Origin of the sequence: Pseudomonas sp. B14(2017) (assembly GCF_002113255.1) — a bacterium.
In the GTDB taxonomy this organism is placed as follows: domain Bacteria; phylum Pseudomonadota; class Gammaproteobacteria; order Pseudomonadales; family Pseudomonadaceae; genus Aquipseudomonas; species Aquipseudomonas putida_Z.
This window is the reverse complement of sequence record NZ_NEJY01000005.1, coordinates 112828-169082: the sequence shown is the minus strand read 5'-3', so window position 1 is coordinate 169082 and position 56255 is coordinate 112828. Positions and strand designations below refer to the sequence as shown.

At 60.6% G+C, this 56255-nt stretch carries 54 protein-coding genes and 1 pseudogene (2 of these 55 only partly in view); 37 read left to right on the top strand and 18 right to left on the bottom strand.

The genetic code is table 11. From position 1 onward, the window contains the following. Window positions 1-341, top strand: the 3' portion of a protein-coding gene (locus CAG34_RS06710; RefSeq protein WP_085588877.1) for an RcnB family protein. 67 nt of this gene lie to the left of the window's left edge; only the last 341 of its 408 coding nucleotides appear in the window; its start codon lies off the left edge, out of view; it ends in the stop codon at window positions 339-341. A 63-nt stretch (window positions 342-404) separates the two neighbouring features. Here CAG34_RS06710 and gyrB read toward each other — a convergent pair whose 3' ends face one another. From gyrB to dnaA, 4 genes are read right to left on the bottom strand one after another with little or no spacing between them, the layout of a single operon-like run. Next, window positions 405-2825 (bottom strand): DNA topoisomerase (ATP-hydrolyzing) subunit B, encoded by a 2421-nt coding sequence (gyrB, locus tag CAG34_RS06705; RefSeq protein ID WP_013970249.1) that lies wholly within the window; start codon window positions 2823-2825, stop codon window positions 405-407. Between the two features lie 4 nt (window positions 2826-2829). Then, window positions 2830-3933: a DNA replication/repair protein RecF gene (gene recF, locus CAG34_RS06700; RefSeq protein WP_003260018.1), complete on the bottom strand. Its 1104-nt coding sequence runs from the start codon at window positions 3931-3933 to the stop codon at window positions 2830-2832. 15 nt (window positions 3934-3948) lie between these two features. Further along, a complete protein-coding gene (gene dnaN, locus CAG34_RS06695; protein ID WP_003260019.1) occupies window positions 3949-5052 on the bottom strand; it encodes a DNA polymerase III subunit beta in 1104 nt (367 codons plus the stop codon). A 40-nt stretch (window positions 5053-5092) separates the two neighbouring features. Then, entirely contained in the window at window positions 5093-6631 is a 1539-nt protein-coding gene (gene dnaA / locus CAG34_RS06690) for a chromosomal replication initiator protein DnaA (RefSeq protein ID WP_025337171.1), read from the bottom strand. A 168-nt stretch (window positions 6632-6799) separates the two neighbouring features. Here dnaA and CAG34_RS27695 point away from each other — a divergent pair, with 168 nt between their 5' ends. From CAG34_RS27695 to glmS, 22 genes are all read left to right on the top strand, one after another. Further along, window positions 6800-7141: a hypothetical protein gene (locus tag CAG34_RS27695; RefSeq protein ID WP_143516418.1), complete on the top strand. Its 342-nt coding sequence runs from the start codon at window positions 6800-6802 to the stop codon at window positions 7139-7141. Between the two features lie 85 nt (window positions 7142-7226). Further along, window positions 7227-7361, top strand: a complete 135-nt coding sequence (gene rpmH, locus CAG34_RS06685; protein WP_003253163.1) for a 50S ribosomal protein L34 — start codon at window positions 7227-7229, stop codon at window positions 7359-7361. A 13-nt stretch (window positions 7362-7374) separates the two neighbouring features. Further along, on the top strand, window positions 7375-7779 hold the full coding sequence (gene rnpA, locus CAG34_RS06680) for a ribonuclease P protein component (protein ID WP_003253166.1): 405 nt from the start codon (window positions 7375-7377) through the stop codon (window positions 7777-7779). Further along, a complete protein-coding gene (yidD, locus tag CAG34_RS06675) occupies window positions 7772-8017 on the top strand; it encodes a membrane protein insertion efficiency factor YidD (protein WP_015268406.1) in 246 nt (81 codons plus the stop codon). Before rnpA ends, yidD begins: the two co-directional genes overlap by 8 nt. Before the next feature lie 2 nt (window positions 8018-8019). After that, a complete protein-coding gene (gene yidC / locus CAG34_RS06670; protein ID WP_025341164.1) occupies window positions 8020-9702 on the top strand; it encodes a membrane protein insertase YidC in 1683 nt (560 codons plus the stop codon). 88 nt (window positions 9703-9790) lie between these two features. Further along, entirely contained in the window at window positions 9791-11161 is a 1371-nt protein-coding gene (gene mnmE, locus CAG34_RS06665; protein WP_085588876.1) for a tRNA uridine-5-carboxymethylaminomethyl(34) synthesis GTPase MnmE, read from the top strand. Between the two features lie 570 nt (window positions 11162-11731). After that, window positions 11732-13624, top strand: a complete 1893-nt coding sequence (mnmG, locus tag CAG34_RS06660; RefSeq protein ID WP_015268403.1) for a tRNA uridine-5-carboxymethylaminomethyl(34) synthesis enzyme MnmG — start codon at window positions 11732-11734, stop codon at window positions 13622-13624. Beyond that, on the top strand, window positions 13621-14271 hold the full coding sequence (gene rsmG / locus CAG34_RS06655) for a 16S rRNA (guanine(527)-N(7))-methyltransferase RsmG (RefSeq protein WP_085588875.1): 651 nt from the start codon (window positions 13621-13623) through the stop codon (window positions 14269-14271). The genes mnmG and rsmG overlap by 4 nt, the downstream gene beginning before the upstream one ends. Before the next feature lie 18 nt (window positions 14272-14289). Next, window positions 14290-15081 (top strand): ParA family protein, encoded by a 792-nt coding sequence (locus CAG34_RS06650; RefSeq protein ID WP_012274913.1) that lies wholly within the window; start codon window positions 14290-14292, stop codon window positions 15079-15081. A 9-nt stretch (window positions 15082-15090) separates the two neighbouring features. After that, window positions 15091-15963, top strand: coding sequence for a ParB/RepB/Spo0J family partition protein (locus tag CAG34_RS06645; protein WP_075046821.1), 873 nt, complete (start codon window positions 15091-15093; stop codon window positions 15961-15963). Window positions 15964-16112: 149 nt separating this feature from the next. After that, window positions 16113-16520 carry a F0F1 ATP synthase subunit I gene (locus CAG34_RS06640; RefSeq protein ID WP_008092225.1) on the top strand — a complete coding sequence of 136 codons (408 nt, stop codon included), beginning with the start codon at window positions 16113-16115 and terminating at the stop codon, window positions 16518-16520. Window positions 16521-16536: 16 nt separating this feature from the next. Next, on the top strand, window positions 16537-17406 hold the full coding sequence (atpB, locus tag CAG34_RS06635) for a F0F1 ATP synthase subunit A (protein ID WP_003260030.1): 870 nt from the start codon (window positions 16537-16539) through the stop codon (window positions 17404-17406). 144 nt (window positions 17407-17550) lie between these two features. Next, window positions 17551-17808: a F0F1 ATP synthase subunit C gene (atpE, locus tag CAG34_RS06630; protein ID WP_003097235.1), complete on the top strand. Its 258-nt coding sequence runs from the start codon at window positions 17551-17553 to the stop codon at window positions 17806-17808. Window positions 17809-17864: 56 nt separating this feature from the next. Beyond that, on the top strand, window positions 17865-18335 hold the full coding sequence (locus CAG34_RS06625; RefSeq protein WP_003260032.1) for a F0F1 ATP synthase subunit B: 471 nt from the start codon (window positions 17865-17867) through the stop codon (window positions 18333-18335). Between the two features lie 12 nt (window positions 18336-18347). Further along, on the top strand, window positions 18348-18884 hold the full coding sequence (locus tag CAG34_RS06620) for a F0F1 ATP synthase subunit delta (RefSeq protein ID WP_003253191.1): 537 nt from the start codon (window positions 18348-18350) through the stop codon (window positions 18882-18884). 21 nt (window positions 18885-18905) lie between these two features. After that, window positions 18906-20450: a F0F1 ATP synthase subunit alpha gene (gene atpA / locus CAG34_RS06615; protein ID WP_013974906.1), complete on the top strand. Its 1545-nt coding sequence runs from the start codon at window positions 18906-18908 to the stop codon at window positions 20448-20450. A gap of 48 nt (window positions 20451-20498) precedes the next feature. Next, complete coding sequence (gene atpG, locus CAG34_RS06610; RefSeq protein WP_013974905.1) at window positions 20499-21359, top strand: F0F1 ATP synthase subunit gamma; 861 nt, start codon at window positions 20499-20501, stop codon at window positions 21357-21359. A 27-nt stretch (window positions 21360-21386) separates the two neighbouring features. Then, complete coding sequence (gene atpD / locus CAG34_RS06605) at window positions 21387-22763, top strand: F0F1 ATP synthase subunit beta (protein WP_013974904.1); 1377 nt, start codon at window positions 21387-21389, stop codon at window positions 22761-22763. Between the two features lie 43 nt (window positions 22764-22806). Beyond that, entirely contained in the window at window positions 22807-23226 is a 420-nt protein-coding gene (locus CAG34_RS06600; protein WP_003260039.1) for a F0F1 ATP synthase subunit epsilon, read from the top strand. Between the two features lie 121 nt (window positions 23227-23347). Further along, window positions 23348-24715, top strand: a complete 1368-nt coding sequence (glmU, locus tag CAG34_RS06595; RefSeq protein ID WP_085588874.1) for a bifunctional UDP-N-acetylglucosamine diphosphorylase/glucosamine-1-phosphate N-acetyltransferase GlmU — start codon at window positions 23348-23350, stop codon at window positions 24713-24715. Window positions 24716-25021: 306 nt separating this feature from the next. Next, a complete protein-coding gene (locus tag CAG34_RS06590; RefSeq protein ID WP_015268400.1) occupies window positions 25022-25798 on the top strand; it encodes a DeoR/GlpR family DNA-binding transcription regulator in 777 nt (258 codons plus the stop codon). 3 nt (window positions 25799-25801) lie between these two features. Next, window positions 25802-27637: a glutamine--fructose-6-phosphate transaminase (isomerizing) gene (glmS, locus tag CAG34_RS06585; RefSeq protein WP_075046819.1), complete on the top strand. Its 1836-nt coding sequence runs from the start codon at window positions 25802-25804 to the stop codon at window positions 27635-27637. A 126-nt stretch (window positions 27638-27763) separates the two neighbouring features. Here glmS and lpdA read toward each other — a convergent pair whose 3' ends face one another. Continuing rightward, window positions 27764-29170: a dihydrolipoyl dehydrogenase gene (lpdA, locus tag CAG34_RS06580; protein ID WP_085588873.1), complete on the bottom strand. Its 1407-nt coding sequence runs from the start codon at window positions 29168-29170 to the stop codon at window positions 27764-27766. A gap of 207 nt (window positions 29171-29377) precedes the next feature. On the opposite strand from lpdA, the gene cfaB reads away from it, so the two are divergent. Then, window positions 29378-30562: a C17 cyclopropane fatty acid synthase CfaB gene (gene cfaB, locus CAG34_RS06575; RefSeq protein WP_085588872.1), complete on the top strand. Its 1185-nt coding sequence runs from the start codon at window positions 29378-29380 to the stop codon at window positions 30560-30562. 141 nt (window positions 30563-30703) lie between these two features. Here cfaB and cls read toward each other — a convergent pair whose 3' ends face one another. Beyond that, complete coding sequence (gene cls, locus CAG34_RS06570) at window positions 30704-32143, bottom strand: cardiolipin synthase (RefSeq protein ID WP_085588871.1); 1440 nt, start codon at window positions 32141-32143, stop codon at window positions 30704-30706. A gap of 131 nt (window positions 32144-32274) precedes the next feature. Between cls and CAG34_RS06565 the strand changes: the two genes are divergently transcribed. Further along, window positions 32275-32802, top strand: coding sequence for a DUF3617 domain-containing protein (locus CAG34_RS06565; RefSeq protein WP_015272374.1), 528 nt, complete (start codon window positions 32275-32277; stop codon window positions 32800-32802). Here the strand turns inward: CAG34_RS06565 and folE2 are convergent. Then, window positions 32786-33691, bottom strand: a complete 906-nt coding sequence (folE2, locus tag CAG34_RS06560; protein WP_039612366.1) for a GTP cyclohydrolase FolE2 — start codon at window positions 33689-33691, stop codon at window positions 32786-32788. The genes CAG34_RS06565 and folE2 overlap by 17 nt on opposite strands. A gap of 200 nt (window positions 33692-33891) precedes the next feature. On the opposite strand from folE2, the gene zigA reads away from it, so the two are divergent. From zigA to CAG34_RS06545, 3 genes are read left to right on the top strand one after another with little or no spacing between them, the layout of a single operon-like run. Next, on the top strand, window positions 33892-35100 hold the full coding sequence (gene zigA / locus CAG34_RS06555) for a zinc metallochaperone GTPase ZigA (protein WP_085588870.1): 1209 nt from the start codon (window positions 33892-33894) through the stop codon (window positions 35098-35100). Further along, window positions 35097-35723 carry a DUF1826 domain-containing protein gene (locus CAG34_RS06550; protein ID WP_085588869.1) on the top strand — a complete coding sequence of 209 codons (627 nt, stop codon included), beginning with the start codon at window positions 35097-35099 and terminating at the stop codon, window positions 35721-35723. The genes zigA and CAG34_RS06550 overlap by 4 nt, the downstream gene beginning before the upstream one ends. A gap of 40 nt (window positions 35724-35763) precedes the next feature. Continuing rightward, complete coding sequence (locus CAG34_RS06545) at window positions 35764-36735, top strand: GTP-binding protein (protein ID WP_085588868.1); 972 nt, start codon at window positions 35764-35766, stop codon at window positions 36733-36735. On the opposite strand, the gene CAG34_RS06540 is transcribed toward CAG34_RS06545, so the two are convergent. Then, the gene (locus CAG34_RS06540) at window positions 36736-37128 is read right to left on the bottom strand and encodes a DUF3301 domain-containing protein (protein ID WP_015272369.1); all 393 of its coding nucleotides are present in this window, start codon (window positions 37126-37128) and stop codon (window positions 36736-36738) included. Window positions 37129-37248: 120 nt separating this feature from the next. Between CAG34_RS06540 and pdxY the strand changes: the two genes are divergently transcribed. After that, window positions 37249-38121 (top strand): pyridoxal kinase PdxY, encoded by an 873-nt coding sequence (pdxY, locus tag CAG34_RS06535; protein ID WP_085588867.1) that lies wholly within the window; start codon window positions 37249-37251, stop codon window positions 38119-38121. Here pdxY and CAG34_RS06530 read toward each other — a convergent pair. Then, window positions 38118-38603: an acyl-CoA thioesterase gene (locus tag CAG34_RS06530; RefSeq protein ID WP_003260046.1), complete on the bottom strand. Its 486-nt coding sequence runs from the start codon at window positions 38601-38603 to the stop codon at window positions 38118-38120. The two genes, pdxY and CAG34_RS06530, sit on opposite strands and share 4 nt — an antisense overlap. Window positions 38604-38946: 343 nt before the next feature. Here CAG34_RS06530 and CAG34_RS06525 point away from each other — a divergent pair, with 343 nt between their 5' ends. Continuing rightward, window positions 38947-40707, top strand: coding sequence for a cation:proton antiporter (locus CAG34_RS06525; protein ID WP_085588866.1), 1761 nt, complete (start codon window positions 38947-38949; stop codon window positions 40705-40707). Between the two features lie 261 nt (window positions 40708-40968). Here CAG34_RS06525 and CAG34_RS06520 read toward each other — a convergent pair whose 3' ends face one another. The 5 genes from CAG34_RS06520 to zwf form a co-directional block, all read right to left on the bottom strand. Next, window positions 40969-41376: an SMI1/KNR4 family protein gene (locus CAG34_RS06520; RefSeq protein ID WP_025341149.1), complete on the bottom strand. Its 408-nt coding sequence runs from the start codon at window positions 41374-41376 to the stop codon at window positions 40969-40971. A gap of 114 nt (window positions 41377-41490) precedes the next feature. After that, the gene (locus CAG34_RS06515; RefSeq protein WP_013974842.1) at window positions 41491-42345 is read right to left on the bottom strand and encodes a Tim44 domain-containing protein; all 855 of its coding nucleotides are present in this window, start codon (window positions 42343-42345) and stop codon (window positions 41491-41493) included. Between the two features lie 287 nt (window positions 42346-42632). Continuing rightward, on the bottom strand, window positions 42633-44819 hold the full coding sequence (gene uvrD, locus CAG34_RS06505; protein ID WP_085588864.1) for a DNA helicase II: 2187 nt from the start codon (window positions 44817-44819) through the stop codon (window positions 42633-42635). Between the two features lie 130 nt (window positions 44820-44949). After that, complete coding sequence (locus CAG34_RS06500) at window positions 44950-45264, bottom strand: hypothetical protein (protein WP_085588863.1); 315 nt, start codon at window positions 45262-45264, stop codon at window positions 44950-44952. Window positions 45265-45352: 88 nt separating this feature from the next. Continuing rightward, window positions 45353-46795, bottom strand: a complete 1443-nt coding sequence (zwf, locus tag CAG34_RS06495) for a glucose-6-phosphate dehydrogenase (protein ID WP_085588862.1) — start codon at window positions 46793-46795, stop codon at window positions 45353-45355. 103 nt (window positions 46796-46898) lie between these two features. Here zwf and hexR point away from each other — a divergent pair, with 103 nt between their 5' ends. Further along, window positions 46899-47765, top strand: coding sequence for a transcriptional regulator HexR (hexR, locus tag CAG34_RS06490; protein WP_011536461.1), 867 nt, complete (start codon window positions 46899-46901; stop codon window positions 47763-47765). Window positions 47766-47914: 149 nt separating this feature from the next. Beyond that, window positions 47915-48133 carry a PA3496 family putative envelope integrity protein gene (locus CAG34_RS29145; RefSeq protein WP_080563834.1) on the top strand — a complete coding sequence of 73 codons (219 nt, stop codon included), beginning with the start codon at window positions 47915-47917 and terminating at the stop codon, window positions 48131-48133. On the opposite strand, the gene CAG34_RS06480 is transcribed toward CAG34_RS29145, so the two are convergent. Then, window positions 48075-49037, bottom strand: a complete 963-nt coding sequence (locus CAG34_RS06480) for a LysR family transcriptional regulator (RefSeq protein WP_046615347.1) — start codon at window positions 49035-49037, stop codon at window positions 48075-48077. The genes CAG34_RS29145 and CAG34_RS06480 overlap by 59 nt on opposite strands. 189 nt (window positions 49038-49226) lie before the next feature. Between CAG34_RS06480 and CAG34_RS06475 the strand changes: the two genes are divergently transcribed. From CAG34_RS06475 to CAG34_RS06460, 4 genes and pseudogenes are all read left to right on the top strand, one after another. Continuing rightward, window positions 49227-50642 carry an acetyl-CoA carboxylase biotin carboxylase subunit gene (locus CAG34_RS06475; protein WP_013974837.1) on the top strand — a complete coding sequence of 472 codons (1416 nt, stop codon included), beginning with the start codon at window positions 49227-49229 and terminating at the stop codon, window positions 50640-50642. A gap of 11 nt (window positions 50643-50653) precedes the next feature. Next, the gene (oadA, locus tag CAG34_RS06470; protein WP_085588860.1) at window positions 50654-52462 is read left to right on the top strand and encodes a sodium-extruding oxaloacetate decarboxylase subunit alpha; all 1809 of its coding nucleotides are present in this window, start codon (window positions 50654-50656) and stop codon (window positions 52460-52462) included. A gap of 217 nt (window positions 52463-52679) precedes the next feature. Further along, window positions 52680-54004, top strand: a pseudogene (locus CAG34_RS06465) (HipA domain-containing protein). Beyond that, window positions 54001-54279 carry a helix-turn-helix transcriptional regulator gene (locus CAG34_RS06460; RefSeq protein WP_085588857.1) on the top strand — a complete coding sequence of 93 codons (279 nt, stop codon included), beginning with the start codon at window positions 54001-54003 and terminating at the stop codon, window positions 54277-54279. Before CAG34_RS06465 ends, CAG34_RS06460 begins: the two are co-directional and overlap by 4 nt. A gap of 50 nt (window positions 54280-54329) precedes the next feature. On the opposite strand, the gene CAG34_RS06455 is transcribed toward CAG34_RS06460, so the two are convergent. From CAG34_RS06455 to CAG34_RS06445, 3 genes are read right to left on the bottom strand one after another with little or no spacing between them, the layout of a single operon-like run. Next, window positions 54330-55001: a GNAT family N-acetyltransferase gene (locus CAG34_RS06455; protein ID WP_085588854.1), complete on the bottom strand. Its 672-nt coding sequence runs from the start codon at window positions 54999-55001 to the stop codon at window positions 54330-54332. A gap of 7 nt (window positions 55002-55008) precedes the next feature. After that, on the bottom strand, window positions 55009-55455 hold the full coding sequence (locus CAG34_RS06450) for a GNAT family N-acetyltransferase (RefSeq protein ID WP_085588852.1): 447 nt from the start codon (window positions 55453-55455) through the stop codon (window positions 55009-55011). Window positions 55456-55466: 11 nt separating this feature from the next. Continuing rightward, window positions 55467-56096 carry an FMN-binding negative transcriptional regulator gene (locus tag CAG34_RS06445; protein ID WP_085588850.1) on the bottom strand — a complete coding sequence of 210 codons (630 nt, stop codon included), beginning with the start codon at window positions 56094-56096 and terminating at the stop codon, window positions 55467-55469. A 90-nt stretch (window positions 56097-56186) separates the two neighbouring features. On the opposite strand from CAG34_RS06445, the gene CAG34_RS06440 reads away from it, so the two are divergent. Then, on the top strand, window positions 56187-56255 hold the beginning of the coding sequence (locus tag CAG34_RS06440) for a PLP-dependent aminotransferase family protein (protein WP_085588848.1). Its footprint extends 1476 nt past the window's final position; the window shows 69 of its 1545 coding nt (coding positions 1-69); it begins with the start codon at window positions 56187-56189; the stop codon falls past the right edge of the window.

The following is a 56255-nucleotide window of genomic DNA, read 5'->3' as shown; positions in this document are numbered from 1 at the left end:
AGCCAGGCCCACCTGACCGGCATGATGGCGGCCCATCGCACCAGGGCAACCCACCGCATGGTCAGCCACAGTACCAAGGCCGACATGACAATGGCCACGGTCCCGCCTACCGCGACCCGAACTTCCGCCCACAACAGGGCATGCCGGTTCCGCATCAGCAGTGGCAGCGTGGCCATGTGGTTGACCCACATTACCGTGGCGACCGTTACTGGGTGACCGACTGGAAAGCACGCCACCTGTATGCGCCACCGCGTGATCACCGTTGGTTGTATGTGAACGGGGACTATGTGCTGGTGGCTATTGCCAGTGGTGTGATCGTCAACGTCCTCAGCGGTTACTGATTTCTACAGGCACTAAAAAGCCCGCTTCCGCGGGCTTTTTAGTGCCTGGCGATCTACACCGGATCAGAAGTCCAGGTTCGATACCGACAGCGCGTTGCTTTCGATGAAGTCACGACGCGGCTCGACCGCATCACCCATCAGGGTGTTGAAGATCTGGTCGGCAGCGATCGCATCCTCGATGGTGACCTTGAGCATACGGCGGACGGTCGGGTCCATGGTGGTTTCCCACAGCTGCTCAGGGTTCATCTCGCCCAGCCCTTTGTATCGCTGGATGGTGTGGCGCTTGGTGGTTTCGTTCATCAGCCAATCCAGGCCTTCCTTGAACTCGACAATTGCCTTGCGGCGCTCACCGCGCTGCACGTAAGCACCTTCGCCCAACAAGCTGGACAGCTTGGCACCAATGTTGACTACGGTACGGTAGTCATTACTGCCAAAGAAGTCACGGTTGAAGGTGACGTAGCTGGCCAGGCCGTGGGAGGTAACTTCCACTTCTGGCAACCATACGTTGCGCTCTTTGTCTTCGCGCAGGCTGGCTTTGTAAACCAGGCCGGACTTCTGGCTGTTGTTCAGACGTTCCTGGAACTGGGCCAGCCAGGCTTGCATCACAGCGTGGTCACCCAGCTGTTCCAGGCTGACCTCCGGCAGGTAGATGAAGTGCTCGGTCAGCTCTTCCGGGTACAAGCGAGACAGACGCTTGAGTGTCTTCATGACACTACGGAATTCATTCACCAATGCTTCCAGCTGTACACCGGAAACCGCTGGTGCCGACTCGTCCAGGTGCAGGCTGGCATCTTCCAAGGCCGACTGGGTCATGTACTCTTCCATGGCCTCGTCGTCCTTGATGTACTGCTCCTGCTTGCCTTTCTTCACCTTGTACAGCGGTGGCTGGGCAATGTAGATGTAGCCGCGCTCGACCAGCTCCGGCAGCTGACGGAAGAAGAAGGTCAGCAGCAGGGTACGGATGTGCGAACCGTCAACGTCAGCATCGGTCATGATGATGATGTTGTGATAACGCAGCTTGTCGATGTTGTACTCTTCGCGGCCGATACCGCAGCCCAATGCAGTGATCAGCGTGCCCACTTCCTGGGACGAGATCATCTTGTCGAAGCGCGCTTTCTCGACGTTGAGGATTTTACCCTTCAACGGCAGGATTGCCTGGGTACGACGGTTGCGGCCTTGCTTCGCCGAGCCACCCGCGGAGTCACCCTCCACCAGGTACAGTTCGGAAAGGGCAGGGTCCTTTTCCTGGCAGTCCGCCAGTTTGCCTGGCAGGCCGGCAATATCCAGCGCGCCTTTACGGCGAGTCATTTCACGGGCTTTACGTGCCGCTTCACGGGCACGGGCAGCATCGATCATCTTGCCAACGACGGCCTTGGCCTCGTTCGGGTTTTCCAACAGGAAGTCGGCGAAGTACTTGTTCATCTCCTGTTCCACGGCGGTTTTCACCTCCGAGGAGACCAGCTTGTCCTTGGTCTGCGAGCTGAACTTAGGGTCCGGCACCTTAACCGAGATGATCGCAGTCAGGCCTTCACGGGCGTCGTCGCCAGTGGTCGCCACCTTGTTCTTCTTGGCCAGGCCTTCCTGTTCGATGTAGCTGTTCAGGCTACGGGTCAGCGAGGAACGGAAGCCCACCAGGTGAGTACCGCCATCACGCTGCGGAATGTTGTTGGTAAAGCACAACAGGTTTTCGTTGAAGCTGTCGTTCCACTGCAGGGCGACTTCAACACCCACGCCATCGTCACGCTGGACGTTGAAGTGGAATACCTGGGAGTTGACCGGGGTCTTGTTGGTGTTCAGGTATTCAACGAACGCACGCAGGCCGCCTTCGTACTTGAAAAACTCTTCCTTACCGCTACGTTCATCCTTCAGCAGGATGCCAACGCCCGAGTTGAGGAACGACAGCTCGCGGATACGCTTGGCCAGGATGTCCCAGCTGAAGTGAATGTTCTTGAAGGTTTCAGCCGAAGGCTTGAAGTGGATGTGGGTACCGGTGGTTTCGCTGTCACCGACAACCGCCATCGGCGCCTGTGGAACACCGTGAACGTAGGTCTGTTCCCAGATTTTGCCGCTACGGCGAACGGTCAGTACCAGTTTCTCGGACAGGGCGTTCACTACAGAAACACCTACGCCGTGCAGACCGCCGGATACCTTGTAGGAGTTGTCGTCGAACTTACCGCCAGCGTGCAGCACGGTCATGATGACCTCAGCTGCGGAAACGCCTTCTTCTTTATGCACGTCGACCGGAATGCCGCGACCGTTGTCGCGCACACTGATGGATTCGTCCGGGTGGATGATGACGGTGATGTCATCGCAGTGACCGGCGAGGGCTTCGTCGATCGAGTTGTCGACCACCTCGAAGACCATGTGGTGCAGGCCGCTACCATCATCGGTGTCGCCAATGTACATGCCGGGGCGCTTGCGCACGGCATCCAAACCTTTCAGCACCTTGATGCTGGAGGAGTCGTACGTTTGATTTTCGCTCATGCATTCACTCCCGATGGTCGTGGGTCTGGGTGATACGGCCTTGTTCCACGTGGAACAAAGCAACTGGCGTTTCCGTCTGCCAGCCTTCCCTCAGTAATTCGTGATCTACACAGGTGATGAACACCTGGCAGCGTAATTCTTCAAGCAAGCGACACAGCGCGCGGCGATGCTGGTCGTCCAGTTCGGACGGCAAGTCATCCACGAGATAAATACAGTGACCGCGGCGAGCCTGACTAACGAGGTGGCCTTGGGCAATGCGCAATGCGCACACCACCAGCTTTTGCTGACCACGCGACAGGATGTCGGCTGCATTGTTGGCAGCCAGACGAAGACGCAGATCAGCACGCTGCGGACCGGCCTGGGTGTGGCCCATCTGCTGATCGCGAAGGAGAGAGGAAGCGAGTACTTCTTGCAGTTCCCGGTCCTTGTCCCAGCCTCGGTAGTAGCTAAGGGTCAACCCGTCCAGCTCGACCAGTTCGCTCAGGGTTCGCTCGAAGACGGGCTTCAAGGCCTTGATGTAGTTGCGACGGTATTCATCTATTTCCGCACTGGCCAGGCACAATTCCCGGTCCCAGGCGGCTTGCGAAGCTGGGTCAAGTGTACCATGCCGCAACCATGAGTTCCGCTGCCGCAGTGCCTTCTGCAGCCGTTGCCAGGCTGGCAGAAAACGAGGTTCCACGTGGAACACCCCCCAATCCAGGAACTGGCGGCGTATTTTCGGAGCGCCTTCCAACAAGCGGAAACTGTCCGGATTGATGAGCTGAAGCGGTAGCAATTCAGCCAGTTGCGCCGCACTCCGCGCATTCTGCCCATCGATGCGAATAGTGAACTCCCCCTGCCGCTCCCGGGATACACCCAGGTTACTGCTGCCACCCTCGGCCAATTGCACTTCGCCGAACACGGTACAGGCCGGTTGTTCGTACTGGATAACCGGGTTCAGGCGGGTGCTGCGGAACGAGCGAGCCAACCCAAGCAGGTGCACGGCCTCAAGCACGCTGGTTTTGCCGCTGCCGTTGGCGCCGTAAAGGATGTTGATGCGGGGGGACGGTGAGAGTGTCACCGGGTGCAAGTTGCGCACCGCGGTGACCATGATACGTCGAAGAGACATTTCGCCTGCTACGGGTTAAAGACGCATCGGCATGACAACGTAGGAAGAATCGTCATTGCCAGCTTCCTGCAGCAGGGCACTGCTGTTGGAATCGGACAGGATCAGACGAACTTGCTCGGTAGTCATTACGCCCAGCACGTCCAGCAGGTAGCTGACGTTGAAGCCGATTTCCAGCGAACTACCTTCGTAGTCCACGCTGATTTCTTCCTCAGCTTCTTCCTGCTCGGGGTTGTTGGCCTGGATTTTCAGTTGGCCAGCAGCCAGTTGCAGGCGGATACCGCGGTACTTTTCGTTGGAAAGAATCGCAGTACGGCTGAAGGCTTCACGCAGCGCCTGACGGTCGCCGACCACCAGCTTGTCACCGCCCTTGGGCAGTACGCGCTCGTAGTCCGGGAACTTGCCGTCCACCAGTTTGGAAGTGAAGGTGAATTCACCAGTGGTGGCGCGAATGTGGTGCTGGCCCAGGACGATGCTGACCATGCCTTCCGGATCGGTCAGCAGGCGTGCCAGTTCGAGGATACCTTTGCGTGGCACGATGACCTGGTGGCGATCATCCTGCTCGATCGGTGCGCTCATGGAGCACAGCGCCAGGCGGTGACCGTCAGTGGACACAGCTCGCAGGGTGTTGCGGGAAACCTCCAGCAGCATACCGTTGAGGTAGTAGCGCACATCCTGCTGGGCCATGGCGAAACTGGTGCGCTCGATAAGGCGGCGCAGCTTGCTCTGTTCCAGGTTGCAGGTCAGCGAGCCCGGGCCTTCTTCCACGGTCGGGAAGTCATTGGCTGGCAGGGTCGACAGGGTAAAGCGGCTGCGGCCGGCCTTGACCAACAGTTTCTGCTCGTCGACCTTGATATCGATCAGGGCGTCGTTCGGCAGGCTTTTGCAAATGTCCATCAGCTTGCGTGCCGGGACAGTGATTTCGCCAGGCTCGGCCGGCTCTTCCAGTTGCACGCGGCCTACCAGTTCGACTTCCAGGTCGGTACCAGTCAACGACAGTTGCTGGCCTTGCACGACCAGCAATACGTTGGACAGGACCGGCAAGGTCTGGCGGCGCTCGACGACACCGGCGACCAGTTGCAGGGGTTTCAACAGGGCTTCGCGTTGAATGGTGAAATGCATGGTCTAGTCCCTTGCCTTCAATTAGCTGCGCAGACGGCCATCAGGTCGTCAGCGTCCGCAGCAGGTTCTTGTAGTCCTCGCGGATGTCCGCGTCGGATTCCTTCAGTTCGTTGATCTTGCGGCAGGCGTGCAGCACGGTCGTATGGTCGCGACCACCGAACATGTCGCCGATTTCCGGCAGACTGTGGTTGGTCAGTTCCTTGGACAGGGCCATGGCCACCTGGCGTGGACGCGCCACGGAACGCGAACGACGCTTGGACAACAGATCGGAGATCTTGATCTTGTAGTACTCGGCGACGGTACGCTGAATGTTATCCACACTGACCAGCTTGTCCTGGAGCGCCAGCAGGTCCTTGAGCGACTCACGAATCAGTTCGATGGTGATGTCGCGGCCCATGAAGTGCGAGTGAGCGATAACCCGCTTCAATGCGCCTTCCAGTTCACGGACGTTGGAACGGATGCGCTGGGCAATGAAGAAGGCCGCGTCATGCGGTAGTTCGACCTTGGCCTGGTCGGCCTTCTTCATCAGGATCGCCACGCGGGTTTCCAGCTCTGGTGGCTCGACGGCAACCGTCAGGCCCCAACCAAAGCGCGACTTCAGACGCTCTTCCAGGCCTTCGATCTCCTTGGGGTAGCGGTCAGAGGTAAGGATTACCTGCTGACCACCCTCGAGCAGGGCGTTGAAGGTGTGGAAAAACTCTTCCTGCGAGCGCTCTTTACGGGCAAAGAACTGGATATCGTCGATCAGCAACGCATCCACCGAGCGGTAGAAACGCTTGAATTCGTTGATAGCGTTGAGCTGCAGCGCCTTGACCATGTCCGCGACGAAGCGCTCCGAATGCAGGTACACGACCTTGGCGTTCGGGTTTTTCTTCAGCAGGTGGTTACCCACAGCATGCATGAGGTGGGTTTTACCCAGGCCCACACCACCATAAAGGAAGAGCGGGTTGTAACCATGCTTGGGGTTGTCTGCCACCTGCCAGGCAGCCGCGCGCGCCAACTGGTTCGACTTACCTTCGACGAAGGTGTCGAACGTGAAGGTGCGGTTCAAGTAACTGGTGTGTTTGAGCGCACCTTCAACCTGCACAGTGCGCTGTTCGGTCCGGGCACTGCCAGCCGACGCAGAAGCCGGCTCGGCCATGGCATCGAAGCTATCACGCGAGGATGGCTCGGCCAGCTCATCGACCAGCACAGGCTCGGCCGCCGCCACGGCGACGGGTTCGACCGCTGCCGGCACTGCCTTCTGTGTCTGGCTCTGGGCCTGGGTCTGGGCCAGCGAGGCGGCCACCGCAGCACTTACTGGCGCGTTGGGTGCGGCACGTGGCGCAGAGCTGCGACGGCTGCCGATCAACAAGGAAAGGGCAGGCGCAATGCCGCTGCCGTTTTCGCCCAACAGCTCGAGCAAACGACCCAGGTACTTTTCATTGACCCAATCGAGAACGAAACGGTTAGGCGCATAGACGCGCAACTCGTCGCCTTCGGCTTCGACCTGTAGCGGACGGATCCAGGTGTTGAATTGCTGGGCAGGCAGTTCATCGCGCAGAAGCTCCACGCACTGCTGCCAAAGTTCCACTGACACGGATATCCCCTGAGTTTGAAAGCCGGATGAGGCAAAAACAAACCGCCATTGTACCGGTCGAGCGTTCAGTTATCCACATGTGGACACGTTAGGAACCATGACAAAACAGCCATTTATCGACCAAAACGGCTTCTTCGCACTGTGAATAAGCCCTGTGGATAAGCAGCCATGAGCGCTATGCACAACCCTGAGATCAAGCCTGTTGATAACTCTGCTGTGGATAAGCGGCTATTTAATCCACAGCTTTTGACCACGAAGAAAACAAGCGCAGCACCGGTTGAGAACAAAGTTGTAAGACTCTGTACAGCCCGGATTTTATGGCCTCAAGCAGGTTATCCACAGAAGGTTATCCACTTAAGATTTATAGATTCTTCAGAAAAGCTTTTTATATGTCTCTTCTTTTTTTTCATGTTGTCCCCAATTCGTGTGTCCGATCAAGCACCCTTGGGGGATGGACAAGCACGCACCGTCCATCACGTGCTCTATATGGAAAGACTGGTTGGAAATTGACCTACGGGCTTGCTTTCTCTAGAATCGCCGGTCTCTTAAAAAGGGGGCCATCCCGGCCCGTCGTCGACAAACCAGGTAACACGCCATGAAACGTACTTTCCAACCAAGCACCATCAAGCGCGCGCGCACCCACGGCTTCCGTGCCCGTATGGCTACCAAGAACGGCCGCGCTGTTCTGTCGCGTCGTCGTGCCAAAGGCCGTAAGCGTCTGGCCATTTGATTTTTCGGCACAGGTGGTGAGTCAGGACTTCAGTCGGGAAAAGCGACTGCTTACACCCCGACATTTCAAAGCGGTCTTCGACTCCCCAACCGGCAAGGTTCCAGGGAAAAACCTGCTGATCCTTGCTCGCGAGAACGGCCTCGATCACCCACGCCTTGGCCTGGTGATCGGCAAGAAGAGCGTCAAGCTCGCCGTTCAACGCAACCGCCTCAAGCGCTTGATGCGCGATTCCTTTCGCCTGAACCAGCAATTGCTTGCCGGGTTGGACATTGTGATCGTCGCGCGCAAGGGATTGGGTGAGATAGAAAACCCGGAATTGCACCAACACTTTGGCAAACTCTGGAAACGCCTGGCGCGCAGCCGGCCCACTCCAGCAGTGACCGCCAATTCCGCAGGGGTAGACAGTCAAGATGCGTAAACTGGCGCTCGTTCCGATCCAGTTTTACCGTTACGCCATTAGTCCTCTGATGGCCAACCACTGTCGTTTCTTCCCCAGTTGCTCCTGTTACGCTTATGAAGCCATCGAAAACCACGGCCTCTGGCGTGGTGGGTGGCTAGCCGTTCGTCGCCTGGGGCGTTGTCATCCGTGGAACGACGGCGGTTTCGATCCCGTTCCTCCCGCTCCTTCCTCCCGAACTTCTTCGATAGCCGAGTAATCATGGATATTAAACGCACGATCCTGATCGTCGCCCTGGCAATCGTGTCCTACGTCATGGTCCTCAAGTGGAACCAGGACTACGGCCAGGCTGCCCTGCCGACTCAGAATACTGCTGCCAGCACCGTTGCCCCGGGTTTGCCGGATGGCGTACCGGCCGGTAACGCCGGCGCCAGCGCCGATGTGCCAAGCGCCAACGCCGAAACCAGCGCAGCCGAACTGGCACCGGTTGCGGTCAGCAAGGACCTGATCCGGGTCAAGACCGATGTCCTGGAGCTGGCTATCGATCCGGTCGGTGGTGACATCGTCCAGCTGAACCTGCCGCAGTACCCACGTCGCCAGGACCACCCGGACATTCCGTTCCAGCTGTTCGACAACGGTGGCGAGCGTGTCTACCTGGCACAAAGCGGCCTGACCGGCGTCAACGGTCCGGATGCCCGTCCTGCCGGTCGCCCTCTGTACGCTACCGACAAGAAGGGTTACCAGCTGGCCGATGGCCAGGAACAACTGGTGGTCGACCTGAAGTTCAGCGACAACGGCGTCAACTACATCAAGCGCTTCAGCTTCAAGCGCGGCGAGTACGACCTGACCGTCAGCTACCTGATCGACAACCAGAGCGGTCAGGCCTGGAGCGGCAACATGTTTGCCCAGCTCAAGCGTGACGCCAGCTCCGATCCGTCGTCGAGCACTGCCACCGGCACCGCCACCTACCTGGGCGCTGCCCTGTGGACTGCTTCCGAGCCTTACAAAAAGGTCTCGATGAAGGACATCGACAAAGGTAGTTTGAAAGAAAATGTGTCCGGCGGCTGGGTTGCCTGGCTGCAGCACTACTTCGTGACCGCCTGGATTCCGGCCAAGTCGGACAACAACGTTGTCCAGACCCGCAAGGACAGCCAGGGCAACTACATCATCGGCTACACTGGCCCGGCCATCAGCGTGCCTGCTGGCGGCAAGGTCGAAACCAGCGCCATGCTGTACGCCGGCCCGAAAATCCAGTCCAAGCTGAAAGAGTTGTCCCCAGGCCTGGAACTGACCGTCGACTACGGCTTCCTGTGGTTCATCGCCCAGCCGATCTTCTGGCTGCTGCAACATATCCACAGCCTGCTGGGTAACTGGGGCTGGTCGATCATCGTGCTGACCATGCTGATCAAAGGCCTGTTCTTCCCGCTGTCGGCTGCCAGCTACCGTTCGATGGCGCGTATGCGTGCCGTTGCGCCGAAGCTCGCTGCACTGAAGGAACGCTTCGGTGACGATCGCCAGAAGATGTCTCAGGCGATGATGGAGCTGTACAAGAAAGAGAAGATCAACCCGCTGGGCGGCTGCCTGCCGATCCTGGTGCAGATGCCAGTGTTCCTGGCCCTGTACTGGGTACTGCTGGAAAGCGTGGAAATGCGCCAGGCTCCATGGATGCTGTGGATTACCGACCTGTCGATCAAGGATCCGTTCTTCATCCTGCCGATCATCATGGGCGCCACCATGTTCATCCAGCAGCGCCTGAACCCGACGCCGCCGGATCCGATGCAGGCCAAGGTGATGAAAATGATGCCGATCATCTTCACCTTCTTCTTCCTGTGGTTCCCGGCTGGTCTGGTGCTGTACTGGGTTGTGAACAACTGCCTGTCGATCGCACAGCAGTGGTACATCACCCGCAGCATCGAAGCAGCCAGCAAAAAAGCTGCTGCTTGACAGGCTACTGCGCTAGCCTGTGAATAAAAAACGCCCCCTAGTGGGGCGTTTTTGCTATCTGTCGTTTTTGTCGTAGAGGCTTTCGAGCATGAACACTGTGCGTGAAACCATCGCCGCCATCGCCACCGCCCAGGGCCGCGGCGGTGTGGGTATTGTCAGGTTGTCCGGCCCTCTGGCTGCCAAGGCCGGCCAGTTGATCACCGGCCGTACGCTTACCCCGCGCCACGCCCATTACGGCCCGTTCCGCGACGAGGAAGGCCTGGTGCTGGACGAAGGGATTGCGCTGTTCTTCCCTGGGCCTAATTCGTTCACCGGCGAGGACGTGCTGGAACTGCAGGGCCACGGTGGCCCGGTGGTGCTGGATATGCTGCTGCAGCGCTGTGTACAGGTTGGTTGCCGGCTGGCTCGCCCGGGTGAGTTCAGCGAGCGTGCATTCCTCAACGACAAGCTCGACCTGGCCCAGGCCGAAGCCATTGCCGACCTGATCGAAGCCAGTTCCAGCCAGGCTGCGCGCAATGCCCTGCGTTCGCTACAGGGGGAGTTCTCCAAGCGCGTGCACTTCCTGACCGAGGCGTTGATTGCGCTGCGCATCTACGTCGAGGCGGCGATCGACTTCCCTGAAGAGGAAATCGACTTCCTCGCCGACGGCCATGTGCTGACGATGCTCGATACGGTGCGGGGAGAGTTGTCCAAAGTACAGCGTGAAGCCGGGCAGGGGGCCTTGCTGCGTGACGGCATGACTGTGGTCATCGCCGGTAGGCCGAATGCCGGCAAGTCGAGCCTGCTGAACCAGCTGGCCGGGCGGGAAGCGGCCATCGTGACTGATATTGCCGGCACCACGCGGGACATCCTGCGCGAACATATCCACATCGACGGCATGCCGCTACACGTGGTCGATACTGCCGGTTTGCGCGACACCGATGACCATGTGGAAAAGATCGGCGTGGAACGTGCGCTGAAGGCCATTGGCGAGGCTGACCGGGTGTTGTTGGTGGTGGACTCCACCGCGCCCGAGGCCAGCGACCCGTTCGCCCTGTGGCCAGAATTTCTCGACCAGCGGCCAGACCCGGCCAAGGTGACGCTGATTCGGAACAAGGCCGATCTTAGTGGTGAGCGGGTAGCGCTGGAACAGTGCGATGACGGCCATGTAACGATCACCCTCAGTGCCAAAGGGGACGATGCAGGGCTGCAGTTGCTGCGTGACCACCTGAAGGCCTGCATGGGTTATGAACAGACGGCCGAGAGTGGTTTCAGCGCTCGCCGGCGCCATCTGGATGCCCTGCGCCAGGCCAGTGAGCACCTGGAACATGGCCGTGCACAACTTACCCTGGCTGGCGCGGGTGAGCTGTTGGCGGAAGACCTGCGGCAGGCGCAGCAGGCCCTGGGGGAGATTACCGGGGCATTCAGCTCTGATGACCTGCTGGGGCGGATTTTCTCCAGCTTCTGCATCGGCAAATAATTCACAGCCAGGCAAAACCAAGAGCCGCTCCTTCGGGAGCGGCTTTTTTTTGCCTCAAATTTCGCAGCTTCCACGGAAATCGCGCCGCACCTGAAGGCTGTGCAGAACCCTGTGGGAGCGGGTTCACCCGCGAAGAGGCCGGTGCAGGTTCACATTTTTTTCATTCACCTACCCCAATCTGCTCTCAGGAGCCCTGTGGAAAACTCGCCTTCAGCTCCGTTGATAAGCGGGCTTTTTTTCTGAGGACAAACCCGCTTGTGGGTAAACAGCCATTTAATCCACAGGCTAAATCGTGTTATCCATAGCCCTCATGGTACTCCAGCCACAGGGTTTAATTTTTCTCTACACGGCATGAATAAAGGCCTACATAACCTTATCCACAGAGAAGCTTGTGCATAAGAATAAACATAGAAACAAAGCTTTTTTAAATTCTTCCTCTTTGATTTCTGTTGGCTGCCACTCATCCACAGACTGGTCAAAATTTGCTCAGACGGTTTCTTTAAAGGGGGTGAAGTCCCTATACTTGTCCGCTTACCTTCTCTATTCGCAAAAACAGGCACGAGGTGCGTGGTGGATTTCCCTTCCCGTTTTGAAGTGATCGTCATCGGCGGCGGCCATGCCGGTACCGAGGCTGCGCTTGCGTCTGCACGCATGGGTGTGAAAACCCTGCTGCTGACCCATAACGTGGAAACCCTCGGTCACATGAGCTGCAACCCCGCCATTGGCGGTATTGGCAAAAGCCATCTGGTCAAAGAGATCGATGCCCTCGGCGGCGCCATGGCGCTGGCCACCGACAAGAGCGGCATCCAGTTCCGCGTTCTGAACAACCGCAAGGGCCCGGCCGTACGCGCCACCCGTGCACAGGCCGACCGCGCCATCTACAAGGCAGTGGTGCGCGAAATCCTGGAAAACCAGCCGAACCTGTGGATATTCCAGCAGTCCTGCGACGACCTGATCGTCGAGCAGGACCAGGTCAAAGGCGTGGTGACCCAGATGGGCCTGCGTTTTTTCGCCGAATCGGTGGTACTGACGACCGGTACCTTCCTCGGCGGGCTTATCCACATTGGTTTGCAAAACCATTCCGGTGGTCGCGCCGGCGATCCACCTTCGATCGCCCTGGCCCACCGCATGCGTGAACTGCCGCTGCGCGTCGGCCGCCTGAAAACCGGTACCCCGCCACGCATCGACGGCCGCTCGGTGGACTTCTCGGTGATGACCGAGCAGCCAGGCGATACGCCGATCCCGGTGATGTCGTTCATGGGCAACGCCCAGATGCATCCGCGCCAGGTGAGCTGCTGGATCACCCACACCAATGCGCGCACCCACGAGATCATCGCCTCGAACCTCGACCGTTCGCCGATGTACTCGGGTGTCATCGAAGGTGTCGGCCCCCGCTACTGCCCGTCGATCGAAGACAAGATCCACCGCTTCGCCGACAAGGAAAGCCACCAGGTGTTCATCGAGCCGGAAGGCCTGACCACCCATGAGCTGTACCCCAACGGTATTTCCACTTCGCTGCCGTTCGACGTGCAGCTGGAGCTGGTGCGGTCGATCCGCGGCATGGAGAACGCCCACATCGTTCGCCCGGGCTATGCCATCGAATACGACTACTTCGACCCGCGCGACCTCAAGTACAGCCTCGAGACCAAAGTCATCGGCGGCCTGTTCTTCGCCGGCCAGATCAACGGCACCACCGGTTACGAAGAAGCCGGCGCCCAGGGTTTGCTGGCCGGGACCAACGCCGCCCTGCGGGCGCAGGGCCGAGACAGCTGGTGCCCGCGCCGCGACGAGGCGTACATCGGCGTACTGGTCGACGACCTGATTACCCTGGGAACCCAGGAGCCGTACCGCATGTTCACTTCGCGTGCCGAGTACCGCCTGATCCTGCGCGAAGACAACGCCGACCTGCGCCTGACCGAAAAGGGCCGAGAACTCGGCCTGATCGACGACCAGCGTTGGGCCGCCTTCTGCGCCAAGCGCGACGGCATCGAACGCGAGGAGCAGCGCCTGAAGTCGACCTGGGTACGCCCGAACACCGAGCAAGGCCAGGCCATTGTGGATAAGTTCGGTACCCCGCTCAGCCACGAATACAGCCTGCTCAACCTGCTGGCGCGCCCGGAAATCGACTACGCCGGGCTGATCGAGGCAACCGGCGGCGAAGCGATCGATCCACAGGTCGCCGAGCAGGTCGAAATCCGCACCAAGTACGCCGGTTACATCGACCGCCAGCAGGATGAAATCGCACGTCTGCGCGCCAGCGAAGACACCCGCCTGCCTGTGGATATCGATTACTCGACGATTTCCGGCCTGTCCAAGGAAATCCAGGGCAAGCTGGGCCAGACCCGACCGGAAACCCTGGGTCAGGCTTCGCGTATCCCGGGCGTGACCCCGGCGGCGATTTCCCTGTTGCTGATTCACTTGAAAAAACGCGGCGCTGGCCGCGAATTGGAGCAAAGCGCTTGAGTTCCCTGGTCACCCCGCAACACGCTGAAGAGTTGTCCACAGGTGCGCGCCAGCTCGGTGTCGAGCTGAGCGCCGAGCATCACGAAAAGCTGCTCGGCTACCTGGCCCTGTTGATCAAATGGAACAAAGCCTACAACCTCACCGCCGTGCGGGACCCCGACGAGATGGTGTCGCGTCACCTGCTCGACAGCCTCAGTGTCATGTCGTTTATCCACAGCGAGCGTGACAACTGGCTGGATGTCGGCAGTGGCGGTGGCATGCCCGGTATCCCATTGGCTATCCTGCATCCGCACAAGCGCGTGACGGTGCTGGACGCCAATGGCAAGAAGACCCGCTTCCTGACCCAGGTGAAAATGGAGCTCAAGCTGGACAACCTCACGGTTATCCACAGTCGGGTCGAAGCCTTCCAGCCGACACAACCGTTCAGCGGAATCATCTCCCGCGCCTTCAGCAGCATGGAGAACTTCACCAGCTGGACCCGCCACCTGGGCGACACCGGGACGCAATGGCTTGCAATGAAGGGGCTGCATCCTGCCGATGAACTGGTAGCATTGCCCGCAGACTTCACAGTGGAAAGCGAGCAGGCCCTGACCGTTCCAGGTTGCCAGGGCCAGCGCCATCTGCTGATACTGCGCCGCAAGGCATGACTGGGAACACACGCAACAATGGCTAAGGTATTCGCAATCGCGAACCAGAAAGGTGGTGTGGGCAAGACAACCACCTGTATCAATCTCGCCGCCTCGCTGGCCGCGACCAAGCGTCGTGTGCTGCTGATCGACCTCGATCCGCAGGGCAACGCCACCATGGGCAGCGGTGTGGACAAGCACGAGCTCGAGCACTCGGTTTACGACCTGTTGATCGGGGAATGCGACCTGGCCCAGGCCATGCATTACTCCGAGCACGGTGGTTTCCAGTTGCTGCCGGCCAACCGTGACCTGACCGCCGCCGAAGTGGTGCTGCTGGAAATGCAGGTCAAGGAGAGCCGCCTGCGCAACGCCCTGGCGCCGATTCGCGAGAACTACGACTACATCCTCATCGACTGCCCGCCGTCGCTGTCGATGCTCACGCTCAACGCCCTGGTCGCCTCCGATGGCGTGATCATCCCGATGCAGTGCGAGTACTACGCACTGGAAGGTCTCAGCGACCTTGTGGATAACATCAAGCGCATCGCCGCCCGGCTGAACCCGGAGCTGAAGATCGAGGGCCTGCTGCGGACCATGTACGATCCGCGCCTGAGCCTGAACAACGATGTCTCGGCGCAGCTGAAGGAGCACTTTGGCCCGCAGCTGTACGACACGGTCATTCCGCGCAACATTCGCCTGGCCGAGGCCCCGAGCTTCGGCATGCCGGCCCTGGCCTACGACAAGCAATCGCGAGGCGCGCTGGCTTATCTGGCGCTGGCCGGGGAACTGGTACGCCGTCAACGCCGTCAATCACGCACTGCACAAACAACTTAAGGAATCCGTATGGCCGTCAAGAAACGGGGTCTCGGACGTGGGTTGGATGCACTGCTCAGTGGTCCTTCCGTCAGCGCGCTCGAAGAGCAGGCTGTGAAGATCGACCAGAAAGAACTGCAACACCTGCCGGTCGAGCTGATCCAGCGTGGCAAGTACCAGCCGCGCCGGGACATGGACCCGGAGGCGCTGGAAGAGCTCGCGCACTCGATTCGCAACCATGGCGTGATGCAACCGATCGTGGTGCGCCCGATCGATGGCAACCGCTTCGAGATCATCGCCGGTGAGCGCCGCTGGCGCGCCACCCAGCAGGCTGGCCTGGACAAGATCCCGGCGATGGTCCGCGAAGTGCCCGACGAAGCCGCCATCGCCATGGCGCTGATCGAGAACATCCAGCGCGAAGACCTCAACCCGCTGGAAGAGGCCCTGGCCCTGCAGCGCCTGCAGCAGGAGTTCGAGCTCACCCAGCAACAGGTGGCCGATGCCGTGGGCAAGTCGCGGGTGACCGTGGCCAACCTGCTGCGCCTCATCACCCTGCCTGACGCGATCAAGACCATGCTCGCCCATGGCGACCTGGAGATGGGCCACGCCCGTGCATTGCTCGGCCTGGAAGAACACCGCCAGGAAGAGGGGGCGCGTCATGTTGTCGCACGTGGCCTCACCGTGCGCCAAACCGAGGCACTGGTTCGCCAGTGGCTCAGCGACAAACCTGATCCGGTCGAACCGAGCAAACCTGATCCGGATATCGCACGCCTTGAACAGCGGCTCGCAGAGCGCCTGGGCTCGGCCGTGCAGATCCGCCATGGCAACAAGGGCAAAGGCCAATTGGTTATTCGCTACAACTCGCTTGACGAGTTGCAAGGCGTGCTTGCTCACATCCGCTGAAACAATTCCCGTTGTAGCGCGCAGTCGGAAATCACTACCGAATAGTTGAATAGGGGTTAATCCACCCCTATACTCTGCGCGCATTTTGTCGGCACAAATTATGCCAAGTCATAACTGACTTGCTGGTCGACTTCCGAGGAGCAGTTGTGATGGAAATCCGCACGCCAAACCGCCTGCCTTTCCATCGCTGGGCGGTTTTCCCGGTACTGCTGGCTCAATTCGTCGTACTGCTGCTGGCAACGTTGGTGTTGTGGCAGTGGAAAGGGGCGGTCAGTGGATATTCAGGCCTTTGCGGAGGTTTGATTGCCTGGCTACCCAATGTGTATTTCGCCTGGAAGGCTTTTCGCTTCAGCGGGGCCCGGGCGGCACAAGCCATCGTCAAGTCGTTCTACGCTGGCGAGGCAGGCAAGATGATTTTGACGGCAGTGCTTTTTGCACTGACCTTCGCAGGAGTGAAGCCACTGGCGCCGTTAGCAGTATTCGGCGTCTTCGTGTTGACCCTTTTGGTCAGCTGGTTCGCGCCCCTGCTGATGAATAAAAGACTTTCGAGACCTTAGGGCGTTTGAGGCAACCATGGCAGCAGAAACCGCTTCGGGCTATATCCAGCACCACTTGCAGAACCTGACCTACGGTCAACTACCAGACGGCAGCTGGGGCTTCGCCCATTCGGCTGCAGAAGCCAAGGCAATGGGCTTCTGGGCGTTCCACCTGGACACCCTGGGTTGGTCCGTCGCGCTGGGTCTGATCTTCCTGTTCATTTTCCGCATGGCGGCCAAGAAGGCGACTTCCGGCCAACCTGGCGGCCTGCAGAACTTCGTAGAAGTGATGGTGGACTTCGTCAACGGCAGCGTGAAGGACTCCTTCCACGGCCGTAGCCCGGTAATCGCTCCGCTGGCGCTGACCATTTTCGTCTGGGTATTCCTGATGAACGCCGTCGACCTGGTACCGGTCGACTGGATTCCTCAGCTGGCCATCCTGATCTCCGGTGACCCGCACATTCCGTTCCGCGCCGTGTCGACCACCGACCCGAACGCGACCCTGGCCATGGCCTTCTGCGTGTTCGCCCTGATCATCTTCTACAGCATCAAGGTCAAGGGCCTGGGCGGCTTCATCGGTGAGCTGACCCTGCACCCGTTCGGCAGCAAGAACATCTTCGTTCAGATCCTGCTGATTCCGGTCAACTTCCTGCTGGAATTCGTCACCCTGATCGCCAAGCCGATCTCGCTGGCACTGCGTCTGTTCGGCAACATGTACGCCGGCGAACTGGTGTTCATCCTGATCGCTGTAATGTTCGGCTCCGGCCTGCTGTGGCTCAGCGGCCTGGGTGTGGTGCTGCAATGGGCGTGGGCTGTGTTCCACATCCTGATCATCACGCTGCAAGCTTTCATCTTCATGATGCTGACCATCGTCTACCTGTCGATGGCTCACGAAGATAACCATTAAGACCGCCTGGCGTGTCTGATAGCCTTCCCCGCCTGTTCGGGGGGAGGGCTTAAAAAGTCCGCAAGGGCATGCTGTACCAAACGATTTGTTTTACCGCTTCAAACTAAAAACCTAACCAATACGACGTAAAAGTCGGGAGGAAAGATGGAAACTGTAGTTGGTCTGACCGCTATCGCTGTTGCTCTGCTGATCGGCCTGGGTGCTCTGGGTACCGCCATTGGTTTCGGCCTGCTGGGCGGCAAGTTCCTGGAAGGCGCTGCTCGTCAACCAGAAATGGTTCCGATGCTGCAGGTTAAAATGTTCATCGTTGCCGGTCTGCTCGACGCCGTAACCATGATCGGTGTTGGTATCGCTCTGTTCTTCACCTTCGCGAATCCGTTCGTTGGTCAGATCGCCGGCTAATCACTCGTCACCACGAGTTGATGGCTGTATGAATTAAGACCGAGCGAGGTGTTGGCGTGAACATTAATGCAACCCTGATTGGCCAATCCGTTGCTTTTCTGATTTTTGTACTCTTCTGCATGAAGTATGTATGGCCTCCGGTCATCACTGCCCTGCAAGAGCGCCAAAAGAAGATTGCCGACGGCTTGGACGCTGCCAACCGCGCAGCTCGCGACCTGGAGCTGGCCCAAGAGAAAGCGGGTCAGCAACTGCGTGAAGCTAAAGCACAGGCAGCCGAAATCATCGAGCAAAGCAAGAAACGCGCTGCTCAGCTTGTCGAGGAAGCCCGTGATCAGGCCCGCGTCGAAGCTGACCGTGTGAAAGCTCAGGCTCTGGCCGAGATCGAACAGGAACTGAACAGCGCTAAAGACGCCCTGCGTGCCCAAGTGGGTGCCCTGGCCGTTGGTGGTGCTGAAAAGATCCTTGGCGCCACAATCGATCAAAACGCGCATGCGGAGCTGGTTAACAAACTGGCCGCTGAAATTTAAGCGAGGGCGATCATGGCAGAACTGACCACGTTGGCCCGACCTTACGCTAAGGCTGCCTTTGAGCATGCCCAGGCCCATCAGCAACTGGCCAATTGGTCAGCCATGCTCGGCCTGGCTGCTGCGGTGTCGCAAGACGACACCATGCAGCGCCTGCTCAAGGCCCCGCGACTGACGAGCGCAGAAAAGGCCGCCACGTTCATTGACGTGTGCGGTGACAAGTTCAATGCACAGGCACAGAATTTCATTCATGTTGCCGCGGAAAACGACCGTCTCCTGCTTCTGCCGGAGATTGCCGCCCTGTTCGACCTGTACAAGGCCGAGCAAGAGAAATCCGTGGACGTGGAAGTCACCAGTGCCTTCGCGTTGAACCAAGAACAGCAAGACAAACTCGCCAAGGTTCTCAGTGCACGGTTAGGCCAGGAAGTGCGCCTGCACGCGTCGGAGGATGCCAGCCTGATTGGCGGCGTCGTCATCCGCGCTGGTGACCTGGTAATCGATGGCTCTGTTCGCGGCAAAATCGCGAAACTGGCCGAAGCATTGAAATCTTGAGTTTGAAGGGGCAGCAGAGCAATGCAGCAACTCAATCCTTCCGAAATTAGTGAAATCATCAAGGGCCGCATCGACAACCTCGATGTGAGCTCCCAAGCCCGTAACGAAGGTACCGTTGTTTCGGTATCCGACGGTATCGTGCGGATCCACGGTCTGGCCGACGTCATGTACGGCGAAATGATCGAGTTCCCTGGCAGCGTATTCGGCATGGCCCTGAACCTGGAGCAAGACTCCGTTGGTGCAGTGATCCTGGGTGCCTATGACACCCTCGCCGAAGGCATGAGCGCCAAGTGCACCGGTCGCATCCTGGAAGTTCCGGTCGGCAAAGGCCTGCTGGGCCGCGTCGTCGACGCTCTGGGTAACCCGATCGATGGCAAAGGTCCTCTGACCACCACCGAAACCGACGCGGTCGAAAAGGTCGCTCCAGGCGTGATCTGGCGTAAGTCGGTAGACCAGCCTGTACAGACTGGCTACAAGTCCGTCGACGCCATGATCCCTGTCGGCCGTGGCCAGCGCGAGCTGATCATCGGTGACCGTCAGATCGGCAAGACCGCCATGGCCATCGACGCCATCATCAACCAGAAAGACTCCGGTATTTTCTGTGTTTATGTTGCTGTCGGCCAGAAGCGTTCCACCGTTGCCAACATCGTTCGCAAGCTGGAAGAAGCCGGCGCCCTGGCCAACACCATCGTGGTCGTTGCCAGTGCTTCGGAATCCGCCGCACTGCAGTTCCTGGCGCCATACGCCGGCTGCACCATGGGCGAGTTCTTCCGTGACCGCGGTGAAGACGCCCTGATCGTTTACGATGACCTGTCCAAGCAGGCCGTTGCCTACCGTCAGATCTCCCTGCTGCTGCGCCGTCCACCAGGACGTGAAGCGTACCCAGGTGACGTGTTCTATCTCCACTCCCGTCTGCTGGAGCGTGCATCGCGCGTTTCGGAAGAGTACGTCGAGAAGTTCACCAACGGTGCTGTGACTGGCAAAACCGGTTCCCTGACCGCCCTGCCGATCATCGAAACCCAGGCTGGCGACGTTTCCGCGTTCGTTCCGACCAACGTGATTTCCATCACCGACGGTCAGATCTTCCTGGAATCGGCCATGTTCAACTCGGGCATCCGCCCTGCAGTGAACGCCGGTGTTTCGGTATCCCGCGTAGGTGGTGCCGCTCAGACCAAGATCATCAAGAAGCTGTCCGGTGGTATCCGTACCGCTCTGGCTCAGTACCGTGAACTGGCTGCATTCGCCCAGTTCGCTTCCGATCTGGACGAAGCGACCCGCAAGCAGCTGGAGCATGGTCAGCGCGTTACCGAGCTGATGAAGCAGAAGCAGTACGCGCCGATGTCCATCGCGGACATGGCCCTGTCGCTGTACGCCGCTGAGCGTGGCTTCCTGACTGACGTAGAAGTCTCCAAGATCGGTAGCTTCGAGCAAGCACTGATCGCCTTCTTCAACCGTGATCACGCTGAACTGATGGCGAAGATCAACGTGAAGGGTGACTTCAACGACGAAATCGACGCAGGCCTGAAAGCCGGTATCGAGAAGTTCAAGGCCACCCAGACCTGGTAAGCCGCAGCGGGGGCTCAGGCCCCCGCTTGCTAACCTGATAGGTGATACATGGCAGGCGCAAAAGAGATTCGCAGTAAGATTGCGAGCATCAAAAGCACGCAAAAAATTACCAGCGCCATGGAGAAAGTGGCGGTCAGCAAGATGCGCAAGGCACAAATGCGCATGGCTGCTAGCCGTCCTTACGCGGAGCGTATCCGCCAGGTGATCGGTCATCTGGCCAACGCCAACCCGGAATACCGCCACCCGTTCATGATCGAGCGCCCTGTAAAGCGCGCCGGTTATATCGTGGTGAGCAGTGACCGTGGTCTGTGCGGTGGCTTGAACACCAACCTGTTCAAGGCCCTGGTCAAGGACATGAACGAAAACCGCGAACAGGGCGTGGAAATCGACCTGTGCGTGATCGGCAGCAAGGGTGCGACTTTCTTCCGCATCTTTGGCGGCAACGTCGTAGCCGCGATCAGCCACTTGGGCGAAGAGCCATCGATCAACGATCTGATCGGCTCCGTCAAAGTAATGCTGGACGCCTACCTGGACGGCCGTATCGATCGCCTCTCGGTGGTTTCGAACAAGTTCATCAACACCATGACCCAGAAGCCAACGGTCGAGCAATTGGTACCGTTGGTGGCAACCCCGGATCAGGATCTCAAGCATCACTGGGACTACCTGTACGAACCCGACGCAAAAGAGCTGCTGGACGGCTTGATGGTGCGTTACGTGGAGTCGCAGGTGTACCAGGCGGTGGTCGAGAACAACGCTGCTGAACAAGCGGCCCGGATGATCGCCATGAAGAACGCCACAGACAACGCCGGTGATTTGATCAAAGAGCTTCAGTTGATCTACAACAAGGCGCGTCAGGCTGCGATCACCCAGGAGATCTCGGAAATCGTCGGCGGCGCTGCCGCGGTTTAACGGTTCAAATATTCAGAGGATCCAGCTATGAGTAGCGGACGTATCGTTCAAATCATCGGCGCCGTCATCGACGTGGAATTCCCACGTGACGTCGTGCCGAGTGTTTACAACGCGCTGAAAGTACAAGGCGCGGAAACCACCCTGGAAGTTCAGCAGCAGCTGGGCGACGGCGTGGTTCGTACCATTGCGATGGGCTCGACCGAAGGCCTGAAGCGCGGTCTGGAAGTCGTTGACTCCGGCGCTGCCATTTCCGTTCCTGTTGGTAAGGCCACCCTGGGCCGTATCATGGACGTACTGGGCAACCCGATCGACGAGGCCGGCCCGATTGGCGAAGAAGAGCGTCGCGGTATCCACCAGCCAGCGCCTTCGTTCGCTGACCAGGCAGGCGGCAACGACCTGCTGGAAACCGGCATCAAGGTTATCGACCTGGTTTGCCCGTTCGCCAAGGGTGGTAAGGTTGGTCTGTTCGGTGGTGCCGGTGTCGGCAAGACCGTAAACATGATGGAACTGATCCGTAACATCGCCATGGAACACAGCGGTTACTCCGTGTTCGCTGGTGTGGGTGAGCGTACTCGTGAGGGTAACGACTTCTACCACGAGATGAAGGACTCCAACGTTCTCGACAAGGTAGCGCTGGTCTACGGTCAGATGAACGAGCCACCAGGAAACCGTCTGCGCGTAGCGCTGACCGGCCTGACCATGGCCGAGAAGTTCCGTGACGAAGGTAACGACGTTCTGCTGTTCGTCGACAACATCTATCGTTATACCCTGGCCGGTACCGAAGTATCCGCACTGCTGGGCCGTATGCCTTCGGCAGTAGGTTACCAGCCGACCCTGGCTGAAGAGATGGGCGTTCTGCAAGAGCGTATCACCTCCACCAAGGAAGGTTCGATCACCTCCGTTCAGGCCGTATACGTACCTGCGGACGACTTGACCGACCCGTCGCCAGCGACCACCTTCGCCCACTTGGACGCCACCGTCGTTCTGTCCCGTGACATCGCCTCCCTGGGTATCTACCCAGCGGTCGACCCACTGGACTCGACTTCGCGCCAGCTGGACCCGAACGTGATCGGCAACGAGCACTACGAGACCGCTCGTGGCGTTCAGTATGTTCTGCAGCGCTACAAAGAGCTGAAGGACATCATCGCGATCCTGGGTATGGACGAACTGTCCGAAGCCGACAAGCAACTGGTAGCCCGCGCTCGTAAGATCCAGCGCTTCCTGTCGCAGCCGTTCTTCGTGGCCGAAGTCTTCACCGGTTCGCCAGGCAAGTACGTTTCCCTGAAAGACACCATCGCTGGCTTCAGCGGCATCCTCAAAGGTGACTACGACCACCTGCCAGAACAAGCGTTCTACATGGTCGGCAGCATCGACGAAGCGATCGAGAAAGCCAAGAAACTGTAATTCCTGCGCCCCGCAAGGGGCGCTATCAGGTTGAGGCAAGCAGATGGCTATGACAGTCCATTGCGATATCGTCAGCGCGGAAGGAGAGATCTTCTCCGGCCTGGTCGAGATGGTAGTTGCGCACGGTAACCTAGGTGATCTTGGTATCGCTCCGGGCCACGCGCCGCTGATCACCAATCTCAAGCCTGGTCCGATCACGCTGACCAAGCAGGGTGGCGCCCAAGAGGTGTTTTACATCTCTGGTGGTTTCCTCGAGGTTCAGCCGAACATGGTCAAGGTGCTTGCCGATACCGTGCAACGTGCTGCAGACCTGGATGAAGCTCAGGCTCAGGAAGCCCTCAAGGCTGCCGAGAACGCCCTGAATCTGAAAGGCGCGGACTTCGACTACGGCGCCGCCGCCGCACGTCTGGCCGAGGCCGCAGCTCAGCTGCGTACCGTCCAGCAAATGCGCAGAGGCAAGTAATCGGCCCTCGGCTGATAACTTCTGTAGCGATTGAGTAAAAGGGTAGCCTCGGCTACCCTTTTTCTTTTTCTGATTTCTCCCCCCGGTCATTTCACTGACCACCCAGGATTGGTAGCCAGTAATGTCACTCGATATCGTTATTCTCGCCGCCGGCCAAGGCACCCGCATGCGCTCGGCGCTGCCCAAGGTGCTGCACCCGGTAGCCGGCAACTCCATGCTCGGCCATGTTATCCACAGCGCGCGCCAGCTGCAGCCGCAAGGTATTCATGTGGTCATTGGCCATGGGGCCGAGCTGGTTCGCGAGCGCCTGGCCGCCGACGACCTGAACTTCGTCATGCAGGACAAGCAGCTGGGTACCGGCCATGCGGTTGCCCAGGCACTACCGGGCTTGACCGCCGAAACCGTGCTGGTGCTGTACGGTGATGTGCCGTTGATCGAAGTGGAAACCCTGCAGCGGCTGCTGGCCAAGGCCAACGAGCAGCAGCTGGGCCTGCTCACGGTGACCCTCGACGACCCGACCGGCTATGGCCGCATTGTGCGTGACGAGCAGGGCAAGGTGACCGCCATCGTTGAGCACAAGGACGCCAACGATGCGCAGAAAGCGATCAAGGAAGGCAACACCGGTATTCTGGCCCTGCCAGCCGCGCGCCTGGCCGACTGGATGGGCCGTCTGTCGAACAACAACGCTCAGGGCGAGTATTACCTGACCGACGTCATCGCCATGGCTGTGGCCGATGGCCTGGTGGTGGCTACCGAACAGCCGCACGACCCGATGGAAGTGCAAGGTGCCAACGACCGCCGCCAGTTGTCGGAGCTGGAGCGCCACTACCAGTTGCGCGAAGGCCGTCGCCTGATGGCCCAGGGTGTGACCCTGCGCGACCCGGCGCGCTTCGATGTCCGCGGTGAAGTGACCGTTGGCCGTGATGTGCTGATCGACATCAACGTGATTCTCGAAGGCAAGGTGGTCATCGAGGACGATGTGCAGATCGGCCCTAACTGCGTGATCAAGAACACCACCCTGCGCAAAGGCGCAGTGGTCAAGGCCAACAGCCACCTCGAAGGCGCCGTGATGGGCGAGGGCAGCGATGCCGGCCCGTTCGCCCGCCTGCGCCCGGGCAGTGTGCTGGACGCCAAGGCCCATGTGGGTAACTTCGTCGAACTGAAAAACGCCCACCTCGGGGAAGGCGCCAAGGCCGGTCACCTGACTTACCTGGGCGATGCCGAAATCGGTGCACGCACCAACATCGGCGCCGGCACCATCACCTGCAACTACGATGGCGCCAACAAGTTCAAGACCGTGATGGGCGAGGACGTGTTCATCGGCTCGAACAACTCGTTGGTAGCGCCTGTGGAAATCAAGGCTGGTGCGACCACTGCTGCCGGATCGACCATCACCCAGACCGTGGAGGCAGGCGACCTGGCGGTGGCTCGTGCCCGTCAGCGCAACATCTCGGGTTGGAAGCGGCCGGAGAAGATCAAGAAGAGCTGAGTTATACACAGCTGTTTCGATCGAAAGCCGACTTATGTGAATAAGTCGGCTTTTTTCTTGGTCGTTTGGTGTTACTTGTGGGAGCGGCCTTGTGTCGCGAAAGGGCTGCGAAGCAGCCCCGGCAATATTCGCGTTACCTGTGAAATCATTGGGGCCGCTTTGGGGCCCTTTCGCGACACAAGGCCGCTCCCACAAGGGCATGGCGATTGCCGGAAGAAACTATCCACAGGCAGTGACACCTTGACGAATCGCTCATCTTAGGTTTTGATTGCCACCATTATCTTTCGAATCGAAACTTAAGCGCTCATGTCGAAACGAAACACCCCTCAGCGGCGGCACAACATCCTGGCTTTGCTCAGCGAGCAGGGCGAGGTGAGTGTGGACGCGTTGGCCAAGCGTTTCGCTACCTCGGAAGTCACCATCCGCAAGGACCTCGCTGCCCTCGAAACCAACGGCCTGTTGCTACGGCGCTACGGTGGCGCGGTCCCGGTGCCACAAGAGTTGCTCGGTGAACCTGCCCAGCCGGTGTCTTCCTATAAAAAGGCCATCGCCCGCGCCGCCGTGGCACGTATCCGCGAACATGCGCGCATCATCATCGACAGCGGTAGCACCACGGCAGCCATGATCCCCGAACTGGGGCGCCATCCTGGCCTGGTGGTGATGACCAATTCGATGAACGTGGCCCGCGCTATCTGCGACCTCGAACACGAGCCGGTGCTGCTGATGACCGGTGGCACCTGGGACCCGCATTCGGAGTCGTTCCAGGGCCAGGTGGCCGAGCAGGTGTTGCGCTCCTACGATTTCGACCAGCTGTTCATCGGCGCCGACGGCATCGACCTCGGTCGTGGTACCACCACCTTCAACGAACTTCTCGGGCTGAGCCGGGTCATGGCCGAAGTCGCCCGTGAAGTGATCGTGATGGTCGAATCGGACAAGGTAGGGCGCAAGATCCCCAACCTCGAGCTGCCCTGGGGCAGCGTGCACACCCTTATTACTGACGAACGCCTGCCCGCAGCGGCACGCGAACAAATTCAAGCCCGCGGCATCAACCTGATCTGCGCCGCGATCAGCCAGGAGCAATAAACCATGTGTGGAATCGTTGGTGCCGTCGCCGAGCGCAACATCACAGCCATCCTGATCGAAGGCCTCAAGCGTCTTGAGTACCGCGGGTACGACAGCGCCGGCCTGGCCGTCCTCACCCAGAACGGTGAACTGCAGCGCCGTCGCCGTATCGGCAAGGTCAGTGAACTGGAAGCCGCTGTTGCCGCCGAGCCACTGGCCGGCCAGCTGGGCATCGCCCACACTCGCTGGGCCACCCACGGTGCGCCGACCGAGGGCAACGCCCACCCGCACTTCTCGGGCAATGAAGTGGCCGTGGTGCACAACGGCATCATCGAGAACCACGAAGAACTGCGCGAAGAGCTGAAGGGCCTTGGCTATGTCTTCACTTCGCAGACCGATACCGAAGTCATCGTCCACCTGATCCACCACACCCTGAAGAGCGTTCCGGACTTGACCGATGCCCTGAAGGCTGCGGTGAAGCGCCTGCATGGTGCTTACGGCCTGGCGCTGATCAGTGCCAAGCAGCCTGACCGCCTGGTAGCCGCACGCAGTGGCAGCCCGCTGGTCATCGGCCTGGGCCTGGGCGAGAACTTCCTGGCGTCCGACCAGCTAGCCCTGCGCCAAGTCACCGACCGCTTCATGTACCTGGAAGAAGGCGACATTGCTGAAATCCGCCGTGACCAGGTCTCCATCTGGGACCAGGATGGCCACAAGGTCCAGCGCGAAACCGTGCAGTACCACGAAGGTGCCGAAGCTGCCGACAAAGGCACCTACCGCCACTTCATGCTCAAGGAAATCCACGAGCAGCCAAGCGTGGTGCAGCGCACCCTGGAAGGTCGCCTGGGCAAGGACAACGTGATGGTCCAGGCCTTCGGCCCGCAGGCTGCCGAACTGTTCGCCAAGGTGCGCAACGTGCAGATCGTTGCCTGCGGTACCAGCTACCACGCCGGCATGGTCGCCCGTTACTGGCTGGAAAGCCTGGCCGGGATCCCGTGCCAGGTCGAAGTGGCCAGCGAGTTCCGTTACCGCAAGGTGGTAGTGCAGCCGGACACCCTGTTCGTCTCCATCTCGCAGTCTGGCGAAACCGCCGACACCCTTGCCGCACTGCGCAACGCCAAGGAGCTGGGCTTCCTCGGCAGCCTGGCGATCTGCAACGTCGGTATCAGCTCGCTGGTGCGTGAGTCGGACCTGACCCTGTTGACCCTGGCCGGCCCGGAAATCGGCGTGGCTTCGACCAAGGCTTTCACCACCCAGCTGGTTTCGCTGATGCTGCTGACTCTGGCTCTGGGCCAGGTGCGCGGTACCTTGGAAGCCGGCGTCGAAGCCGAGCTGGTTGAAGAGCTGCGCCGCCTGCCGGCCCGCCTGGGCGAAGCCCTGGCCATGGACGCCACCGTCGAGAAAATCGCCGAGCTGTTCGCCGACAAGCACCACACCCTGTTCCTCGGCCGTGGTGCGCAGTACCCGGTGGCGATGGAAGGTGCGCTCAAGCTCAAGGAAATCTCCTACATCCACGCCGAAGCCTACCCGGCAGGCGAGCTGAAGCACGGCCCGCTGGCGCTGGTGGATAGCGACATGCCGGTGGTAACCGTTGCGCCGAACAACGAACTGCTGGAGAAGCTGAAGTCCAACCTGCAGGAAGTACGCGCCCGTGGTGGCGAGCTGGTAGTGTTTGCCGACGAGCAGGCCGGCATGACCAATGGTGAAGGTACCCACGTGATCAAGGTGCCGCACATCGCCGACGCCCTGGCGCCGATCCTGTACACCATCCCGCTGCAGCTGCTGTCTTACTACGTGGCCGTGCTCAAGGGCACCGACGTGGACCAGCCGCGTAACCTGGCCAAGTCGGTTACGGTCGAGTAAGCCAGAAGCCAGGGGCGCTTTGCGCCCCATCGCGACACAAGGCCGCTCCTACAGGAGAACGCAATTTCCTGTAGGAGCGGCCTTGTGTCGCGATGGGCTGCAAAGCAGCTCCCCGGCTATCTCACATCAAATCTGCATCGCCATCCCGTCCACATTCATCGCTGCCTGGCGCAAGGCCTCGGAGCGGGTCGGGTGGGGGTGGCAGGTGAGGGCGATGTCTTCCGCCGAGGCCGAGAACTCCATGGCCACGCAGAACTCACCGATCATCTCGCTGACACTTGGGCCTACCAGGTGTACACCCAGCACTTCGTCGGTCTCGGCATCGGCGATGACCTTGGCGAAGCCTTCGGTCTCGTGGTTGATCTTGGCCCGGCTGTTGGCCGTGAACGGGAACTTGCCGACTTTATAGGCACGCCCTTCGGCCTTGAGCTGCTCTTCGGTCTTGCCCACGGTGGCCAGCTCCGGGCGGGTGTAGATCACGCCAGGGATAAGGTTGTAGTTGACCTCGTGGGGCTTGCCGGCGATGCGTTCGATGCAGGCCACCGCTTCGTCTTCGGCTTTGTGCGCCAGCATCGGGCCGGAGGTGACGTCGCCAATCACCCAGATACCCGGCACGGAAGTGCGGTGGTGGTCGTTGCCGAGCATGCCGCGCTTGTCGGTTTCCAAGCCCACGCTTTCCAGGTTGAGCCCTTTGGTATAGGGGCGTCGGCCGATGGCGACCAGTACATAGTCAGCTTGCAGCGTTTCTGCGGTGCCACCGGCGGCCGGCTCCAGGGTCAGGTTCACGCCTTCGGCGCTGGCGCTGGCGCTGGCCTGGGTCACCTTGCTGCCCAGCTTGAACGCCATGCCTTGCTTGGCCAGGGCCTTCTGCAGGGTCTTGGCGGTTTCTTCGTCGGTGCCCGGGCAGATGCGGTCGAGGTATTCGATGACCGTGACCTGGCTGCCCAGGCGGCGCCATACCGAACCCAGCTCAAGGCCGATCACGCCGGCGCCGATGACGACCAGGTGCTTGGGCACCTGTGGCAGCGACAGCGCGCCGGTCGAGTCGATGATGCGCTGGTTGTCGATGGTCACGCCCGGCAGGGGCGTAGGTTCGGAGCCGGTTGCAATGACAATGTCCTTGGCCTGCAGTGCGGTTTCGCTACCGTCCTCAGCCTTGACCACGACCTTGCCGACGCCGTCCAGGCGGCCCCAGCCCTTGATCCAGTCGACCTTGTTCTTGCGGAACAGGTACTCGATGCCCTTGGTCAGGCCGGTCACGCTCTCGTCCTTCTGTTTCATCATCTGAGCGAGGTTGAGGGTAGGTTTGACTTCGATACCGAGGTGGGCGAACTCGTCACCACTGGCGGCTTCGTACAGCTCGGAAGCATGCAGCAACGCCTTGGAGGGCATGCAACCCACGTTCAGGCAGGTGCCGCCCAAGGTCGAGCGGCCTTCCACGCAGGCTACGCTCAGGCCCAGCTGGCCGGCGCGGATGGCTGCGTTGTAGCCGCCAGGGCCACCGCCGATGATCACCACGTCATAGGATTTCATGGGTTCAACTCCAGGATGAAGAAGCGCAAGAGGGGCACAAGGTTAAGCTGAGATGCAAAAATTGTATACAATCTGCTGCGTGGATAAGATCAGTTGGTTCTAGACCATGGTCTCGTTTAGAGGAAACATCCCACGAATGAACTACTCTGATCCGGCGACGTTCGAAATATCAGGCGTCGTGGCCAAATACGGACAGGAGGGTCGTTCATGCTTGCGCAACTTCCACCGGCACTGCAGAGCCTGCATCTGCCGCTGCGGCTGAAACTGTGGGACGGTAACCAGTTCGATCTGGGGCCTAGCCCGCAGGTCACTATCCTGGTCAAGGAGCCACAGCTGATCAGCCAGTTGAGCCACCCGAGCATGGACCAGCTGGGCACGGCATTCGTCGAAGGCAAGCTGGAGCTGGAGGGCGATATTGGTGAAGCCATCCGCGTATGCGATGAGCTGAGCGAAGCGCTACTGACCGATGAGGACGACGCCCCACCGCAGCGCCGGGCCCATGACAAGAGCACCGACGCCGAAGCCATTTCCTACCATTACGATGTTTCCAACGAGTTCTACCAGCTATGGCTGGATCAGGACATGGCCTACTCGTGCGCCTACTTCCGCGAGCCGGACAACACGCTGGATCAGGCACAGCAGGACAAATTCGATCATCTGTGCCGCAAGCTGCGTCTGGACGCAGGTGACTACCTGCTCGACGTCGGCTGCGGCTGGGGCGGGCTGGCGCGTTTCGCTGCTCGCGAATATGGCGCCAAGGTGTTTGGTATCACCTTGAGCAAGGAGCAACTCAAGCTCGGTCGCGAGCGGGTGAAGGCAGAGGGGTTGGCCGACAAGGTCGACCTGCAGATTCTCGACTACCGCGACCTGCCTCAGGATGGCCGCTTCGACAAGGTTGTCAGCGTTGGCATGTTCGAGCATGTGGGGCATGCCAACCTGGCGCTGTATAGCCAGAAGCTGTTCGGTGCCGTGAGGGAAGGGGGGCTGGTGATGAATCACGGTATCACCGCCAAGCATGTCGATGGCCGCCCGGTCGGGCGTGGCGCTGGCGAGTTCATCGATCGCTACGTCTTCCCCCATGGCGAGCTGCCGCACCTGTCGATGATCAGTGCCAGCATCTGTGAAGCGGGCCTGGAGGTGGTAGACGTGGAAAGCCTGCGTTTGCACTACGCCAAGACCTTGCACCACTGGAGCGAGAACCTGGAGAACCAGCTGCACAAGGCGGCGGCGCTGGTGCCCGAGAAGACCTTGCGCATCTGGCGTCTGTACCTGGCCGGGTGTGCCTATGCCTTCGAGAAGGGCTGGATCAACCTGCATCAGATTCTGGCCGTGAAGCCGTACGCCGATGGGCACCATGACCTGCCTTGGACGCGTGAAGACCTGTATCGCTGAATTGCTCCAAAGCACGCAAGCGCGACACCGTACCCTGTGGGAGCGGGTTTACCCGCGAATGCGTCGGTACAGCCACTGACGTCTTCGCGGATAAACCCGCTCCCACAAGGTCCGCGATACCCATAGAGGGGCCTACTCGCATCAGAGAATCGGCGAAATCAGCCGCGCAATCCGCATCCCCAGTTGCTGCAGCCGATGAGTATCGCGGCTGTCCTCCGCAGTAATTTCCCGTGCCTGTTCAAAGTCATTGTTCAGCATGTTCTCGACCTGGTCAGCGAAGCCGCGGTCGACCGTGAGCAGGGTGATTTCGAAGTTCAGGCGGAACGAGCGGTTGTCCAGGTTGGCACTGCCGATCGCGCTGACATCGTCATCCACCAGCACCACCTTCTGATGCAGGAAGCCCGGTTGGTAGCGGAACATGCGCACACCCGCACGTACCGCTTCGAAGGCGAAAAGGCTGGAGGCGGCATAGACGATGCGATGGTCCGGGCGTGACGGAATCAGCACTCGCACATCGACCCCACGCAGTACCGCCAAACGCAACGCGGCGAACACCGCCTCGTCGGGGATGAAGTACGGGCTGGTGATCCACACCCGCCGGGTGGCTGAATGGATCGCCTCAAGGAAGAACAGCGAGCAGGTTTCCTGTGGGTCGGCCGGGCCGCTGGCCAAGGCTTGGCACAGCACGCCGTTGTCCGGGTAGGTATCCGGCAGAATCAACGGCGGTAGCTGGCGCGTGGCCCAGTACCAGTCTTCGGCGAACGATTCCTGCAGGCAGGCCAGCACTGGCCCGCTGATCTGCACATGGGTGTCGCGCCAGGGTGAGAGCTGCGGGTGGCCACCGAGGTACTCATCGCCCACGTTGTGCCCGCCGATGAAACCGAGCAAGCCATCCACCACCACGATCTTGCGGTGGTTACGGAAGTTCACCTGGAAGCGGTTGAACCAGCCACGACGGGTTGCGAAGGCATGAATCTGTACACCACCGTCGCGCAGCAACTGGCTGTAGCTTGCCGGCAAGGCATGGCTGCCGACACGGTCATACAGCACGAACACCCGCACCCCCTCGGCGGCCTTGCGCAGCAGCAGTTGCTGCAGCGCTTTGCCAAGGTTGTCGTCATGGATGATGAAGAACTGCACCAACACCACGTCGCGGGCTTTTTCGATGGCGGCGAATATTGCATCGAATGTTGCCTTGCCATCGATCAGCAGCTTCACCTCGTTATTGGCAAGGCAGGGCATGCGCCCGAGCTTGGGCATGGCGCGCAACGCCGCATAGCTTTCCGACTCGCGGGCGGTAAGGGCTTCTTCTACCCAAGGCCGCCAGTTGAGGTTGGCCATGGCCACATGCATTTCCTGGTTGGCCTGGCGCCGGGCCTTGATGTAGGCATAGAACGAGCGCGCACCGAAGATCAGGTAAGGGATCAGGGTGAGGTAGGGGATGAAGAACAACGGCATGGCCCAGGCGATTGCGCCTTGGGCAGTGCGCACAGTGAACAGTGCGTGCAGTGCGGCGACGATACCCAGCAGGTGAACCAGGCCGAGTAGGTAACCGAAGAAGTAGGGGCTGTGGTAGTCCATATGCATCCTGCTTGCCGAGTACACTTGAGTAACAGAACACGTTCCCGGTCCGCCTTGCAACCTGCAGGTGGATTTGGCGTCTAAGGCTCAGCCCGGCCCGCTTGGCCGGCTTTTTCCAGGAGCGTTCGTCCATGAAGATTCGTCTGCCACTGTTGGCGTTGGCCCTAGGTGTGAGCAGCCCGCTGGTGCATGCTCAGATGCTACAGCCAGGTTTGTGGGAGCTGACCACCAGCAACATGCAGGTCGATGGCAAGCCGTTACCCGACATGGAGTTCATGCTCGGCCAGTTGAAGAACCTGCCGCCAGAGCAGCGCGCGATGATGGAAGGGGTGCTGGCCAAGCAGGGAGTGACTGTTGGGGGTAAGGGGGTGCGCTCTTGCCTGACGCCAGAACAGGTGGCAACCAACGATATCCCACTGCAGGACCCGAAGTCAGGGTGTACCCAGAAGATCACCGACCGCACCGGCAATGTGTGGAAATTTCAGTTCAGCTGCCCCAAAGCGCAGGGCAGCGGCCAGGCGACTTTCCTCAGTGACCGGGAATTCACCACCCAGGTCAACGGTACGTTCAACGCCTCGGGTGTACAGCAGCAAGGCAGCATGAACACCCGTGCCGTGTGGTTGGGCAATGACTGCGGCTCGGTCAAGCCGCGCAGCTGACATCCCATTGCCACTGGCTGGTCGCGACAGCATCGTGGGCATGCAGGCTTTCTGCATGTTCCACGCGCAGCTTGAAGGCCGTGCTCCATTCCATTTGCCGTAGCGCCTTGTGCAGGCGTCGTGCGGCGTCTTCGCAGAACATCAGGTTCTGGCCGTTGGCCAAGGCAAAGGCTTGTTCGTCTGCGCGCTTCACTGCGGTCTGCACCGCTGTCCCCAGGCTTGCTTCTATGCGGTCGATCAACTCGGTGATTGGTAAAACCTGCTGATTGCTGCGCAGTCTTACCTGAATTTGCGCGCTACTACGTTGGCTATGGGGCGTCGCTACGATGCCTTCGGCGCTGCCAAGCCACTGTAAGACTGCAGATTTGTCGACCTGCTCGGCGCTGAAATGCGCCTGGAACTGCTGCTGAATCAGCTGCCGTGCAAGTGCAGCCGAGCATGGGCAGGTCGAGGAGTAAGGGACGGAAACGGATAGTTCCACGTGGAACATTTCATTTTCGATCCTTGCATCGACTGTGACGGCATAGCTTTTCCAACCCTCCAGCGGGCTGATCAATGCAGGCCTTTTTAGCAGATGCTCGAAGCGCAGACGCAGATAGGCGGCGGAAGAAAGGCCTTCGTGGCTGCTGAGGAAGTCAGCCAGCAGCTGGCGGATGGTGAGCGGCGTCAGAGGCTGATGCTCCAACGACTCAAGGGCGAGATAAAGCCGCGACATATGGATACCGCGTGAGCTGCCGTCTACCAGGCTGACGCCGGCATCGACAGTGGCTGCTGCTGTGCGCCCCTCGAACTGCACAGGTTGGGCGATCCCGCACATACCCACCCAGTTCAAAGGCAAGGCGTATTCATGGGTTTGTGCGGCAATGTCGGGGAGCTTGAGCTGAGTCATCTGGTATTCCAAACAAAAGGGAGATCAGCGGCCACCACCGATCAAGCTGCAATGCCGGGAAGGGCACCTGTCACTTGGCGGGTTCATTTATCCTCCCGGGGGCACTCGTTCGTCACGAACGGCTTGGCGAAATTGTATTGTTACTTTATAACATTGTGCAATGCATCGTTTCGAATGCGCTCGCCTGAAGAGGTTTCGCCATGTCCAACCGTCTCCCTGTCACCGTGCTGTCCGGCTTCCTTGGCGCCGGCAAGAGCACCTTGCTCAACCATGTGCTGCGTAACCGCGACAACCTGCGGGTTGCGGTCATCGTCAATGACATGAGCGAAATCAACATCGATGCCAGCGAGGTGCAGCGCAACGTAAGCCTCAACCGTGCCGAGGAGAAGCTGGTGGAGATGAGCAATGGCTGCATCTGCTGCACGCTGCGTGAAGACCTGCTCGAGGAGGTGGCGCGGCTGGCCGAAGAAGGGCGTTTCGATTATTTGCTGATCGAGTCCACGGGGATCTCGGAGCCACTGCCGGTGGCCGAGACCTTCACCTTCCGCGACGAACAGGGCCGTAGCCTGTCCGACATGGCGCGCCTGGACACCATGGTCACTGTGGTCGATGGCCTGAACTTCCTGCGTGATTACCAGGCAGCAGACAGCCTGGCCAGCCGTGGCGAAACCGTGGGTGAGGAGGACGAGCGCTCGATCAGTGACTTGCTGATCGAGCAGGTCGAGTTCGCCGATGTACTGTTGCTGAGCAAGATCGACCTGATCAGCCAGCACGAACGCGAAGAGCTTATAGCCATTCTGCGCAGCCTCAATGCCCGGGCGCAGATCGTGCCCATCGTCATGGGCCAGGTACCGCTGGAACGTATCCTCGACACCGGCCTGTTCGACTTCGACCAGGCTGCCCAGGCACCGGGCTGGCTGCAAGAGTTGCGCGGGGAGCATGTGCCGGAAACCGAAGAGTACGGCATTGCCGCCACCACCTGGCAGGCCCGGCGCCCCCTTCATCCACAGCGCTTTTTCGACTTTATCCACACGCCCTGGAGCAATGGCCGACTGCTGCGTTCGAAAGGCTTTTTCTGGTTGGCCAGCAAATACCAGGAGGCCGGCAGTTGGTCGCAGGCAGGCGGCATGATTCGCCATGGCCTGGCGGGCCGCTGGTGGCGTTTCGTGCCGCGCGAGCAGTGGCCACAGGATGTGGATAACACCGCCGCGATCTTGAAGAACTGGGTTGCCGAGAGCGGTGACTGCCGCCAGGAACTGGTGTTCATCGGGCAGAATATTGACTTCGAAAAATTATCCACAGCACTCGATGCATGCCTTTTGACCGATCAGGAAATGGAATTGGGGCACATGGGCTGGTTGCGCCTGCCCGATCCGTTCGGTCCATGGCATGAGGAGACCGCAGCATGAACCCTGCACGCAAGCCTGTGGATATTTTCCAGGTATTTGGCGAGACACCGCAGGTGCTGACCGATGTGCTGCAGGATGGCGTGAACCTGGCGGTATGGCGCCGACGCTTGCCGCCACAACTGGAGGACTTTGCCGCGCTGGTGGTCAGCCTCGGCCAGCCCTTGGCAGACCAGCGCGTCATCGATGTGGACGAGCAGCACCTGCCGGTATTCACCGAACTCTTGCGCGAAGCGGCCGACTTGCACGGCTATGAGGCATTCGTGGCGGATGTGGCCTGGCTGGTGGCGGCCTATACCTGCCTGGTGGGTGCGCAGCGGGTAGGTTTGCGCCTGCGGGTACTGACAGGCCCCATGTGCCCGCGCTTCCATGTGGATAACGTTCCGCTGCGTCTGCTCACTACCTACGCAGGCCCAGGTAGCGAGTGGTTGAAAGAGGACGCGAGCCCTCGTGGCAACTTACACACAGCAATACTGCCTGTGGATAACGTTCAGCACCTGCAAGCTGGCGATGTGGCTGTGCTCAAAGGTGAGAAGTGGCAGGGCAACGAAGGCGCGGGTCTGGTGCACCGCTCGCCCTCGGGGCAGCTGGGGCGCCTGCTGCTCAGCCTTGACTGGCTGGCCTGACAGCGCATAGTGAGGCATCACCATCGCCCGAAGCCGCCCCATGCTGCAGAACATTCCCGCCCACGTGATTGCCGGCCCGCTGGGTGCCGGCAAGACCACCCTGATCCGTCACCTGCTGGCCCAACGCCCAGCCAACGAGCGCTGGGCGGTATTGATCAACGAATTCGGCCTGGTAGGCCTGGATGCGGCCTTGCTCAGCCGTGACGAAGACGGCATCGCCATCGGCGAGGTCGCAGGTGGCTGCCTGTGCTGCGTCAATGGCATGCCGTTCCAGGTGGGCCTGGGCCGACTGCTGCGCAAATCCCGCCCTGACCGGCTGTTCATCGAGCCGTCCGGGCTGGGTCATCCCTTGCAGTTGCTTGCTCAGTTGCAAAAAGCCCCTTGGGCTGGAGTGCTGACAATACAGCCCCTTCTGATGGTCGTGGACGCGCAGTCGATGGTCCGGAACGAGCAGCTTCCGGAGGCTCAACAGCAGGCGTTCGATGCTGCTGAAAGCGTTGTCTTGAACAAATCAGAGGCTGTGGATGAAAGTACTAAGTTGTTGATAACTAATAGATTTCATGGAAAGAAAATCTTCTGGACCGTCCAAGGTAGGCTGCCCTTGTCGGACCTTCCGGCTGTAACTAATGGCATTGTCGACAGCTCGGTTGTGGATAACAGGATTGTCGACAATCTTGTAAATCCACCGACAGCGCTATGGGCAGACCCCGGGCAGCCGATCTGTCTTGCACAGCAGGGAGAGGGAGGTTGGAGCATCGGCTGGCGCTGGCACCCTGGCCAGCAGTTTTATCCACAGCGGCTGCAGGAGTTCTTGCGGGCTTGGCCGTGGCGGCGCGCGAAGGGGGTTATCCACAGCGTGGAGGGCTGGCAATCATTCAATGGCCTGAATGGGGACATGCCCGCCTGGCAGCCCAGCGACTGGCGCAGGGATACGCGTATCGAGCTGATTTTCGACCAGCCGCAATCGCAATCCGCGCTGCAGGCCGGGTTGAGCGAATGTCGTGTCAGCTGATCAGTTGCGCCAGCGGTTGTGCTCCTGGCGCCACTGCTGCATCTCGATGACATTGTCGGTGCGCGGGGGGGTCTTGATCTCGAACGGGTAGGGCGCCAGTTCGATCTGCACGCTGTGGGCGCCGAACTGGGTCACGGTACCGGGGTGGCGCTGTTCGCCCGTGACGGTGAACTCGAAGGCGTAGACGCGCGCCAGGCGCTTGCGGCCGTTGGCGTCACGGACAAAGGCGATACGCTTGAGTGCGACCGCGTCGTCGAGCAGTTCGAGGTCGAGCTTGGCGCAATGCTGTTTGACCCGTTCCAGGGCTTTCTCGCGCAACCCGTGGTTGTGCCACAACCAGGCGCCTGCCGTGGCGACCAGCATCAGGACGAAGAGGTTTTCCAGGGTCAACATTTGCGTATGCTCCAAACAGGTCGATCCAGCTTAACTGCGTCCCTGGCCTGTCGTACAGGTGGCAATCGAGTTCATACTGCGTTGCGCACAATCCCTGAAACAGCTTTGGAAACCTCCCGCATGAAACGTACCCCGCATCTGCTCGCCATCCAGTCCCACGTGGTGTTCGGCCACGCCGGCAACAGCGCCGCGGTGTTTCCCATGCAGCGTATCGGGGTCAATGTGTGGCCGCTCAATACCGTGCAGTTCTCCAATCACACACAGTATGGCCAGTGGGCGGGTGAAGTGCTTGCCCCCGCGCAAATTCCTGCGCTGGTGGAAGGCATTTCCAACATCGGCGAGCTGGGCCATTGCGACGCGGTGCTGTCCGGTTACCTGGGCAGCGCCGAACAAGGTCGGGCGATTCTGGCCGGCGTCGAGCGGATCAAGGCAGTCAACCCAAAGGCTTTGTACCTTTGCGACCCGGTCATGGGGCACCCTGAGAAGGGCTGCATCGTGCCAGCGGAAGTCAGCGAGTTTCTGCTCGACGAGGCGGCTGCCAGGGCTGACATCCTGTGCCCCAACCAGCTGGAACTGGACAGCTTCTGTGGCCGCCGAGCGCAGTCGCTGGAGGACTGCGTGAACATGGCGCGCAGCCTGTTGCAGCGCGGGCCGCAGGTGGTGCTGGTCAAGCACCTGGCCTACCCCGGGCGCGCCGAAGACCAGTTCGAGATGCTGCTGGTGACTGCCGAGCAAAGCTGGCACCTGCGCCGCCCGCTGCTGGCGTTCCCGCGGCAGCCGGTAGGGGTGGGTGACCTGACCTCAGGCCTGTTCCTGGCCCGCGTTCTGCTCGGCGACAGCTGGGTGCAGGCGTTCGAATTCACCGCTGCGGCCGTACACGAAGTGCTGCTCGAAACCCAGGTCTGCTCCAGCTATGAACTGCAGCTGGTGCGGGCCCAGGACCGCATTGCGCACCCGAGGGTGCGCTTCGAGGCACAGATGCTGGCGCTTTAAATCGCGTCGGTTTTCAGGTCCTGGTAGCGCTTTTCCAGCTCCTGGCGGATCTGTCGGCGCTGCTGGCCCTGCAGGAAGCGGCGCTTTTCTTCACTGCTTTGCGGCTGGCGCGGCGGTACCTGCACCGGGCGACGGTTGTCGTCGACCGCGACCATGGTGAAGAAGCAGCTGTTGGAATGGCGCACCGAGCGCTCGCGGATGTTCTCGGTCACCACCTTGATGCCCACCTCCATCGAGGTGTTGCCGGTGTAATTGACCGACGCCAGGAAGGTCACAAGTTCACCCACGTGCACCGGCTCACGGAAGATCACCTGGTCGACCGACAGGGTGACTACATAGCTGCCGGCATAGCGGCTGGCGCACGCATAGGCCACTTCGTCGAGGTACTTGAGCAGGGTGCCGCCATGTACGTTGCCAGAAAAGTTGGCCATGTCCGGGGTCATCAGGACGGTCATGCTCAGCTGGGCGTTTCCAGGTTCCATAGTGTGCTCACGGTGAGGTTGCGCTGAATCGGGCGAATGGGGGGCATTATCTGCAGACACTTCTGTTCCCCTCTTTTGAATTTGCCTTCCTGGTACGGGACGTTGGCTGACGCTCCATCGTCACGCCGATCATGCCATCAGCGGCGCTTTTCCAGCCGATCTGTTTCTGCATATTGCACCGCCTTTTTGCGGCGGGGTGCGATGTTAACCTGACTACACCCATGCAACATGGGCTTTTCCTGCATTCAAAAAAGTATGTACTTGCTGCTCGCTCAGGGTTGCCTTGGCAGAGGAGCGGTCTGCCCAGGCATCCAGCAACGGACGAGAAAAGGAGTATCACGCCATGCATGCCATCAGCTTCATCCAGGACCTGGCAGTCATCATGCTGGTTGCTGGCGTGGTCACCATTCTCTTTCACCGCCTCAAGCAGCCTGTGGTGCTGGGCTACATCGTCGCCGGCTTCATCATCGGCCCGCACACCCCGCCGTTCGGCCTGATCCACGACGAAGACACCATCAAGACCCTCGCCGAACTGGGGGTGATCTTCCTGATGTTCTGCCTGGGGCTCGAATTCAGCCTGCGCAAGCTGTTCAAGGTAGGCGCCACGGCGTTCATCGCGGCGTTCCTGGAAATCGTGCTGATGATCTGGATCGGCTTCGAGATCGGCCGCTGGTTCGGCTGGAACACCATGGATTCGCTGTTCCTCGGCGCCATCCTGGCGATTTCCTCGACCACCATCATCGTCAAGGCGCTCAACGACCTGAAGATGAAGAACGAGCGTTTCGCCCAGCTGATATTCGGCGTGCTGATCGTCGAGGACATCCTCGGTATCGGCATCATCGCCCTGCTGTCGGGCATCGCCGTCAGTGGCACGGTCAGCTCGGGCGAGGTGTTCTCCACTGTCGGCAAGCTGTCGCTGTTCATGATCGTTGCGCTGGTCATCGGCATCCTGCTGGTGCCGCGCCTGCTGGCCTACGTGGCCAGGTTCGAAAGCAACGAGATGCTGCTGATAACCGTATTGGGCTTGTGCTTCGGCTTCTGCCTGCTGGTGGTGAAGCTCGAGTACAGCATGGTGCTTGGCGCCTTCCTGATTGGCGCGATCATGGCCGAATCGCGCCAGTTGCTGAAAATCGAGAGCCTGATCGAACCGGTACGCGACCTGTTCAGCGCCATCTTCTTCGTCGCCATCGGCCTGATGATCGACCCCCAGGTGCTGATCGACTACGCCTGGCCGATCGTGGTCATTACCCTGGCGGTGGTGTTGGGCAAGATGTTGTCGTGCGGCATGGGCGCGTTCATTGCCGGAAATGACGGGCGCACATCGCTGCGGGTGGGCATGGGGCTTTCGCAGATTGGCGAGTTTTCCTTCATCATCGCCGCGCTGGGCATGACCCTGCAGGTGACCAGCGACTTCCTCTACCCGGTGGCTGTGGCGGTATCGGCAATCACCACGCTGCTGACACCCTACCTGATCCGTGCCGCCGACCCGCTGTCGCTCAAGCTGGGCAAGGTGGTGCCCAGCCGCCTGGCGCGGGTGCTGTCGTTGTATGGCGAATGGTTGCGCAGTATCCAGCCGCAGGGCGAGGGCGCCATGCTCGCGGCGATGATCCGGCGCATCCTGTTGCAGGTTGGGGTGAACCTGGCGCTGGTGATCGCCATCTTCTTCAGTGGTGGCTATTTCGCCGGGCGGATCGGCAACTGGCTCAGCGAGTGGGTCAGCGATGCCAGCCAACAGAAAGCGCTGATCTGGGGCGCAGCGTTGTTGCTGTCGCTGCCATTCCTGATTGCCGCCTATCGAAAGCTCAAGGCGCTGTCGATGCTACTGGCAGAGATGGGCGTCAAACCGGAAACGGCCGGGCGGCATACCCAGCGCGTGCGCCGTGTGATTGCCGAGGTGATTCCGCTGTTGTCGCTGCTGGTGATTTTCCTGCTGCTGTCGGCGCTGTCGGCGAGCATTCTGCCCACCAGCGAACTGCTGCTGGTGATTGCCGTGGTGGCTGCGGTGGTTGTGGCCTTGCTGTGGCGCTGGTTTATCCGCGTGCATACGCGCATGCAGATTGCCTTGCTGGAGACGCTGGAGAACAGCCGCGAGAATACGCACTGAAGGGGGCAATGCTCCCTGCGCAAGATTTCACCGTCGTCCGAGGGGATGGAGCGGTAGCGATGTCGCCAGGCGCAGAAAGCCTGGCGATATTAACTATACCGGTAGCACTAGGCCATAAAATTCCCATTTCTGGGCCGGCCTCTTCGCGGGTAAACCCGCTCCCACAGGTACCGCACAATGATCAGCACCTGTGCAATCCCTGTGGGAGCGGGTTTACCCGCGAAGAGGCCGGCACAGGCAGCATCAAATCAGAGGTTGGAATCAGCTCTCCAGCCAGACATCCCGCGCCCAGTGCCACACCGATTCCCAGCTGTCTTCACCGACGATTTCCTCTTCGGCATCCCACAGCACCACGGTCCCATCCTCTTCGACGCAGTAGTAGTTGTCGCCGTCCTGGCACAGCGGAATCAGGTCTCGTGGCACGCCGGCATCCCAGGCGTTGGCGGCGACTTCTGGCAGGTAGGTATGCGACTGTGGGTCGGTAACGGTCACCGGCTCCAGTGAGCCATACACCACGTCACTGACGGTCAGCAGGAACTCTTTGAACACGAACGGAATGTTGATGAACAGCTCTTCCTCGATTTCGACCAACTGGTCCTCGTCGGGAAGCTCAAGGGGCACCGGCACTGGCTCGTTGGCTTCACGGAGTTGTTCGATCACTTCTTCCACGGTTCACTTCCTCTGACCTAGATGACAACGCTGCGCGTTATACCCTAGTAGGCCACTCTGGCAAAAGCAAAAACCCCGGGACAGGCCCGGGGTTTTTTGTGCAGCACGCAGCGGTTAGCCGTTTTGACGGATACCGGCCACCAGCCAAGGCTGGTTTTCGCCCTGGGCGCGAACCATGTGCCAGCTTTCGCTGAACACTTCGCCCTGGTCGAAGCGCGAGTTTTTCGATACGCCACGGAAGGTCAGGGTGGCGTCGGTACGGTCGGCGCGGTCGTCGACACCGTCCAGCTGTACCTCGAGGTTGTCGATGTAGGTGGACTGGAAGCCATCACCCAGTTCGGCGCGCTCGCGCTTGAGGAACTCGAGCATCTGCGGGGTGACGAACTCGGCGATCTTGTCCATCTCGTTGGCGTCCCAGTGCTGCTGCAGCGCCTGGAAGTGGTTACGGGCAGCAGCCAGGAAGTTCTGCTCGTTGAACCAGGCCGGGGCGTTGATCACCGGGGCGGCTGCGGCAGCAGGTGCGGCCGAACCACCGAAGATCGACGGCTGGGCAGGCTGCGCGTGAGCTTCACGCTGCATCGGCGCATGGCCCGGCATGGCCATTTGCGGCTGCTGCTGGCGGCGGCGCGCGGCGATGAAGCGGAACACCAGGAAGGCGATGAGCGCCACGATCAGGAAGTCCATGATCTGGAAGCCTTCGAAACCGTCGCCCATGAACATGGAAGCCAGCAGGCCACCGGCGGCGAGGCCGGCCAGAGGGCCCAACCAGCGCGAAGCACCGCTGGCGGCCGGAGCGGCACGGCCAGGTGCGGTCGGCGCGGCGGCAGGCGTGGTTGGCGTGGCCTGGCGGGTCTGGTGAATAGGCGCGGAGCCCGAGCTCTTGCCGCCGCCAAAACGCTTGGCGTTGGCGTCCAGGCTCAGCGTCAGGCCGACGCAGAGCGCCAGAGCGATGCTAAGAAAACGTTGCATAAGTGGGATATCCCCTGTTGTGGATTGCACGCGCGTCATGGTGCACAGGTTCCCGGGCACATGACCAGCGACATAATGTTTCGAGCTTTTGCCTGAATGTTACAAACCCGGCACGACCTGCCCTCGGAATGCTGGCGCAATACCTGTAGGAGCGGGCATGCCCGCGAACACCGGCGAAGCCGGTGCCATACACTGAGTTGCCGGCTTCGCGGGCATGCCCGCTCCCACAGGTATTGCGCAGGCTTTGAAAACTTTGAGCAAGCCTCCACCAGCGCCGGTGCAGGCTTTTAGATGGCCTCGAGCTTGGCATACCCCAGCATCAGCCACTTGCTGCCTTCGGCAAAATTCACCTGCACCCGCGCCTGGGCGCCGGAGCCTTCGAAGTTGAGGATCACACCCTCGCCAAACACCGCATGTTGCACACGCTGGCCCAGGTTGAACGCGGTCTGCGGAATGCTGGCATTGGCGAACAGGTTGCTGTTCGTGGCCGTCTTGGCCCCGCCGAACGGGCGGCTGACGCTGTTGGACAGGCGCACTTCCTGAACCAGGCCTGCCGGAATTTCGCGTACGAAACGTGACACCTTGTTGTAGGTCTCGCTGCCATACAGGCGACGCGTTTCGGCGTAGGTCATGACCAGCTGGCGCATGGCGCGGGTGATGCCCACATAAGCCAGGCGGCGTTCCTCTTCCAGGCGGCCGGGCTCTTCCAGGCTCATCTTGTGCGGGAACAGGCCTTCTTCCATGCCCACCAGGAACACATACGGGAACTCCAGGCCCTTGGCGCTGTGCAAGGTCATCAGCTGGACGCTGTCTTCATGCTCGTCGGCCTGGGCATCGCCTGCCTCGAGCGAGGCGTGGCCGAGGAATGCCGAGAGTGGCGAGAGGTCGGCGTCTTCTTCGGTGGACTCGAAGTTGCGCGCTGCGCTGACCAGTTCCTCAAGGTTTTCCACCCGTGCCTGGCCCTTCTCACCCTTTTCTTCCTGGTGATAGATGATCAGCCCGGACTGCTCGATGGTGGTCTGGGTCATGGTATGCAGTGGCATGTCCACGACCTTGGCCGCCAAGCCCTCGATCAGCTCGATGAACGCACCCAGGGCACTGGCGGCGCGGCCTTTCAGGGCTTTGGCGGCGAGCAGCTGGCACATGGCCTCCCACATCGACAGCTGACTGTGGCGGGCGTGCTCGCGGATGGCTTCGACGGTTTTTTCGCCAATGCCACGTGGCGGCACGTTGATCACCCGCTCCAGGGCTGCATCGTTGCCACGGCCTTCGATCAGCCGCAGGTAAGCCATGGCGTTCTTGATTTCGGCGCGCTCGAAGAAGCGCTGGCCACCGTAGATGCGGTAGGGGATGCGTTCGCGCAGCAGGGCTTCTTCCAGCACCCGCGACTGGGCGTTGGAACGGTACAGAATGGCGATCTCGTTGCGCGCATTGCCCTGCTTGACCAGGCTCTCGATTGTTTCCACCACGTAGCGGGCTTCGTCGTGCTCGTTGTAGGCCGCATACAGGGTCAGCGGTTCGCCTTCGCCCATGTCGGTCCACAGCTCCTTGCCCAGGCGCCCGCTGTTGTTGGCGATCAGCGCGTTCGCTGCCTTGAGGATGCCGCCAGTGGAGCGGTAGTTCTGCTCCAGGCGGATCATCTCGGCGTCGGGGAAGTCGGCAGTGTACTGGTGAATGTTCTCGATCTTGGCACCACGCCAGCCGTAGATCGACTGGTCGTCATCGCCCACCGCCATCAGGCTGTCACCGCCGCGCGCCAGCAGGCGCAGCCAGGCGTACTGCACGGCGTTGGTATCCTGGAACTCGTCCACCAGCACGTGGCGGAAGCGCCGCTGGTAATGCTCCAGCAGGCCCGGGTGGTCGCGCCACAGGTCCAGGGCGCGCAGCAGCAGCTCGGAGAAGTCGATGACCCCGGCGCGCTCGCAGGCCTGCTCATAGGCGGTATAGACGTCGCGCATGGTCGACAGGAACAGGTCGCCCCCGGCCTGGATATGCTGTGGTCGCAGGCCTTCGTCCTTCTGCCCGTTGATGAACCACTGGGCCTGGCGTGCCGGCCATTTCTGCTCGTCCAGGCCAAGCTCGCGCATCACCCGCTTGATCAGGCGCTGCTGGTCGTCGCTGTCGAGGATCTGGAAGTTCTGCACCAGCCGTGCTTCCTGCCAGTGGGCCCGCAGCAAGCGGTGGGCCAGGCCGTGGAAGGTGCCGACCCACATGCCCGCCGGGTTGATGCCCAGCAGTTGCTCGATCCGCTGGCGCATTTCTGCCGCGGCCTTGTTGGTGAAGGTCACCGACAGGATCGAGTGCGGCGATGCCTGCTCCACCTGGATCAGCCAGGCAATGCGGTGCACCAGCACGCGGGTTTTACCGGAACCGGCGCCAGCAAGCACCAGTTGACGCCCGAGCGTGGCCGCTACGGCCTGGCGTTGGGCATCGTTGAGGGAATTCAGCAGGAGGGAGAGGTCGTCTGTGCGCATCGGGCCATTCTAGGGCGCGGCAGGAAATGGGGCAAACCTCCACTGTATAAATATTCACCTGCCGCATGCCCGTTCATCGAGCCGATGGCAGGTGCCAGGCCACCGCTCGGGCGGCCTGGCAGGCAGCGGTTCAGTCAATCGCCTCGATGGTGCGAATTTCGCAGCGCTGCGAACCGTCGGCATGGATGATCTCCACGGTTTTCCAGCCAGTGCCGCCTGCACGTTCGAAAACCACGGTTTTTTCGGTCAGCACCTGCGGGGTGATTGCGCCGCTATCCAGCAGTTGAAGCTCCAGCACTTCCCAGCCACCCCGGTGGCGCAGCTTGGGTTCGACCAGCACCGGTTCGATGGCCGGAGAGGCGACCGTAACGGTGCCATGAACCCTGAAAACCTGCTTGCCGTGGGCGATGTCGTTGATTGCAACGAGGTTGGTGATAGTAGCCATTGTCTGCTCCTGTCTCGGGTTGAAAGTAGCGCCAGCGCGCTGGGGCTACTTTCTGCCCTTTCGCCTGCCACGGGAGCAGGGCAGTGCTTCAGCTATGCCAGTGCCTGCCGTGCCTGGCCAGCAGGCTGTTGGCTTGCTCCGGCCCGTTACTGCCTGCCGGGTACGGTCGCGGTGCCTGGAAGTGCTCTTCACAGCCCTTGATGATCGGGTCGATCCAGGCCCAGGCCGCTTCCACTTCATCGCGGCGCATGAACAGCGTCGAGTCGCCCTCCAGCACATCCAGCAGCAGGCGCTCGTAGGCGTCCCAGCGGCGGGTCTGGCTGAACACCTGGGCCAGGTTCAGGTCCAGGTCCACAGGTTCCAGGCGCATGCCCTTGCCCGGGCTCTTGGTCATCATGCGCAGGCTGATGCGTTCGTCCGGTTGCAGCTGGATCAGCAGCTGGTTGACCTGGCCGCCATTGAAAAGCTCGTGGGGCACCGGCTTGAACTGGATGACGATCTGCGATGAGCGCCGTGCCATGCGCTTGCCGGTACGCAGGTAGAAGGGCACGCCCGCCCAGCGCCAATTGTCGATGTGCGCCTCGATGGCGATGAAGGTTTCGGTGTCGCTGTCGTTGTCGACGTCCTTTTCGAAGTAATAGGCCGGCACTTCCTGGCCGCCGATGCGCCCGGCGCCATACTGGCCGCGTACGGTCTTGTCCTGCACGTCCTGGCCAGTGATGGGCTTGAGGGCCCGCAAGATCTTCACCTTCTCGTCACGCACCGCTTCGGCCTCGAACTGCGCGGGCGGCTCCATGGCCACCAGGCATAGCAGCTGAAGCAGGTGGTTCTGCAACATGTCGCGGGTCGCCCCGGCGCGGTCGTAGTAGGCGCCGCGATTCTCTACACCCAGGGTCTCGCAAACGCTGATCTGCACGTGGTCGACCTGGTTGTTGCGCCACACCGGCTCCAGCAGGGCGTTGGCAAAACGCAGGGCCATCAGGTTCTGCACGGTTTCCTTGCCCAGGTAGTGGTCGATGCGAAATACCTGGTTTTCCTCCAGCACTGCGCCAATCGCTTCGTTGATGGCGGTAGCCGATTCCAGCGAGTGGCCGATCGGCTTTTCCAGCACGATGCGCGCTTCGGCGTCGGCCAGGCCGGCGTTATGCAGGTGCTTGGCAATTGGCACGAACAGGTTGGGGGCGGTGGCCAGGTAGAAGATGCGCGTCAAGCCGCCGGGTTCGCCCAGGTAGCGCGCCAGGCGGCCGAAGTCGGCGCTTTGCGAAGCATCCATGGCGAAATAGTCGACCCGCGCGGAAAACCGCTGCCAGACCTCTTCGTCGAAGTCGTTGCGGGCAATTTGTGCCCGGCAATGGCGCTCGGCGAGCTTGAGATAATCGTTACGTGGCAAGTTGCGTCGTGCCAGCGCGATGATGCGCACGGCGTTGTTAAGACGGGCCTCGCGAAACAGGTGGTAGAGCGCCGGAAGCAGTTTGTGCAGGGCCAGATCGCCGGTGCCGCCGAAGACCAGAATGTCGCAAGGAATAGTCAAACCACCACTCTCCACGTTCGTTTAACTGGGCGGGTTGGCGTCCATGTAGTATAACTACAAGATAGCTACAACCCGGCCAGCCGATCATAACCGAGTCCAGCCTGTGAATCTGTTGCAACATATCGCCCAATCGCGCCACCTGCTGCGCAAATCGGAACTCAAAGTAGCCGACCACGTGCTACTCGACCCGGCTGCCGTCATGCACAGCTCCATGGCCGACCTGGCGCACAGCGTGGGTATCAGTGAACCGACCATCGTGCGTTTCTGCCGCGCGATCGGTTGCTCGGGCTTCCAGGACCTGAAGCTGAAGCTGGCGCAGAGCCTGGCTGCGGGGGCCAGTTTCGGCCAGTTCGCCATCCATGAAGACGACTCGGTCGCCGACTACAGCCTGAAGATCTTCGACACCACGCTGCACACCCTGATGGAAGTGCGCGAGCATCTCGACCCGCAGGCGCTGCAGCAGGCGGTGACCGCCATGGCCCAGGCGCAGCGTGTGGAGTTCTATGGCTTTGGCGCCTCCGGTGCGGTAGCGGCCGATGCCCAGCACAAGTTCTTCCGCCTGCTGCTCAGCGCGGCAGCCTATTCCGACCCGCACATGCAGGCGATGTCGGCGGTGACCCTGAAGCCGGGTGATGTGGCGGTATGCATTTCCCAGTCGGGCCGTTCCAAGGACCTGCTGATCACCGCCAACCTGGTCCGTGAGAGCGGCGCCAACCTGATTACCCTGTGCCCCAGCCAGACACCACTGGCGGAGCTGTCGACGGTAAACCTGGCGATCGACGTGCATGAAGACACCGAAATCTACACCCCGCTGACCTCGCGTATCGCCCACCTGGTGGTGATCGACGTGCTGGCCATGGGCGTGGCCATGGCGCGCGGGCCGAGCCTGGTCAACCACCTGAAGAGCGTGAAGCGCAGCTTGCGCAGCCTGCGCTTGTCACCCAAGTCGATCAAGGCTACCGACGACTGAATTCTTCCTGCACCGGCCTCTTCGCGGGCGAGCCCGCGAATGGGCCGGTACAGGCAGTGAAAATTCACGATTCTGTCACCATTCCACAGCCAAACCGTAAACCACTCAAGCCAGTCTGAAACTCCCGCATCCTATCTGGGAGACAGGCAATGGCTCGTGACTTCGACGGTACGTACCAACCCAGCGCCAAGGCTCGCAAGCAGCAGGAAAAGGATCAGCGCCGCATGGAATACCGCCGCGCGATCGAAAGCTATTGCGACCAACGTCAACTGCTCCGCGAACTAGTGGACTACCCCGAGCTGCAAGAGCTCACGGTCTGGCAGGCGTCGGCAGCAGCTTCCCCGAAAAACGCTCAACCAGCGCGCTGATCAGCGCACGTTCGCTGCGGATGAACGCCAGGAAAGCCAAGGCCACCGGCGACTGCCGTTTGGCCTTGGACTGCACCACGCACCAGCTGCGGTACAGCGGCAGTTCCTCCACGGGCAGTTCCCTCAGCACACCGGTGGCCAGCTCCAGGTTGACCGCATGGCGGGTAAGCATGGCAATGCCCAGGCCGGCAATCACGCACTCGCGCTGGGCGTCGGCCGAGGCCACCTCCAGGGTCTGGGTGAAATGCACGCGCTTGTCCTTGAAGTATTCCTCGCAAGCCTTGCGCGTGCCCGAACCCTGTTCGCGGACCAGCAGGGTATGAGGCTCCAGGTCCTGCAGGCGCAGTTGCTCCAGCTTGCACAGCGGGTGCTCGGGCGGTGCCACCGCGACGATCGGGTTGTTGAGGAACGGCAGAAACTCCAGGCCCATGTCCTGCGGCACCATGGACATGATGATCAGGTCGTCGCGGTTGTCCGACAGGCGGCGGATGGCCTGGGCGCGATTGACCACCGTCAGGGTCAGGTTCACCTCCGGGTGACGCTGCTTGAAGGCCGCGAACAGGTGTGGCACGAAGTACTTGGCACTGGATTCGATCGCCAGTTTCAACTGCCCCTGCAATGAACCCTGCATGTCCGAAAGCTGCATGTCCAGGCTCTCCAGGCGCCCGAAGATATCGCGGCTGGCGCGTTGCAAGGCCTCGGCAGCTTCGGTCAGGTAGAGCTTCTTGCCCACGTACTCGAACAGCGGCTGGCCGATCAGCTCTTCGAGCTGGCGGATCTGTAGACTAACGGCGGGTTGCGTCAGCGCCATCTCTTCCGCCGCACGGCTGTACGAACGCAAATCGCATACCTCGTTGAAGATCTGCAATTGACGCAAAGTCATACGCATCAAGGACTTACGCATTTTTATCCGCCCTTCGGCAACACCTTGTTACCGCACTATAAGCTTTTGCTAATACAGCCCCTAACAAATATTGATTTTTGTTTATCAACCTACAGCGCTAGGGTGAATGTGCGACTGGCCAGCAACGTCTGGTCACGCGCCGACCGGGAGAACCGGCTCGACTGTTCCTACGGCTTTGGGAAGACTCCAGTGATAAAAAAAATCCTGATCGCCAACCGAGGTGAAATTGCAGTTCGGATCGTGCGTGCCTGCGCCGAGATGGGCATTCGCTCGGTGGCGATCTATTCCGACGCCGACCGCCACGCGTTGCACGTCAAGCGCGCCGACGAAGCCCACAGCATTGGTGCCGAGCCGCTGGCCGGTTACCTGAACCCGCGCAAGCTGGTGAACCTGGCTGTGGAAACCGGCTGTGATGCCCTGCACCCGGGCTATGGTTTCCTGTCGGAAAACGCTGAACTGGCAGAGATCTGCGCCGAGCGCGGGATCAAGTTCATCGGCCCGGCCGCCGAGGTCATTCGCCGGATGGGCGACAAGACCGAAGCACGCCGCACCATGATCGCCGCCGGTGTACCGGTAACCCCGGGTACCGAAGGCAACGTTGCCGATATTCACGAAGCCCTGAGTGAAGGTGACCGCATCGGTTACCCGGTCATGCTCAAGGCCACTTCTGGTGGTGGTGGCCGTGGTATTCGCCGTTGCAACAGCCGTGAAGAACTGGAACAGAACTTCCCCCGCGTCATCTCCGAGGCTACCAAGGCCTTTGGTTCTGCGGAAGTGTTCCTGGAAAAGTGCATCGTCAACCCCAAGCACATCGAGGCGCAGATCCTCGGTGACAGCTTTGGCAACGTCGTGCACCTGTTCGAGCGCGACTGCTCGATCCAGCGCCGCAACCAGAAGCTCATCGAAATCGCCCCGAGCCCACAGCTCACCCCCGAACAGCGCGCCTACATCGGCGACCTGGCGGTGCGTGCGGCCAAGGCAGTGAACTACGAGAACGCCGGTACCGTGGAGTTCCTGCTCGCCGATGGCGAGGTGTACTTCATGGAAATGAACACCCGAGTGCAGGTGGAACACACCATCACCGAGGAAATCACCGGTATCGACATCGTCCGTGAGCAGATCCGCATTGCCTCGGGCTTGCCGCTGTCGGTCAAGCAGGAAGACATCCAGCATCGCGGTTACGCGCTGCAGTTCCGCATCAACGCCGAAGACCCGAAGAACAACTTCCTGCCCAGCTTCGGCAAGATCACCCGTTACTACGCCCCCGGCGGCCCGGGCGTGCGTACCGACACGGCGATCTACACCGGCTACACCATTCCGCCGTTCTACGACTCCATGTGCCTGAAACTGGTGGTGTGGGCGTTGACCTGGGAAGAAGCCATGGACCGCGGCCTGCGGGCCCTGGACGACATGCGCGTGCAAGGGGTGAAGACCACCGCCGCGTACTACCAGGAAATCCTGCGCAATCCCGAATTCCGTAGCGGCCAGTTCAACACCAGCTTCGTCGAAAGCCACCCGGAACTGACCAACTACTCGATCAAGCGCAAACCCGAAGAGCTGGCCCTGGCCATCGCCGCTGCCATCGCCGCCCACGCAGGCCTGTGAGGAACCCCATAATGTCCAAGAAAATTCACGTAACCGACACGATCCTGCGCGACGCCCACCAGTCCCTGCTGGCCACCCGCATGCGTACCGAAGATATGCTGCCGATCTGCGACAAGCTCGACAAGGTCGGCTACTGGTCGCTGGAAGTCTGGGGTGGCGCCACCTTCGACGCCTGCGTGCGCTTCCTCAAGGAAGACCCGTGGGAGCGCCTGCGCAAGCTGCGCGCGGCACTGCCCAACACCCGCCTGCAAATGCTGCTGCGCGGCCAGAACCTGCTGGGCTACCGCCACTACAGCGACGATGTGGTCAAGGCGTTCGTCGCCAAGGCAGCGGTCAACGGTATCGACGTGTTCCGCATCTTCGATGCGATGAACGACGTGCGTAACCTGCGTGTGGCCATTGAAGCGGTCAAGGCTGCCGGCAAGCACGCCCAGGGCACCATCGCCTACACCACCAGCCCGGTACACACCATCGAAGCCTTCGTGAAGCAGGCCAAGCAGATGGAAGCCATGGGTTGCGACTCGGTGGCGATCAAGGACATGGCCGGCCTGCTGACCCCGTTCGCCACCGGCGAACTGGTCAAGGCGTTGAAGGCCGAGCAGTCGCTGCCGGTGTTCATCCACTCCCACGACACTGCCGGCCTGGCCGCAATGTGCCAGCTGAAGGCTGTGGAAAACGGCGCCGATCACATCGACACCGCCATCTCCAGCTTCGCCTGGGGCACCAGCCACCCGGGTACCGAGTCGATGGTTGCCGCGCTCAAGGGCAGCGAATTCGATACCGGCCTGGACCTGGAGCTGCTGCAGGAAATCGGCCTGTACTTCTATGCCGTGCGCAAGAAGTACCACCAGTTCGAAAGCGAGTTCACCGCCGTGGACACTCGCGTGCAGGTCAACCAGGTACCGGGCGGCATGATTTCCAACCTGGCCAACCAGCTCAAGGAACAGGGCGCCCTCAACCGCATGAACGAAGTGCTGGCTGAGATCCCGCGCGTGCGTGAAGACCTCGGCTTCCCACCGCTGGTAACCCCGACCTCGCAGATCGTCGGTACCCAGGCGTTCTTCAACGTGCTGGCCGGCGAGCGCTACAAGACCATCACCAACGAGGTGAAGCTGTACCTGCAAGGCGGTTACGGCAAGGCTCCGGGCGTGGTCAACGAGCAGCTGCGCCGTCAGGCGATCGGCAGTGAAGAAGTGATCGACGTGCGCCCGGCCGACCTGCTGAAGCCGGAAATGGCCAAGCTGCGTGCCGATATCGGCGCCCTGGCCCGTTGCGAAGAAGACGTGCTGACTTTCGCCATGTTCCCGGACATTGGCCGCAAGTTCCTCGAAGAACGCGAAGCCGGCACCCTGAACCCTGAAGTCCTGCTGCCAATTCCTGAAGCGGGCGCAGTGGCGTCCCATAGCGGTGAAGGCGTACCGACCGAGTTCGTCATCGACGTGCACGGCGAAACCTACCGCGTCGACATCACCGGTGTGGGCGTGAAGGCCGAAGGCAAGCGCCACTTCTACCTGTCGATCGACGGCATGCCGGAAGAAGTGGTGTTCGAGCCGCTCAACGAATTCGTCGGCGGCGGCAGCAGCAAGCGCAAGCAGGCCAGTGCCCCGGGCCACGTCAGCACCACCATGCCAGGCAACATCGTCGATGTGCTGGTCAAGGAAGGCGACATGGTCAAGACCGGCCAGGCCGTGCTGATCACCGAAGCCATGAAGATGGAGACCGAAGTGCAGGCGGGTATCGCTGGCAAGGTCGTGGCCATCCACGTGGCCAAGGGCGACCGCGTGACACCGGGCGAGATCCTGATCGAGATCGAAGGCTGAGATAAGCCTTCATCTACAAGCGGTTAACCTCTGGGGAGCGGAATGCTCCCCTTTTTTTATGGAGCAATATGCAATTTAGTGCAGATTACAGGCGCCAAAGCCTCCATAATCTGCACTAAAATGCATAAATTGGGTGTGGTTCAGAAAAACATCTGCACTATACTGCAGGCTGACGGCTGAGGCTGATCGAAAACATGCAGTAAATTGCAGGTGGCCAATGTACCGACTCACGCTCCAATTACATGACCAAGGTAAATGGCATGATGCTATTGCCATCGCCTTCGCCGAACCGGAAAGAAGCCTCTCCAGCCCTTGCGAGTTCGGATACACATCCAACTACGTCAAGACCAATCTGCATGCGTACGACAGCCTGTTCAGCCAGGCGGCCAGTGCCAAGCTCCCGGTGGACTTTGGCTCTCATCGTCTACCGCATGCTCCTGCATCCTTTACGACATCGCGCCTGCAGGGGCTGCGAAGCGTTTTCTGCTGAGGCATATCGGTCGTGAAAAACCGGCGGGCATGGGGGAAGACTTGTTTCTGCTAGGGCGCTCCACCCCAGCTCCGATTGGCAATATGCGCATCAGGGAGTCGGCTGAGTTACTGGACCTTGCGGACCCCATCGGTTTTACCCGCCAGGACGTCATCGTTCGCGATCAACGTTTTCTGGAGTACGCCTACGAGCAGGGCGCGGCCATAGGTGGCGCGACAGGCGCCGGTGGAGAGGCGCCAAAGCTGCTGATGACCGAAGATGAAAACGGCCAGCTGTACCCGGACGCGGTGCTTGCGGATGAGAGGGCCTGTCGCCATTGGTTCATCAAGTTCGCCAGGCACCAGGCCTTGGCCGATGATCAGGAGATCCTGCGGGCCGAGTACCTCTATTACAGGGCGTTGCAGCAGCTTGGCATCGAGACGGTGGCCAGTGAACACATGGCGCTGGAAGAGGGAGCCAAGCCCAGCCTGTGGATGGAACGCTTCGACCGTCAGGTTACCGATCAGGGAGTACAGCGGTTTGCCGTGGAATCGATGTATTCCTTGTGTGGTGTAACCGAACCCGGTAGCCGGATGGGGCATTTGGAGGTGATCGAGACGCTCGTTGGCTTGTGGAAGATGGCCGGGCAGGGTAAAGAGGTGCCTGATCTGATCGCGGATTACCTGCGGCGCGACCTGATCAACAAGATCCTGGGTAACGCCGATAACCATGGACGTAATACAGCGATCATTCGTACCCGCGACACGGTGTGTCTTGCACCCATTTACGACTTGGCACCGATGGTGATGGATCAGGAAGGAGTAACCAGAACGACGAAGTGGCCCGCTTTGATCGAAAGAGCAGGCGAAATCGACTGGCAGGCAGCCTGTGTTGCGCTGGCCGAATTCATCGATCCGGATGAGGCTTACCAGCGCCTGCGTCAGGAGGCCCGGCACCTATTGGCATTGCCCGATATCTTGTCCGGCCTTGGGCTCCCGGAGGTAGTGATGAATCACCCGGCGATTGCGCTGGGCAAGCTCGAGCGCCGGATGGCGGAGTGGGGGTTGGCATGACGGTTTCCATCGATGCCCGAGGTCTGATGATCGATGGCGTGCGCGAAGGTATTGCCGACGGCACAATCGAGCTGGGTACTGCCGTTCGCCGCCTGCGCGTAGAAGTTGCAAAGATGCAGCAGACCCAGTTTGCGCTGATGTGCAAGATTTCCGTGCGAACGCTCATTCAGATCGAGCAGGGGGACGGTAACCCCACGCTCAAATCGTTGAACGCGGTATTCAAACCGTTCGGTTTGCAGATGGGCGTCGTCAGGCGTGCGAGCCCGATCAGATAACCGGGCTTGCACCGATCGCGGGCCTGCCGGCCCGTGATCGGTTATGCCGTTCACCCCCTACGGCAGTCCTCAAGTGTCCGCACCTGGCCTTGCGGCCGCTGGTTCTCTTCACTCAACCAGCGCTCGAACGCGGTCGCCAGCGCCGGCCACTCATCATCGGTAATCGAATACCACGCCGTATCCCGGTTGTGATCCTTCACCACCAGGTGCTTGCGGAAAACCCCCTCGAACACAAAGCCAAACCGCTCCGCCGCACGCTTGGAGCGTGCGTTGGCGTTGTTGCACTTCCACTCCAGCCGGCGGTTGCCCAGCTCGAAGCCCAGCTTGCCCAGCAAATACACCGCCTCGGTGCCCTTGGGCGTACGCTGCATGGCAGCGCCGAAGGCGATGTGGCCGATTTCGATGCGGCCGTGGTCGGGCACGATCGACATCAGGCTCAGGATGCCCTGGGCCTGGCCGCTGGCGCGGTCGATGACGGTGTAGAACAGCGGGTCGCGGCCAGCGGCGTTGCCTTCCAGCCAACGGTCGAAGGCGGCACGTTCGGTGAACGGGCCATAGGGCAGGTAGTCCCACAGCACCGGGTCGGCCGCCGGGCCTTGCAGCACCTCCCAGAGATCGTCGCCATGGCGCGCCGGGTCGAGCTTTTCCAGGCGGATGAAGCGGCCGTCGATGGGCTCGGCCTGGGGAGCTGCGGCGGGTTTCCAGTTCAATGCGTCGGTCATGTTCGGCTTAGAACTCTTTGCGGAATTGGATGAAGCCCGAGCGCTCGGCAACCTGTTGGTACAGGCTGATGGCGGTGGCGTTGGTCTCATGGGTCAGCCAGTGCACCTTGGCGCAGTTGTCGGCCTTGGCTTTGGCGTAGACGTGCTCGATCAGCTGGCGGCCGATGCCCAGGCCGCGCTGTGTGCTGTCCACGTACAGGTCCTGCAGGTAGCAGGCGTTCCCGATGCTCCAGTTGGAACGATGGTAGATGAAGTTGACCATGCCCACTGCCTTGCCATCGACCCAGGCAAGGGCCGAATGGGTCGGTTCGTTCGGGTCGAGCAGGCGTTGCCAGGTGCTGAGGTTGACCTCTTCGGTCAATTCGGACTCATAGAAGTGCAAGTAGGCCTGCCACAGGGCGAGCCAGGCAGCATGGTCTTGGGTGGTGACAGGACGCAGGGTAACGCTGGACATGGGCTATTCCTTCAGAGTTGGCGCATGTGCGCCGCGAGTTGGTTATCCAGGTAATCGGGGCTGGCGCTCAGGCCTTCACGCACGCCGGCAATGTCTTGCTCAGAGCGGTTCTGGCTGAGCTTGCGCGCACCTTGCAAGCGGGCGATGGGCAGGCGGATGCCGACGATGGCGCGGAGCATGCCATCGAGGTAGTCACGCGGGGCATCGGTGACGTTCCACGGTTCGCTGCGGCCTTGTTCGTGGCGCTCGGTCAGGCGGCTGACAATGGCCAGCAATGGCTCGGCTTCGTGAATCACTTCGGCCGGGCCATAGGCGTGCACGGCCAGGTAGTTCCAGGTTGGCACCACCTTGGGGTTGTCGGCCTTGCTCGGGTAGTAACCGGGGCTGACATAGGCATCGGCGCCGGGGAACACCAGCAGGGCTTCACCACCTTGCTTCAGGTCGTGCCACTGGGGGTTGGCCCTCGCCAGGTGGGCATAGACGGTGCCGAATTCGCCTTCGGCGATATCGACCAGCACGGGCAGGTGCGTGGCCAGCAGGCCTTGTTCGCCCTTGCTGACCAGGATGGCCAGGCGGGTGTCGAGCATGTGCTGGTGCAGGCGCCCGAGGTCGTGTTCCTGATGGGGTTTGCTGTTGTACATGCTCGGTTTCCTTGTGCGATGGCTCCATCCTAGGCAGGCTATTGGTTCATAGTAAGAGCCATTAACAGCTGTTTTTATAGGTCCAATACCGTGAGCGAGCGCCCCCTAGTGTTGCCTTTCGACCCTGCCGGAATCGCCCTCGATCGCCGCCGCGGGCTC

What these genes read in the sequence shown, in the direction of transcription:
- yidD (WP_015268406.1), top strand. Translation starts at nt 7,772, where the DNA reads ATGCGTAAACTGGCGCTCGTTCCGATCCAGTTTTACCGTTACGCCATT.
- mnmE (WP_085588876.1), top strand. Translation starts at nt 9,791, where the DNA reads ATGAACACTGTGCGTGAAACCATCGCCGCCATCGCCACCGCCCAGGGC.
- glmU (WP_085588874.1), top strand. Translation starts at nt 23,348, where the DNA reads ATGTCACTCGATATCGTTATTCTCGCCGCCGGCCAAGGCACCCGCATG.
- glmS (WP_075046819.1), top strand. Translation starts at nt 25,802, where the DNA reads ATGTGTGGAATCGTTGGTGCCGTCGCCGAGCGCAACATCACAGCCATC.
- CAG34_RS06530 (WP_003260046.1), bottom strand. Translation starts at nt 38,603, where the DNA reads ATGGAACCTGGAAACGCCCAGCTGAGCATGACCGTCCTGATGACCCCG.
- CAG34_RS06455 (WP_085588854.1), bottom strand. Translation starts at nt 55,001, where the DNA reads ATGACCGACGCATTGAACTGGAAACCCGCCGCAGCTCCCCAGGCCGAG.
- CAG34_RS06620 (WP_003253191.1), top strand. Translation starts at nt 18,348, where the DNA reads ATGGCAGAACTGACCACGTTGGCCCGACCTTACGCTAAGGCTGCCTTT.
- yidC (WP_025341164.1), top strand. Translation starts at nt 8,020, where the DNA reads ATGGATATTAAACGCACGATCCTGATCGTCGCCCTGGCAATCGTGTCC.
- CAG34_RS06545 (WP_085588868.1), top strand. Translation starts at nt 35,764, where the DNA reads ATGCTGCAGAACATTCCCGCCCACGTGATTGCCGGCCCGCTGGGTGCC.
- CAG34_RS06450 (WP_085588852.1), bottom strand. Translation starts at nt 55,455, where the DNA reads ATGTCCAGCGTTACCCTGCGTCCTGTCACCACCCAAGACCATGCTGCC.
- uvrD (WP_085588864.1), bottom strand. Translation starts at nt 44,819, where the DNA reads ATGCGCACAGACGACCTCTCCCTCCTGCTGAATTCCCTCAACGATGCC.
- atpG (WP_013974905.1), top strand. Translation starts at nt 20,499, where the DNA reads ATGGCAGGCGCAAAAGAGATTCGCAGTAAGATTGCGAGCATCAAAAGC.
- CAG34_RS06550 (WP_085588869.1), top strand. Translation starts at nt 35,097, where the DNA reads ATGAACCCTGCACGCAAGCCTGTGGATATTTTCCAGGTATTTGGCGAG.
- CAG34_RS06500 (WP_085588863.1), bottom strand. Translation starts at nt 45,264, where the DNA reads ATGGCTACTATCACCAACCTCGTTGCAATCAACGACATCGCCCACGGC.
- folE2 (WP_039612366.1), bottom strand. Translation starts at nt 33,691, where the DNA reads ATGACTCAGCTCAAGCTCCCCGACATTGCCGCACAAACCCATGAATAC.
- lpdA (WP_085588873.1), bottom strand. Translation starts at nt 29,170, where the DNA reads ATGAAATCCTATGACGTGGTGATCATCGGCGGTGGCCCTGGCGGCTAC.
- CAG34_RS06525 (WP_085588866.1), top strand. Translation starts at nt 38,947, where the DNA reads ATGCATGCCATCAGCTTCATCCAGGACCTGGCAGTCATCATGCTGGTT.
- CAG34_RS06645 (WP_075046821.1), top strand. Translation starts at nt 15,091, where the DNA reads ATGGCCGTCAAGAAACGGGGTCTCGGACGTGGGTTGGATGCACTGCTC.
- CAG34_RS06540 (WP_015272369.1), bottom strand. Translation starts at nt 37,128, where the DNA reads ATGTTGACCCTGGAAAACCTCTTCGTCCTGATGCTGGTCGCCACGGCA.
- CAG34_RS06640 (WP_008092225.1), top strand. Translation starts at nt 16,113, where the DNA reads ATGGAAATCCGCACGCCAAACCGCCTGCCTTTCCATCGCTGGGCGGTT.
- oadA (WP_085588860.1), top strand. Translation starts at nt 50,654, where the DNA reads ATGTCCAAGAAAATTCACGTAACCGACACGATCCTGCGCGACGCCCAC.
- pdxY (WP_085588867.1), top strand. Translation starts at nt 37,249, where the DNA reads ATGAAACGTACCCCGCATCTGCTCGCCATCCAGTCCCACGTGGTGTTC.
- CAG34_RS06650 (WP_012274913.1), top strand. Translation starts at nt 14,290, where the DNA reads ATGGCTAAGGTATTCGCAATCGCGAACCAGAAAGGTGGTGTGGGCAAG.
- CAG34_RS06590 (WP_015268400.1), top strand. Translation starts at nt 25,022, where the DNA reads ATGTCGAAACGAAACACCCCTCAGCGGCGGCACAACATCCTGGCTTTG.
- atpD (WP_013974904.1), top strand. Translation starts at nt 21,387, where the DNA reads ATGAGTAGCGGACGTATCGTTCAAATCATCGGCGCCGTCATCGACGTG.
- atpE (WP_003097235.1), top strand. Translation starts at nt 17,551, where the DNA reads ATGGAAACTGTAGTTGGTCTGACCGCTATCGCTGTTGCTCTGCTGATC.
- cfaB (WP_085588872.1), top strand. Translation starts at nt 29,378, where the DNA reads ATGCTTGCGCAACTTCCACCGGCACTGCAGAGCCTGCATCTGCCGCTG.
- CAG34_RS06480 (WP_046615347.1), bottom strand. Translation starts at nt 49,037, where the DNA reads ATGCGTAAGTCCTTGATGCGTATGACTTTGCGTCAATTGCAGATCTTC.
- dnaN (WP_003260019.1), bottom strand. Translation starts at nt 5,052, where the DNA reads ATGCATTTCACCATTCAACGCGAAGCCCTGTTGAAACCCCTGCAACTG.
- atpA (WP_013974906.1), top strand. Translation starts at nt 18,906, where the DNA reads ATGCAGCAACTCAATCCTTCCGAAATTAGTGAAATCATCAAGGGCCGC.
- gyrB (WP_013970249.1), bottom strand. Translation starts at nt 2,825, where the DNA reads ATGAGCGAAAATCAAACGTACGACTCCTCCAGCATCAAGGTGCTGAAA.
- atpB (WP_003260030.1), top strand. Translation starts at nt 16,537, where the DNA reads ATGGCAGCAGAAACCGCTTCGGGCTATATCCAGCACCACTTGCAGAAC.
- cls (WP_085588871.1), bottom strand. Translation starts at nt 32,143, where the DNA reads ATGGACTACCACAGCCCCTACTTCTTCGGTTACCTACTCGGCCTGGTT.
- CAG34_RS06565 (WP_015272374.1), top strand. Translation starts at nt 32,275, where the DNA reads ATGAAGATTCGTCTGCCACTGTTGGCGTTGGCCCTAGGTGTGAGCAGC.
- CAG34_RS27695 (WP_143516418.1), top strand. Translation starts at nt 6,800, where the DNA reads ATGAGCGCTATGCACAACCCTGAGATCAAGCCTGTTGATAACTCTGCT.
- CAG34_RS06515 (WP_013974842.1), bottom strand. Translation starts at nt 42,345, where the DNA reads ATGCAACGTTTTCTTAGCATCGCTCTGGCGCTCTGCGTCGGCCTGACG.
- CAG34_RS06600 (WP_003260039.1), top strand. Translation starts at nt 22,807, where the DNA reads ATGGCTATGACAGTCCATTGCGATATCGTCAGCGCGGAAGGAGAGATC.
- CAG34_RS29145 (WP_080563834.1), top strand. Translation starts at nt 47,915, where the DNA reads ATGGCTCGTGACTTCGACGGTACGTACCAACCCAGCGCCAAGGCTCGC.
- CAG34_RS06460 (WP_085588857.1), top strand. Translation starts at nt 54,001, where the DNA reads ATGACGGTTTCCATCGATGCCCGAGGTCTGATGATCGATGGCGTGCGC.
- zigA (WP_085588870.1), top strand. Translation starts at nt 33,892, where the DNA reads ATGTCCAACCGTCTCCCTGTCACCGTGCTGTCCGGCTTCCTTGGCGCC.
- recF (WP_003260018.1), bottom strand. Translation starts at nt 3,933, where the DNA reads ATGTCTCTTCGACGTATCATGGTCACCGCGGTGCGCAACTTGCACCCG.
- rpmH (WP_003253163.1), top strand. Translation starts at nt 7,227, where the DNA reads ATGAAACGTACTTTCCAACCAAGCACCATCAAGCGCGCGCGCACCCAC.
- CAG34_RS06445 (WP_085588850.1), bottom strand. Translation starts at nt 56,096, where the DNA reads ATGTACAACAGCAAACCCCATCAGGAACACGACCTCGGGCGCCTGCAC.